Here is a 56,635-nt window from a genome sequence, read left to right as displayed (position 1 = left end):
GCTTGATGGTCATGGTCGCTTTGCTCCAGTTGTAAGCTGCAAGCTTCAAGCGGCAAGATTGAAGCAGCGGTTTAATGAGCTTTATCAATCAATCAAGCCAAAAAAACAACTTAACAAATGAATCTCGTGCGGCGACACTCAATCCCATTCGGCTAGCCAGCCGCCCACAAAGAATAAAAGAGGTGCATATGGCAGGTTTCGACAAGCGCGTGAGTTCCTACGAGGAAGCCCTGGCCGGTCTTGAAGACGGCATGACCGTGATCGCTGGCGGCTTCGGCCTGTGCGGTATCCCGGAAAACCTGATCAACGAGATCAAGCGCAAGGGCACCCGCGACCTCACCGTGGTTTCCAACAACTGCGGCGTCGACGGTTTCGGCCTCGGCGTTCTGCTGACCGACCGCCAGATCAGCAAAGTGGTGGCCTCCTACGTCGGCGAAAACAAGCTGTTCGAAGAGCAACTGCTCAAGGGCGAAATCGAAGTCGTGCTGACTCCGCAAGGCACCCTCGCCGAAAAAATGCGCGCAGGCGGCGCCGGCATCCCGGCCTTCTTCACCGCCACCGGCGTTGGCACCCCGGTTGCCGATGGCAAGGAAGTGCGCGAATTCCATGGCCGCAAGTACCTGATGGAAGAATCCATCACCGGCGACTTCGCCATCGTCAAAGGCTGGAAAGCCGACCATTTCGGTAACGTGATCTATCGCCACACCGCCCAGAACTTCAACCCGCTGGCCGCCACCGCCGGCAAGATCACCGTGGTCGAAGTCGAAGAAATCGTCGAACCCGGCGAGCTGGACCCGGCGCAGATCCACACCCCTGGCATCTACGTCGACCGGATCATCTGCGGCACGTTCGAGAAGCGCATCGAACAGCGCACCGTACGCAAGTGATCCCCTGCCCCCGGACCGAATGAAGGAATAACAACAATGGCACTTTCCCGCGAACAAATGGCTCAACGCGTCGCCCGCGAAATGCAGGACGGCTTCTACGTGAACCTGGGCATCGGCATTCCGACCCTGGTCGCCAACTACATTCCCGAAGGCATGGAAGTCATGCTGCAGTCGGAAAACGGCCTGCTGGGCATGGGTCCGTTCCCGACCGAAGAAACCATCGATGCCGACATGATCAACGCCGGCAAACAGACCGTGACCGCTCGTACCGGCGCGTCGATCTTTTCCTCGGCCGAGTCCTTCGCGATGATCCGCGGTGGCCATGTCGACCTCACCGTGCTGGGCGCCTTTGAAGTCGACGTGCAAGGCAACATCGCCTCGTGGATGATCCCCGGCAAACTGGTCAAGGGCATGGGCGGCGCCATGGACCTGGTGGCTGGCGCAGACAACATCATCGTCATCATGACCCACGCCTCCAAGGACGGTGAGTCCAAGCTGCTGGACCACTGCAGCCTGCCGCTGACCGGTGCCGGTTGCATCAAGCGCGTACTGACCGACCTGGCTTACCTGGAAATCGAAAACGGTGCGTTCATTTTGAAAGAGCGTGCACCGGGTGTCAGCGTCGAGGAAATCGTCGCCAAAACCGCTGGTAAACTGATCGTGCCGGACCACGTTCCAGAAATGCAGTTCGCCGACCAGTGAGGAATCATTCCATGCAAGAAGTCGTCATTGTTGCCGCCACGCGCACCGCGATCGGCAGTTTCCAGGGTTCCCTGGCAAACGTCTCCGCCGTTGACCTGGGCGCGGCGGTGATCCGTCAGTTGCTGGCGCAAACCGGCCTGGACCCGGCCGAAGTCGATGAAGTGATCATGGGCCAGGTGCTGACCGCCGGCGCCGGGCAAAACCCTGCGCGCCAGGCGTCGATCAAGGCCGGCCTGCCGTTCGCCGTGCCGGCCATGACCCTGAACAAGGTCTGCGGTTCGGGCCTCAAGGCCCTGCACTTGGGCGCCCAGGCGATCCGTTGCGGCGACGCCGAAGTGATCATCGCCGGCGGCCAGGAAAACATGAGCCTGGCCAACTATGTCTTGCCGGGTGCCCGCACCGGCCTGCGCATGGGTAACGCACAAATCGTCGACACCATGATCAGCGACGGCCTGTGGGACGCATTCAACGATTACCACATGGGCATCACCGCCGAGAATCTGGTCGAGAAGTACAACCTGACCCGTGAGCAACAGGACGCTTTCGCCGCCGCCTCGCAGCAGAAAGCCGTGGCGGCCATCGAAGGTGGACGCTTTGTTGATGAAATCACGCCGATCCTGATCCCCCAGCGCAAGGGCGATCCACTGTCCTTCGCCACCGACGAGCAGCCACGGGCCGGCACCACCGCCGAATCCCTGGGCAAGCTCAAGCCGGCCTTCAAGAAGGACGGTTCGGTGACCGCGGGTAACGCTTCGTCGCTGAACGATGGCGCCGCCGCCGTGATCCTGATGAGCGCCGAAAAAGCCAAGGCCCTGGGCCTGCCGGTACTGGCAAAAATCGCTGCCTACGCCAACGCCGGTGTCGACCCGGCGATCATGGGCATCGGCCCGGTGTCGGCTACTCGCCGCTGCCTGGACAAGGCCGGCTGGTCCATCGACCAGCTTGACCTGATCGAAGCCAACGAAGCTTTCGCCGCACAATCGCTGGCCGTGGCCAAGGACCTGGAATGGGACCTGGACAAGGTCAACGTCAACGGCGGCGCTATCGCCCTCGGCCACCCGATCGGTGCCTCGGGCTGCCGCGTGCTGGTGACCCTGCTGCATGAAATGATCAAGCGCGACGCCAAAAAAGGCCTCGCCACCCTGTGCATCGGTGGTGGTCAGGGCGTGGCATTGGCGCTCGAACGCGCTTAAGCCAACAGCGTTTAACAGACGGCGCGGGGACCCACGAAGATCCACGACCGCCTGGCAAAACACCCGGTACGACTCACGTCGTACCGGGTTCTTTTTTTTGGTCCCTGTAGGAGCGAGCTTGCTCGCGAAAAAATCTGAAAACGCTGCGGGGTGTCAGAACTTCCACGTAATCGTTGACGACCTTCGCGAGCAAGCTCGCTCCTACAAGGTATATGTCGCCCTCATTGGCGCCTCGCATCGAATGCCGGGTTTTGTATACAAAACCCGCCCATCTATAGAGCAAATCATCCCGCAAAATGCTACCGTTGCTGCCACTCACAGGACGGAGAAGTGCGCGTGTTGATGCTTAAACTGCTGGTGATTCCAGGCTTTCTGCTGCTGATTTCCCTGGCCGGCAAACGCTGGGGGCCAAGCGTGGCGGGATGGTTGTCGGGGTTGCCGGTGGTGGTCGGGCCGATTCTGTTTTTCCTCGCCATCGAACAGGGCCAGGCATTCGCCGCCCAATCGGCCATGGCCGCGCTGTCGGCGATGTTCGCCATGATTGCCTTCTGCGTGACCTATGCCCAGGTCGCGCAACGGGCAAAATGGCCACTGGCACTGACGATCTCGTTGCTGGTCTGGGCCCTGCTCGCCGTGATCCTGTCCTTGCTCCCGCCGTCGCTGCCGATCTCGGTGATCGCCGCCGCCATCGCACTGCTGGCCGCGCCGTACCTGTTCCCGGCTGTGCAGCCGATCGTTTCCGGCCCGGCGCCAAAGTCCGACAAACTGCTGCTGCGTATGGTCGCCGGCGCCTTGCTGACCCTCGCCGTCACTTGGCTCGCCAGCACCGTCGGCGATCGCTGGAGCGGCCTGCTCGCCGTGTTCCCGGTGCTTGGTAGCGTGATGGCGGTGTTCTCCCAGCAAACCCGGGGCCCGGCGTTTACCGCGGCGTTGCTGCGGGCGACGGCCACCGGGATGTATTCATTTTCGGCCTTTTGCCTGGTCGTGACCCTGACCGTGCCCAGCCTGGGCCTGATGGGCTTCGGCGTTGGCGTCGCCGTCTCGGTGGCCATGCTCGGCGTCACCCGGCGGTTGCTGGCAAAACCCGCGCCCCAGGCAACACGTTCAACTATTTCGAACGAGTAGCGCAAGAAATCGAGCCTATTTCCTACATGTTTTTCCGGTTGGCCGTCAGACGTCAAGTTGTTACGATTTATCGATGAAGTCAACACCCGGCGCCATTGGAAGGGATGTACTTCATCCAGACAACCGCTGGTTCCGAGCCAAGGTACAGGCAGCCCTGGATGATCCGCGCCCAAACATCCCGCATGATCAAGTGATGGCCGAAATGCGCGCCCTCCTGCAGTCAAAGCGCAACCAGCGCGATGCGGGTTGAGTGGCATCCGGAGGACGGTCCGATCTATCGAAAATCCTGAATTATCTTGGCGACCATAACCTCGTAGCGGCTCTGGAGCTCCATCAGGCTATAGAAACGGTTACATCAGCCCTCCCTGAATATCCCTACCTCTATCGATGTGGCCGACTTCCCGGTACACGAGAAATTGTTGTGCATCCCAATTACCTGGTGGTCTATCAAGTGACGGATCAAATCCAGATCCTGAGTGTGTTACATGCCCGGCAGGAATACCCCTGATTCCGAAGCATCAACGACCGTCCGTTAGCCCATGCTGGAACATCTCGCAGCCCCCATGGGATGATCACGCCCCACCGCGCGACCATCCCTGGAGATTTTGATGTCACTGTTGAGTAAAAAAGCCGTTGTCCTGTTGCTGGCGGCGGCTGCCAGCCTGGGGGCTTTGAATGTGCAGGCGGCCAAGGCCCCTGCAAAGGAGACGGTGCAGGGCCAGAAAGTCTCGATGCTCGACGGCAAGTTCACCTTCACCCTGCCCAAGGGTTTCGTGGCCAACCCGTTGCCCGCCAGCCCCACCGGTGCGAGCGGCACCATGTATTCCAACGAAACCACCAAGACCGTGGTGATCGCCGCGCAGAACAACCTGCCCGAAGGGGTCAAGGTCAAGGACAACGACGGCGAGTTCCTCGACGGCACGGCGGCCGACTTCGACGCGGCGCAACACAAGGCCCTGGCGGACTACAACAAGCTCAGCGAAAAAAGCCTGACCCTGAAGAAAACAGGCCTGGGCGTGCGCCAGGTCGACAGCACCGCCACCCAGGGCGGTGGCATGACCCTCAACACCACGTTGATGGCGGCTTCGGGCAACCACATGACGGTGATTCAGGTCATTTCCCGCCCCGGCGACATGGCTGCCCACGAAACCCTGATCAAGCAGATAGTCAGCGGCAAATGAGCCTCAGGGGTTACGACGCTGCAACCAGGCGCTCAAATCCTGCAATTCTTCGGCACTGATGCTGTGGCCGACACCCTGGTAAGCGTGGAACTCGGGTTCCAGTGACACGCTCTGCAACAGGCTGTTGGCCTCGGTGCCATCGCTGAAGGGAAGACGCTGGTCCGCCGTGCCATGGCCGATGAAAATCGCCAGCGACTGGCGTTTTTCATCCGGTTTCAACTCAGACTTGAGCACCGGCAGAATCCGCCCGCTCAACGCGGCTATCCCGCCCACCGCCTCGGGATGGCGCAGGGCGACTTCGTAGGACATGATCGCCCCCTGGCTGAAACCCACCAGGAACACCTTCTCCGGTTGTGTGTGATATTTCTTCGTCGCCTGTACGACGAAATCCAGCAACAACTGGCCGCTGGACTTCAGGTCATCGGTTTCGCCGTTGTAGGCACCCTCGCCTTTTTTGCGAAACCACTGGTAACTCCCCTCTTGCATCACCATCGGCGCCCGCACAGACAGGTAGTTGTACGCGCTGGGTAACTCATCCTTGATGCCGAACAGATCCTGCTCGTTACTGCCGTAGCCGTGGAGAAAAATCACCAGCGGCTGCTCGCGGGAATCGGCGTTGGCCTGCTCCAGGTACTTGAGCGGCAGATCGGTTTGCAGGGGGGATTGAGCGTGGACAGTGGCGGATGCCAGCAACGTGAACAGAGCGAGAAACTTCAGCATAAACCTTCCTTCACCGTGCGCAGGATTCGGATAGAGCCTAACACCTTCGTCCCAGCGACTCCCACCACCGGCCCGATTACGGAATCAGCCTACAGCAGACAAGGAAAGGTCTTATTTACGCCTGACGCCCTCGCATAGAACCCTGAGCGCGGCATTTTGCCATGCGGATGTGTATCCGCTGCATGTGTTCTACAGGGAACGGGGGTTGGAGGCGCTGAAGGATTGCCTGGCTTCAAGAAAGAATATTTATGGGAGTGGTCAGCATCCGGTGCTGTGGCCGATCGGAGAGGAAACACTAAAATTCGGAATTGACCATGATGGTCAGTTCGATGGCTCCGTCGATGACGGACGCACTATTGGTTTTGGCAACAACCCCGTTGCCAACCTGGCCGATATCAACCAACGCATGCCCTTCGTGCTCAGGGCGGCGCAGCAGTTTGATAATCTGCTGCAGGGCGACCCGCGCGAGCAGATTGAGCGATCCATTCGGGATATCGCCTGGGGTGGAGGCGTGCGATGAGGCTGATGCATCGCATCGGGCGGCGACGCGGCGTGTTGGCACTGGCGGTCGCTGCCTTCCTTACGTGGACAGCGATTGAGGCGCTATCGGATGAACCGGAAATTTCGCTGGTAATTGGCGAGCCGTACGAAGCCATGCGCCAGCGCTCCAGCGCAAGAATCGATCCCGTGATACCAGGGCACTCCTGGTTCAATGTTCCCAAGTCTGATGCCCGACTGCGTTTTGCAGATCCTGAGTATGGTTTTGTGACTCCACTGGCCCGCTTCTTCACAGTGGGTTTTGGACGTAATGAACGGATCGACGGTGTCCGCATGTCCCCACAAATCGAACCACTATTGCTCGACGACACCCTCAAGGTCGTACTGGATCTGCAGGAGCAATGGCGCAACGCTGGCTGGGTACCCATCCGGGTCAATGACTTCCCTTCGTTCGCCGACACCCCGCAATGGCGGGCCCAATTGCGCGATGCAAAAAAAGGCGGGACGGCTTACTGGCGAGCAGGTGACAAGTACCAACTGATGCTGGTGGTCAATCGCTTCAAGTACGACAAGCGCCCCACAGAGGAGCGCTACCTCATCACATTAGGCATCCACCGATCACGGGGGGTGCAATGACCCTCCCCCTCCTCAATCGTTAATCAACTTCCCAACCCGAATCGGCTCGCGCCCGGCCACCTTCGCCTGCCAGGTGCCCGGTTGCGTGTAGCGCCCGCGATCAAGCGCGAACAGCACGCCACTGGTGCCCGCGCGTACGGTGGTGAGCTTGTCGTTCAACGGGTCGACCACTTCGAACAGCGCATCGCCCTGCTCCACCCATTCACCGGCATCGCGAAGGAAGCTGATAACGCCGTGATGCGGTGCGAACAGGTATTGGGTGCCTTCGAACGGCATGCCCTCGCAGCACTCACTCGGTGCCGCCGGCCAGGTGCCCTTGATGAAACCCTGTTCGGCGAGAAAGCCCAGGATCGCCTCGCAATTGGCCCGGGCCTGATCGACCCGGGTGTCGCCCATGCTGCCAAGCTCAAGTGTGGTCGCCAGGTTGGCCGGTGGAATGGCGGCTTCGGGGAAAGCCCGGGCAAGGCGTAACCATGGCGAAGAGCAGGACTCGTCAAAGGAACTGCCACCGGAATCTTCGCACAGCAACGCCACCCCGGCTTTCAAGCGCGCCGCCAGCGATTGCCACTGCGGCCAGTGCTGCGGCAAGGCGTAGAGGTGAATCGCCGCGTCGAAGTCGCAATGCAGGTCGAGGGTGATGTCGGCGTCGCAGGCGTGACGCAGCAACAGGCGATGCATCGCTTCCAGCTGCGACGCCGGGGCCGGCAGGTCGTCGAGCACCTGGCCCATGGCCTGGCGAATCAGGGCGATGTTGGCCTCGGCATCGCTGCCCAGACGATCACCCACCCGCTGCGCGACCGGAGCGCTCAGTTCGACGAACGCGCGGTTGAAGTTCTTGCCGCTGCCCAGTTCGAAGCGGCCCATGTGGCTGCCCTGCAGGTGCTGGTCGAGACCGATGGGGTTGGCCACTGGCACCAGTTCGATCACGCCTTGCAATTGGCCCTGGCTTTCGAGTTCAGCCAGGCGCTGCTTGAGCTCCCAGGCGGTGCGCATGCCCGGCAGCTCGTCGGCGTGCAGGCTGGCCTGGATGTAGACCTTGCGAGTGCCCGCGCCATAACGGAATACGCTGAGGGTGCGCTCGGTTCCCAGGTGGCTCCAGGGCAGCAAATGGTCGATGCGTTGCATGGCAGAACTCCGATTTCTCTGTAGGAGCTGCCGCAGGCTGCGATCTTTTGATTTTGATTTTTTAAAAGCAAGATCAAAAGATCGCAGCCTGCGGCAGCTCCTACAGGGGGGGAATGTGATTGCAGGATAAATCATGAGCGAAAAAAAATGGCCACCGCGTCAACGGGGCCACTTTTTTGAACGGCTCGATTACTCGCCGTAGACGTCAAACTTGAAGTACTTGTCCTGCACCTGCTTGTACTTGCCGTTGGCGCGGATTTCGGTAATGGCTTTGTTGAATTGCTCGGCCAGGGCGGTATCGCCCTTGCGCACGGCAATCCCGGCACCACCGCCGAAGTATTTCGGATCGTTGTATTCAGGCCCCACGAACGCGAAACCCTTACCGGCGTCGGTCTTGAGGAAACCGTCGTCCAGGTTGACCGAGTCGGCCAGCAGCGCGTCAACGCGACCGGACACCATGTCCAGATTGGCTTCCTGCTGGGAGCCGTAGCGCACCAGGACAATCCCCGCCGGTTGCAGCACTTCGGTGGCAAAACGGTCATGGGTGCTGGCGCGCAGTACACCGACTTTCTTGCCCTTGAGTTCGGTCAACGGGTCCTTGACGTCGGAACCTTCCTTCATCACGAAACGTGCCGGGGTGTGGTAGTACTTGATGGTGAAATCAACGTTCTTCTTGCGATCGTCGGTGATGGTCATGGACGACAGGATGGCGTCGATCTTCTTGACCTTCAGTGCCGGAATCAGGCCGTCGAACTCTTGCTCGACCCAGGTGCACTTGACCTGCATCTGCTCGCACAGGGCGTCGCCAATGTCCACGTCGAAGCCGGTGAGCTTGCCGTCAGCGGTTTTCATCGAGAATGGCGGGTAACCGGCTTCGATACCGATGCGGATCGGCTTGGCATCCGCGGCCAAGGCGGTCAGGGACAACATCGACAGTGCCAGGGCACCGAACATCACTAGCTTCTTCATTTATAACTCCTGTGTGCGGAGACTTTTATTGGCAGCTTTCGGTCGTTGGCTTGTGGCCGGGGGGACCGAAGTGGCCGGCAGTCTAGAGCGGCTATCACAGGGTAAATTATTTCGAGGCGACAAATAGTTATAGAAAGTGGCCGGCAAGCGGCAGACATGCCGGCGAAGGCGGACTTGAACATTGCGTTGGTCTTTCGGGCCTCATCGCCAGCAAGCCGGCGCCTACAGGATTTGTGGGCTTATGTTGAATCTGTGGCATTACGCGAATCTGTAGGAGCCGGCTTGCTGGCGATGCGATGGTGGCCGTTTCGCCGCCAACGCTGCGATGCGCCGACCCGACAGGCCAGCGTTTACAGGGGGGTCAGCAGGCGCAGCCAATAGCGGCATTCGCCGCACTCAACTCGAACCCTTCATCCAGCCACCCGGTCACACCGCCAATCATTTCCTTCACCGGGTAACCCAGCGCCGCCAGCTTCACCGCCGCCTTGTTCGCGCCATTACAGTGGGGACCTGCGCAATAGACCACAAACAGACTGGTTTTCGGGTAACCGCGCAAGCCTTCAGCGGTGAGCAGTCGCCCCGGAATGTTGATCGCACCCGGCACATGCCCCCGATCAAAGGCCAACGGCCCCCGCACATCCACCAGAATGAAATCGACTTCCCCCGCCTGTTGGCTGGCGTAAACATCGGAACAATCGGTTTCGAATGTCAGGCGGTTGCTGAAATGCATCAAGGCAATGGCCGAAGGGGCGGCGGGAATTTCGCGAACGAGGCTGGTCATGGGCAAGGCTCCGGGATGTCGGTGGGTGTGAACAGACTTTATCTGCCCACCATCAACGGCTAAAGTGGCGCACAAGACACTCACCGGGAACTTTCCGCCAAATGCATTTTTCTCCAGGACTGGTCGCGATCCTCGCCTACGATGGCCTGTGTACCTTCGAATTCGGCATCGCCGTGGAGATCTTTGGCCTGGCCCGGCCGGAGTTCGACTTCCCTTGGTACAGCCATCAGATCGCGGCCGTCGATCAAGGCCCGATGCGCGCCATGGGTGGCATCCAGGTACTGGCCGATGGCGGCCTGGAACTGCTGCAAGAGGCGCGGACCATCATCATTCCCGGCTGGCGCGATCGCCAGGCTGCAGTACCCGAGGAGCTGCTGACCGCCCTGCGCCAGGCCCATGCCCGGGGCGCGCGGTTGCTGTCGATCTGCTCGGGGGTGTTCGTGCTGGCCGCCACCGGTTTGCTCGACGGTCGCGGCGCCACCACGCACTGGCGCTACACAACGGAACTGGCCGAACGCTTCCCGAACATCCTGGTGGACCCGGACGTGCTCTATGTCGATTCGGGTCAATTGATCACCTCGGCCGGCAGCGCAGCCGGCATCGACGCCTGCCTGCATCTGGTGGCGCGGGACTTCGGCACCCAGGTCGCCAACTCGGTGGCGCGGCGCCTGGTGATGTCACCGCAACGCACCGGGGGCCAGGCGCAGTTCATTCCGACGCCGGTCAGTGCGACTCCGCGCAGTGATCTTTCCCGCGTCATGCAGTGGGCACGGGAGCGTTTGCACGAACCGCTGGAGGTTCGCGACCTGGCCAGCGAAGCCGCCATGAGCGAGCGCACCTTCCTGCGCCGTTTCACCGAAGCCAGCGGCCAGTCGCCCAAGACCTGGTTGCAACATGAACGTCTGGGCCGCGCCCGGGAATTGCTGGAAAGCACCGACCAGCACACCGAGCAGATCGCCCATCACTGCGGTTATCGGTCGGTGGAAAGCTTCCGCGTGGCCTTTCGCAACGTGGTCGGCGTGCCGCCGTCGGTGTACCGGGAACGGTTTGGGCGCACCCGTGCTTCAGGGCTTGCGCAATAGATAAGTGTCCATGATCCAGCCATTGGCCTGCCGGGCCGCCTTGCGTACCCGCTCGATCTGCTGCGCCACCTCCCCGAGCTTGCCGCTGATGAGGATTTCATCCGGCGTCCCCAGATAGGCCCCCCAGTAGATCTGCGTCTGCTGATCCGCCACATGCTGGTAGGCATCCTGGGCATCGAGCATCACCACCAGGCTGTGGGCATCGCTCACCTGCCCCGCTGCCAAGCGCCGGCCGGTGGTGATCTCGACCGAACGGCCGATCTGATTGAGGGGCACCTTGTGCTGCGCGGCCAGGGCCTGGACGCTGGTGATGCCGGGGATCACCTCGAACTCGAAAGTACAGGTGCCTGAAGCCAGGATCGCCTGCAGGATACGAATGGTGCTGTCGTACAGCGCCGGGTCGCCCCACACCAGGAAACCGCCGCACTGGTCATCCGCCAGCTCCTCATTGATCAGGCGCTCGAAGGTCCGCTGCTTGGCCAGGTTCAACTCATCGACGCTGGTCTTGTAGTCCACCTCGCCACGCTCGCGCTCCGGGCTCCGTGCCTCGACAAAGCGGTAGTGCGGATCGTTGATGTGGCGCTCGCATAGCTCGCGGCGCAGGTCGATCAACTTGTCCTTGTCCTGGCCCTTGTCCATGATGAAAAACACATCGACCCGATTCAGCGCCTTCACGGCCTGCAGGGTGATGTAGTCGGGGTTGCCGGCACCGATGCCGATGACCAATAGTGTTTTCATCAGGACATGCCCTCGTTATCGCTGCACGGCAGCCGCAGCCGCCAGCAACCATGAAACTGCAGATCTATCGTCGACAGCGGCTCGACATCGATCAGGTTGAAGGCCGCCCCCTGCAGCACATGCATCAACGCGGCACGCAGGATGAATGGATGGGTCACGGCAAGCACATAGCCGGGCAACGCTTCCAGGGTTTTCAACCAGGCGGCGACGCGCTCGCCGACTTGCACCACCGACTCGCCGCCGTGGGGCGCTGAGCGCGGGTCGGCGAGCCAGTCCTTTAGTGATTCGGCCTGGTTTTTCTGCAGGTCGTTGATGCGTTTACCGCGCCAATCGCCGAAGTCACAATCGCGCAGGTCTGCGACGACTTCCACTGGTTTGCCGAACAGCTCGGCAGTCTGTCGGGTGCGCAACTCCGGCCCGCACAACAAGCGCGAGGCCTCCTTGAAGCGTGCCCCTCGGGAACCCCGCGCCGCTTGCCAATCCATCTCCAGGGGTTCGTCCACGGGAAAGCGTGCCTGTTTCTGTGCAAGGGTTCGAGCGTGGCAGATCAGGGTCAATCGGGTCGCCTGCACGAAAAAAAATCACTCTGTTGGATAGAAAGGAAAATCGGCACCTGGCCGTAAGTCATTGCCCAATTGTGCCGTAAGAAAGTTCGTCAGGGGTTGTCATTTCAACGATTCGAACACGCTTCAAGGGCGACGCCCTACACGATTCTTCAACATCCCCTTCATCCGCCGCTGACAGCTATTTCCCGCCTGTTCGACCTTGGAAAAGTCCCGTCAAAATTAACTAGACATGTAGTGCGCTCTATACAAATACTGTTTTCAACGGATTAACGAAACACCTCATCCAGCAGGAGCCGGGATGCCCTCATGCGAAGGCCGGTCGCCGAGCTCTTTGATACAGGAGTGCACCCATGCTGGTCTTGCGCACCGTGCAACCCACTGACCTGCCCCAATTGCAGCGTTTGGCCCGCGAAAGCCTGGTGGGCGTCACGTCCTTGCCCGATGACAGCGCCCGATTGCGTGACAGGATTGTCGACGCCTGCACATCGCTGGATCAAAACGCCGAGTGTCCCGGCCCGCAAAATTACTTTTTTGTCCTGGAAAACCAGGCGGACGGGCGCCTGGTGGGCTGCTCGGAAATCGTCGCCACGGCCGGTTTCAGCGAACCCTTCTACAGCCTGCGCAACCGCCCTTTCACCAGCGCCTCGCGCGAGCTGAACATCGAGCACGGCGTGCCTGCCCTGTCGCTGTGCCACGACCTCAACGGCCACACCTTGCTGCGCGGCTTCCATATCGATTCGGCGCTGGTGCGCACGCCCCACTCCGAACTGTTGTCGCGGGCACGCCTGCTGTTCATTGCGGCCCATGCACAACGCTTTGCCGACGCGGTGATCAGCGAAATCGTCGGCTTCAGCAGCGATGACGGCCAGTCACCCTTCTGGGATGCCGTGGGCAAGCACTTCTTCGACCTGCCCTACGTCGAGGCCGAGCGGCTCTGCGGCCTGGAAAGCCGGTCGTTCCTCGCCCATCTGATGCCGCAATACCCGATCTACGTGCCGATGCTGCCCCAGGCCGCGCAAGACTGCATCGGGCGCATCCACCCCGATGGCCAGGAAGCCTTCGATATCCTTGAACGCGAGGGGTTCGAGACCACCAGCTACGTCGACCTGTTCGATGGCGGCCCGACCCTGCAGGCACGCACCGGCGACATTCGCTCGATTGCGCAGAGCCAGACCGCGCTGGTCTCGCCCGTTTCATCCATCGATGCCCGCGGCCGGTATCTGGTCAGCAACGATGCGCTTGGGCACTATCGCGCCATCGTCGCCGATCTCGACTACCGCGCCGGTCAACCCGTGGGGCTGGACTGCGAGATGTGCCAGGCGCTGCAGGTGACTGAAGGCAGCAACGTCCGGCTGATCGCGCTGTGAGTAACAAACGCCAGGATTCCCGTCGACAACTCCCGAACGGGCTCGCACAAGGCACGCCCGCATGATCCTGCGCCCGGTCCAGGTGACCGACCTGCCCGCCTTGCTGGCGCTGAGCCGCCTGGCCGGTCGCGACTTGACGCCCCTGGTCAATGAAGAGCGCCTGACCCACCGCTTGCGCTGGGTCCAAAGAACCTTCGCCGAGCAGGTCGAACGCGCCGACGCCGATTACCTGTTTGTCCTTGAAGACGACGACCAGCAGGTGCTCGGCGTCAGCGCCATGACCGGCGCGGTTGGCCTGCGCGAGCCTTGGTACAACTATCGGCTCGGGCTGACGGTCAGTTCTTCACCCGCGTTGGGTATTTCGCGGCAAATCCCGACCCTGTTCCTCAATAATGAAATGACCGGTCAATCGGTACTTTGCTCGCTGTTCCTGCGCCCCGACCAGCGCCGGGGCAGCAACGGCCGCCTGCTCACGCTGGGACGCCTGTTGCTGGCGGCGGAGTTCCCGCACCTGTTCGGCGAGAAAATGATCGCCGAGCTGCGCGGCAGTGCCGACGAAAAAGGTTGTTCACCGTTCTGGGACAGTGTGGGCCGGCACTTTTTCAAGATGGATTTCAGTCATGCCGAGCATTTGTCGGGGCTGGGCAACAAATCGTTCATCGCCGAGCTGATGCCACGGCAACCGCTCTACACCTGCCTGCTCACCGAACGGGCCCAAGCCGTGATCGGCAAGCCGCATCACGATGCCGAGCCGGCACTGAGAATCCTCACGGCCGAAGGATTCTCCCACCAGGGCTTCATCGACATCTTCGACGCGGGCCCGGTCATCGAAGCGCCGGTTTCGGCCATTCGCACCGTGCGCGACAGCCGACTCCTGGCATTGGCGATCGGCACCCCGGACGACCAGGCACCGACCTGGCTGATACACAATCGTCGCCTGGAAAACTGCCGCATCACCGCCGCCCCGGCGCAATTGAGGGGCGACATCCTGCTGGTCGACCGCCTCACCGCCAAACGCCTGCAGCTGCAACCCGGCGACTCGGTGCGAGCAGTGGCGCTGCCCAACCGACAGCAGCAGGCCGTGGCGGCGTAAATGCGCCCTGCCTCGCCACAAGATTGACGCCTGTGGCCGGAAAACCGCTAAATTCGTCATCATTCCTGACCTGCCCCCGTGATAGCCTTTCACATCTTCGGCGTTGACACTTTTGCTCAAGCCCTTCCATTTCCATTGGTGGAACTCATATGTCCAGGCTTTCTCATCAAGATTTGCGCCGCAATTTTCGTCAACTGTTCGCGTCCAACACCTGCTATCACACCGCATCGGTCTTCGACCCGATGTCGGCACGCATCGCCGCAGACCTCGGGTTCGAGGTGGGGATCCTCGGTGGCTCGGTCGCGTCATTGCAGGTACTGGGCGCCCCGGATTTTGCCCTGATCACCCTCAGCGAGTTCGCCGAACAGGCCACCCGTATCGGCCGCGTCGCCCAATTGCCGGTGATCGCCGACGCCGACCACGGCTACGGCAACGCACTCAACGTCATGCGCACCATCGTCGAGCTGGAGCGGGCCGGCGTGGCCGCCCTGACCATCGAAGACACCCTGTTGCCAGCCCAATTTGGCCGCAAGTCCACGGACCTGATCACGGTCGCCGAAGGTGTCGGCAAGATTCGTGCGGCACTGGAAGCCCGGTGTGACCGGGAAATGGCCATCATCGCCCGCACCCACGCGGGCATTCTGCCGGTCCAGGAGATCATCAGCCGCACCAAGCAGTACCAGGCCGCCGGTGCGGATGGCATCTGCATGGTGGGGGTGAAGGATTTCGACCATCTGGAACAAATCGCCGAGCACCTGAGCGTGCCGCTGATGCTGGTGACCTACGGCAATCCATTGCTGCGTGACGACAAACGCCTGGCCGAACTGGGCGTGCGCGTCGTCATCGACGGCCACGGTGCCTACTTCGCCGCCATCAAGGCGACGTACGACAGCCTGCGCGAACAGCGTCAGATCTTTACCCAGGCATCGGACCTGAGCGCGACTGAACTGACGCATACCTACACCCAGCCGGAGGAATACATCCGTTGGGCGGAAGAGTTCATGCACGTCAAAGAGTAATCGCACCCAAAAAACCTGTAGGAGCTGGCTTGCCAGCGATGACGCCAGCACAGCCAACACCTCCGTCGCCTGACACACCGCCTTCGCTGGCAAGCCAGCTCCTACAAGGGATCACCGCCAGGCACAAATCCCGGCAACATCCAAAAAACCTGTAGGAGCTGGCTTGCCAGCGAGACGCCAGCACAGCCAACACCTCCGTCGCCTGACACACCGTCATCGCTGGCAAGCCAGCTCCTACAAGGGATCACCGCCAGGCACAAATCCCGGCAACACCCAAAAAACCTGTAGGAGCTGGCTTGCCAGCGATGACGCCAGCACAGCCAACACCTCCGTCGCCTGACACACCGTCTTCGCTGGCAAGCCAGCTCCTACAAGGGATCACCGCCAGGCACAAATCCCGGCAACACCCAAAAAACCTGAGCTGGCTTGCCAGCGAGACGCCAGCACAGCCAACACCTCCGTCGCCTGACTCACCGTCTTCGCTGGCAAGCCAGCTCCTACAAGGGATCACCGCCAGGCACAAATCCCGGCAACACCCAAAAACCTGTAGGAGCTGGCTTGCCAGCGATGACGCCAGCACAGCCAACACCTCCGTCGCCTGACTCACCGCCTTCGCTGGCAAGCCAGCTCCTACAAGGATCACCGCCAGGCACAAATTCCGGCAACATCCAAAAAACCTGTAGGAGCTGGCTTGCCAGCGATGACGCCAGCACAGCCAACACCTCCGTCGCCTGACTCACCGCCTTCACTGGCAAGCCAGCTCCTACAAGGGATCACCGCCAGGCACAAATCCCGGCAACACCCAAAAAACCTGTAGGAGCTGGCTTGCCAGCGAGACGCCAGCACAGCCTACACCTCCGTCGCCTGACACACCGTCTTCGCTGGCAAGCCAGCTCCTACAGGGGATCACCGCCAGGCACAAATCCCGGCAACACCCAAAAACCTGTAGGAGCTGGCTTGCCAGCGATGACGCCAGCACAGCCAACACCTCCGTCGCCTGACTCACCGCCTTCGCTGGCAAGCCAGCTCCTACAAGGATCACCGCCAGGCACAAATTCCGGCAACATCCAAAAAACCTGTAGGAGCTGGCTTGCCAGCGATGACGCCAGCACAGCCAACACCTCCGTCGCCTGACTCACCGCCTTCACTGGCAAGCCAGCTCCTACAAGGGATCACCGCCAGGCACAAATCCCGGCAACACCCAAAAAACCTGTAGGAGCTGGCTTGCCAGCGAGACGCCAGCACAGCCTACACCTCCGTCGCCTGACACACCGCCTTCGCTGGCAAGCCAGCTCCTACAAGGGATCACCGCCAGTCACAAATCCCGGCAACATCCAAAAAACCTGTAGGAGCTGGCTTGCCAGCGATGTCGCCAGCACAGCCAACACCTCCGTCGCCTGACTCACCGTCTTCGCTGGCAAGCCAGCACAACAACTGTCGCGAAGACGCCTATTTGCTGGCCAACTCCATAATCATCCGCGACAGCAAATAGATCCGTGGCGCGACGCTGTCGATTTCGGCGTATTCCTCTGGCGTATGAATATTGCCGCCGACAATTCCGAAGCCATCCAGCGTCGGCGTGCCGACGCTGGCCGAGAGACTGGCATCAGCCGCGCCTCCGCTGCCCTCCTCCGTCAACTTGCGGCCGATTTCACCGTAGATGCCTTGGGCCATGGCCATCAGTCGATCGGATTCGGCGGTTTGTGGCATCGGTGGCAATCCACGCTTTAGCGTCGTGGTGACCTCTGTATCGGCAATCAGCTTGTCCTGGGAAACCCGTGCCAGATCTTTCTCGATCCGGTCGAATTCCTCCGGCACTGCTGCGCGCACGTCCGCCGCGGCCGTTGCCTGATCAGGAATCACGTTCTTGCGGTCGCCGGCATTGAGCACGGTGAAGTTGATGGTGGTTTTCTTCGCTTCATCGCCCAGTTTGCCCAGCTGCAGGATCTGGTGCGCCACTTCCATGGCCGCGTTGCGCCCCAGTTCCGGCGCAACACCGGCATGAGAGGCCTTGCCTTTGACTTCGACCAACGCCGTGGCACTGCCTTTGCGCCACACCACAAGACCGTCCGCCGGGCGACCGGGTTCGAGGTTGAGGGTTACGTCGTGGGCCTTGGCCGTTTTCTTGATCAGATCAGTGGCGATGTCCGAGCCGGTTTCTTCGCTGGCGTCGAGCAGGAATGTGATCTGCGCATAGTCCTTGAAATCGATATTTTTCAGCACTTTCAGGGCATAGATGCCGGCTACGATGCCGCCCTTGTCATCCATCACGCCCGGCCCGTAGGCGCGACCGTCCTTGATATGAAACGGACGTTCGGCAGCGGAGCCTTGCTTGAACACGGTGTCCATGTGCGCCATCAGCAGGATTTTCGCCTTGCCGGTACCTTTGAGGGTCGCGATGACATGGCTGCTTTTGTCCGGGGTATTGGGTACTCGCTCAATGGTCGCGCCGAGCTTTTTCAACTCTTCGATGGCGATGTCGCCGACCTGGGTCAAGCCGGGTTCGTAGCCGGAACCGGAGTCGATATTCACCAACCGTTCCAGCAGCTTCAAGGCTTCCCCCTTGTATTGCTCGGCGTGGGCCAGGACTTGTTCGTGAGGGTCGGCGAATACCCCGGGGGCGAAGGTACCGAGGGCCAGGGCCAGGCTGGCGGCCAGCAGCGAACGAGACAGTTTTAGCGTCATGATCGGGTCCTTGATGCGTGTCGGGACAGGAACCCTACCTGACCAGGCGCCACAGCTCCATCCCGAAAGGAACACACATGAGCCTGGGTATCGATACTGAATGCTACGGCCCCTTCGCGAGCAGGCTCCCACAGAGATTGCGGTGTCGGTCAGACCGAATCGAGCAATTCGTGCTGAGGCCGGTCATTGCTGCAGCAGATAACCCGATTTCGCCCCGTGGTCTTGGCCTCGTACAGCGCCTGGTCAGCGTCGTTGAGCCACAGGGTCGCGTCGCTGTGGCGGGTGTTGAAGGCCGCCAGGCCGATGCTCAGGCTGACTTTCAGGGCCGGGTTCTGCTCGTAGCCCAGGGTTGCGAAGCGGTCACGCAGGGCGTCCATGGCCGCGGCAGCGCTGTTCAGGGGCAGGTCGGGAAGGATCACGCAGAACTCGTCGCCGCCATAACGCCCGGCCACATCGGTAGCCCGCAGGTTCTGCTTGAGCATCTTGCTCAGCTGGCGCAGCACGAGGTCACCGGCCACGTGGCCGTAGGTGTCATTGATGCTCTTGAAGTGGTCGATGTCGATCAGCGCGATAGCGCCGCCCTGATGCTGACGTTGGCAGCGCTGGAACTCGATTTCCAGCTGATCCTTCCAGGCGCCGTGATTGAGCAGGCCGGTCAGGCTGTCGGTGCGGCTCAGGGCCAGCAGTTCACGCTTTTGCTGGCCGAGGGTATGCGCCTGGCGAAAGCAGATCAGGCCCAGCGCCAGCGGGTAAAAACACATCAGGGGCAAGCAGGCGTAGAGCTGCAGCTGGGATGTTTCAGGGATGAACAGCGGCGTGAAGATCAACCAGCCGACACCAATCCCGAGCACCTGCGCGACCGTGCCCGCCAGCAGAAAACGCAGTCCGCCGATGGCCACGTTGTTCATCGCCATCATGGAAATGGTCGTTGCACTGGGCAGCGGATTGAACTGCATCGCGGCGACCCAGAAGCCGCCCATGAACGCGTCGACCAGCAGGTTGCGGTGTTCGGCGTGGTAGGGTCTCTCGCGCCGACGCGCCCATTGATAGGCCAGGTGCGGCCAGAGCAGGCCGTTGAACAACATGAGCCCCCATACCCAGGTTGCCGGGTTCAGCGGGTACATCGCCACAGCCACGCATATCAGCCCCAATACCAGGCCGAGGACGCGCGATGTGTAGAGCCTCCTGGCCAGTGAAAGTCCTTTTCCTCCCTTCTTTCCCATTGGGACCTCTGCACCACAGAACGAAACCTGTTCACACCGGGATAGCAGGTGTGCCCGAAGTCTAACAGGGTAACGTCAAATAGCCATCACCGGCTGGCGGGGCGAACTCCCCTCTCCTGCAAATTCGTTACGCCTGCAGAAACGGCTATACATGAAGATAAGGATTGATTCACGACGCTGAACAGGAGGCCCATGCAGACCTTTCAAGTACTGATCATCGGCAGCGGTTTTGGCGGCCAGTGCGCGGCGGTCAATTTGCTCAAGGCCGGCATCACCGACTTTCGCCTGCTGGAACGAAGGGATTTCTTCGGCGGCACCTGGTGCCAGAACACCTACCCGGGCGCCGCGGTCGACGTGCCCTCGCCGCTCTATTCGCTGTCGTTCGCTCCTTACCGCTGGACGCAGATGTTCGCCGAACAGGCTGAACTGCACCGCTACACCCGCTACGTGATGGAGCACTTCGACCTGCGGGACCGGGTGGAACTGCAAGCCAATGTCGAGCGCGTCGAATGGGACGACGTGCATAAACAATGGGCGGTGCACAGCGCCAAGGGCACCTTTCATGCGCAATTCCTGATCAATGCCACCGGGCCCCTGAGCCAACCGGTGGTCCCGCACTTCGAAGGCCGGGAACGCTTTCAGGGCAAGAGCTTTCACACCAACAACTGGGATCATTCATACGATTACCGACAAAAGCGCGTGGCCATCGTCGGCAGTGGCGCCAGTGCTGCCCAGGTGATACCGGCGATAGCTCCGCACGTCGAGCAGCTGCATGTGTTCCAGCGCACGCCGCATTGGGTGCTGCCACGGGCCGACCGCACCTTCGGCCGCTTCCAGCGCTGGCTGCTCGGGCTCAAACCGGCCTACAAGCTGCTGCGCTGGCTGATCTACTGGCAATTTGAAACCCGGGTAATTGCCTTCAAATACTCGAAACCGGCCATCCGCGTGGTGCAACATCAGGCCCTGCGCTTCCTCAAGCGCCAGGTGCCGGACGCCGAACTGCGGCGAAAACTGACACCGGACTACACCATTGGCTGTAAGCGAGTGATTCTGTCGAGTACGCTTTATCCTGCGCTGGGCCGCCCTAACGTGACATTGCACAGCCGCGAACAGGGCATCAAAGCCATCGATGAAAGCGGCATCGTCATGCAGGACGGCCAGCACATCGACCTGGACCTGATCGTCTGGTCCACCGGTTACGACGCCACCGACGGGGTGATTTCCTACCCCGTCAGCGGAAAAAACGGCATCCGTCTCAGAGACGTCTGGGCGCAGTACCCCAGGGCCTACCTCGGCACCAGCCTGCCGGCCTTTCCCAACCTGTTTATCGTCACCGGCCCGAACACCGGTATCGGCCACACATCGGCGCTGTTCATCATCGAATCGCAGATGAATTACATCCTCGATTGCATTCGCACGTTAAAAGCACGCGGTTTGCGCAGCATAGAAGTACGCCCCGAGGCAGAACGTACCTACACTGAAATGATCCATAGAGAAATGCAGCGCACGGTGTGGAAGTCCGGAGGCTGCCACAGTTGGTATCAAAGCAAGAGCGGTCATGTGATTGCCATGTTTCCAGGGTTCAGTTTCAGCTTTCACCGTTTGACCCGAACCCTGAAACCGGCCGATCACATCGTGTCCTGATCAGATAGAAGGAAGGCGCCTGATGCTTTTACTGGTTGTCGCTATCGCGGTGTTCGCCGCCTGGAGCTGGCTGAGCTACCCGGCCATCGGGTACTGGCTGTATGACTTGAGCGTGGCCGTCGAGGCCAAGTTGTACAAACTGCACAAGATCGTCGTGCCCATCCCCGAGATGACTGTCTCGACCTGGCAAGGCGGGCCGTATGAGGCGTCCAGCAATGTGTTGATGCTGCACGGCTTCAGTGCCGACAAGAACCTGTGGCTGCGTTTTGCCCGGCACTTTGTCGGCAACTACCGGGTGATCATTCCCGACATCGCCGGGCATGGCGAAACCGGCTTCAAGGCCGGTGGCGGCTATGACATCCCGCTGCAGGCCAAGCGGATGATCCAGTTGCTCGACGTCTGCGGGGTCGACAAGGTGCATGTCATCGGCAACTCGATGGGCGGCTACATCGCCGCCTGGCTGGCGGCCAACTATCCGGAACGCATTGCCTCGCTCGCCCTGTTCGACCCTGCCGGGGTGACCTCGCCGGAACCCAGTGACCTGGAGCGGCATCTGGCCAAGGGCCACAACCCGTTCCTGATTCACTCGCGGGAAGAGTTCAAATATTTCTATGGCATGACCATGGCCGAACCACCGTGGGTGCCGCGCGTGGTACTCGACGCCATCGCCCATCGCTATCAACAGTCGCGCGACGAACTGGAAGAAATCTTTCGCGATTTTCGCGCCAGCCCGCCCATGGAACCGAAACTGCCGGCGATCAAGGCGCCAGCGCTGTTGCTGTGGGGGCGCAAGGATCGCTTGATCGATGTCAGCAGCGTGGCCATCTGGAGCAAAGGTCTGGCGGATCTGCGGGTGGAAATATGGGAAGGCATCGGGCACATGCCGATGGTCGAAGCGCCTGCCGGTTCGGCCCACCTGTATCGGGAGTTTTTGGCATCGCTGCGTTCGGAAAGCCCGCAGGATCAACGACTGCACTGAGCTGGCAGTCCTTTGCAGAATGAAGTCCGTCAGAAACTTCGTTTGCCGGCGTCGCTGAAGGCTGCGATCTTTTCTCCCATCCTTCACGTCCACGCGCCAGGAATTGTATTCATGAGCCACCCGAGCTTCGTCAGCCCCGACCTGATCCGCCAACGCTTTTCCAAAGCGATGTCCGACATGTACCGCGAAGAAGTGCCACTGTACGGCGCGTTGATGGAACTGGTGGAACAGACCAACCGCCATGTGCTGGACAACGACCCGCAAGTGGCCCGACAGCTGAACAGCACCGGGGAAATCGAGCGCCTCGACCTTGAGCGCCACGGGGCTATCCGGGTCGGTACCGCCGCTGAGCTGGCCACCCTCGCTCGCCTGTTCGCGGTCATGGGCATGCAGCCGGTGGGTTATTACGACCTGACCCCGGCCGGGGTGCCGGTGCATTCCACCGCTTTCCGTGCGGTGCATGAGGCGTCGCTGCAGGTCAGCCCGTTCCGGGTGTTCACCTCGCTGTTGCGCCTGGAGCTGATCGAAGACCTCGAGCTGCGGGCCTTTGCCCTGTCGGTGCTGGACAAGCGTTCGATCTTCACCCCCACTGCCCTCGCCCTCATCGACCGCGCCGAAACCCAGGGAGGCCTGAGCGAAAAAGAGGCCGACGAGTTCGTCGAACAGGCCCTGGAAACCTTCCGCTGGCACCACAGCGCCACGGTCACCGCCGGGCAATACCAGCAACTCAGCGCCCAGCATCGGCTGATTGCCGATGTGGTGGCGTTCAAGGGACCGCACATCAATCACCTGACGCCGCGCACCCTGGACATCGACATCGTGCAGGCGCAAATGCCGGCTCACGGCATCACCCCCAAAGCGGTGATCGAAGGTCCGCCCCGCCGTCAGTGCCCTATCCTGCTGCGCCAGACCAGTTTCAAGGCACTGGACGAGCCAATCGCGTTCACCGATCAATCCGACACGCGCGGCAGCCACAGCGCCCGGTTCGGGGAAATCGAACAACGCGGCGCGGCCCTGACACCCAAGGGCCGGGCGCTGTACGACCGTTTGCTCAATGCCGCCCGGGACGAACTCAAGGACTTCCCCAACGAAGCCAACGCCACCCGCTACAACGAATTGATGGCCCAGCACTTCAGCGAATTTCCTGACACCCATGAGGGCATGCGCCAGCAGGAACTGGCGTTCTTTCGCTACTTTGTGACGGAAAAAGGGCTGGCTGCGGCTGACCTGAAAACCTTGGGCCTCGAAGACCTGGTCAGCGGCGGGTATCTGCGAGTTGAGCCGTTGGTGTACGAGGACTTCCTGCCGGTCAGTGCGGCGGGGATTTTCCAGTCAAACCTGGGGGATGCCGCGCAAAGCCACTATGGCGAGCACTCCAACCAGCAGGCGTTCGAAAAAGCCCTGGGGCGTTCGACCATTGACGAACTGCAGTTGTACGCACAAACCCAACAGCGCTCGATCGAGCAGTGTCTTGCCACATTGGTTAATTGAACAACACCCCCCCTGTAGGAGCCGGCTTGCCGGCGAATGCGTCCGCGAGACTTACGCAATGTTCGAAGACGCCTTCGCCGGCAAGCCGGCTCCTACAAAGTGATCATTTCAATTTTGCCAACAGCGCTTCAGCCGTGGCCTGTGAAGACGCCGGATTCTGCCCCGTCAGCAGCAGCCCATCGGTTCGCACGTAGCTCGCCCAATCAGGCCCCTTGGAAAAAATCCCGCCCTTGGCCTGGAGCTCGTCCTCCACCAGGAACGGCACGACCTTGGTCAGTTGCACCGCTTCTTCTTCGCTGTTGGTGAACCCCGTCACCTGCTTGCCCTTGACCAATGGCTGGCCGTCGGCGCCCTTGGCATGACGCAGCACACCCGGCGCATGGCAAACGGCGGCGACCGGTTTGCCGGCGTTGTAGAAGGCTTCGATAAGCGCAATCGAATGACGGTCTTCAGCCAGGTCCCAGAGCGGTCCATGGCCACCTGGATAGAAGATCGCATCAAAGTCCCCGGCCTTCACCGTACCCAGCACGACGGTCGAAGCCAATGCGGATTGCGCCGCAGGGTCCTGGCGAAAGCGTTCGGTGGCCTCGGTTTGCGCGTCCGGCTCGTCGCTTTTCGGATCCAGCGGTGGCTGGCCGCCCTTGGGCGAGGCCAGGGTCAGTTGTGCGCCGGCATCCTTGAAGGCGTAATAGGGTGCAGCGAATTCTTCCAGCCAGAAGCCGGTTTTCTTGCCGGTGTTACCCAATTGATCGTGGGACGTTAAAACCATCAGGATTTTCATGTCGTCGTCACTCCATCTCGGGGCTGCAGGCAAACAGATAACTATCAGTTACAAGTTTAAACCCGGGGGAAATATTGCAGAGCAACAACTGCGCCTTTCATTCGATTGAAAATGCAGTCGTCTGTCGAGAAAAGAGTTCGCCCAGTGCTATGGCCTCGGCAATCCATGCACTGGTAAAGAACCCTGACACTGGGCGAACGGGGTGTATTTTAATTGATGTTTATGGATATGTCCGTGCTTGAAACATGAAATTTGTTGATACGAACTTTTATAATATTTCACCTGAAATACAATTCGGAACCAACAACTTAAACCCACCAGTTCGACCAAAGTAGTTGATTGTTCCTATACAAAAGTTGTACAGGAACAATCAATGGATAGAACACTCAACTTTTGGCTTTGGTCGTCACTTGCAGAACGTCGGTGTATGTCACGAAGACACTTTGCCCCACTTTCAGGTCCTTGAGCTTGGCTTGAACTTTCGGATCTTCGACAGTGATGGTCTTGGTCTGCCCCTGCGGGTTTTTGAAGGACACCTGGTTTTTCTTCAGGTCGATGTCGGTAATTTGCAGCTGGACTTGTACCTGACGATAGGCTTCGCCGCCAGGGACGTTCCCGGGTGCGTTGCGGGCTTCACCGGCTCGCTCCGAGCTGCCCGGCAAGCCTTTGTCGACGTCGGTATCGAGGTAGGCCGCGACGGAGCGGGTGACTTTGATGTCGACCTGGTCGCCGGCCTTGAGGTTGTCGAGGTTTTTCGCCTTGTCGGTCAGTTGCACATGGACCTGACGACCTTCCGGCCCTTCAAGCACCACTTGGTGTTTGGCGGCATCGACCGAAACGACTTTGGTGCTGATCTGATCAGCTTCCACAACGGCGGACAACGGAATGTCTTCCGCAACAGCGCTAAAGCTGGCGGCAGACAGCAAGGTGGCGAGGGTGATGGCTTTGGTCAGTGCGTTGAGTTTCATAGGCAGAACATTCCCTGTGATGGAGGATGACAAACGGCGTTGAAGCGAAGGTTCAACGCCGTTTGAGGGATGAGCATAGACGCTGATCAGGGATTCTTCGCAGTTTCTTGCGCAGTGGATTCGCCGCTGGTCGTCCCTTTGCCGCTTTCCTTGCGCCGGGTCGGATCGGTGGGGCGCAGGGCGTCATTGTCGCGCTCGGTTTCTCCGGGTGGCCGTGGCTCGTCGGGGTTTTCGCTATCAGGGGTGGGTTTCATGGGGTGCTCCTCAGGCTTCGGGATCGTCGAGCTCCCGGGCAACGTTGATCGCCGGGGAGTCTTTGTGGGATTGCTCCGCCCGGGCTTTGAGCGCCTGCCATTGTTCGAGATCGATGGCGCCCTGCCCCAACAGATCGTCGGCCAGACGCTGCAAATCCATGTAATAGGAGTCGGGGGACTGCTGCCAGTACGCCTCGTCTTCGAACAGGCGCTGCCACGCGTCAAGGTCGGGCGGTGTGAGGTCTTCGCGCATGGCGGGCTCCATCAGAGGCATTCGTACGGTAGAGGGGTGGACGCCGCGTGGAGTTCCGGTTGATTGGGAGAAGACGAAAGATGTCGCAGGCTGCGATCTTTTGATTCTAATAACCGGTCATTTCCAGATACCCCTGCCCGCCATGGCTGCCGCTCAAACGCACCGGCCCTTCCCAGTAGGGAATACGCAAATCCATCCAGGCATTGGGATTCAGCGCACTGATGACGATGTCGAGGTGTTTGCCGGGGATCTGGATCGACCAGCGCACGGGCATCGAACGCCCGGCCACCTGGGCGCTGTCCTGTGGGGTGAGGCGGATCTCGTCGGCATTGAGCATTTCGGTCTGGCCCCGAGCGTCGATCCAGGTGCCGGTCAGGTACGGTTCGCCGTGCTTTTGCCGCATGCGATAGAGCATCACCTGCTCGCCGCTGTCCAGGTGCAGGGAAAACCAGTCCCAACCGCTCTGGTCGGCGGTCAGGGGCTGGCTGCTCCATTCCCGGTCGAGCCATGCGGGGCCGCTGACCTGAAAGCGCTGGCCGTCGATCTCGAGGGTGCCGCTGGCCTGGAAAAACGGCTGGCTGTAGTAATAGGACGCCTGGCCCTGTTCGGATTTCTGACTGAAACCCTTGTCGCCCTGGAGCACCAGCGGTCGGTTCGCGGTCAGCCGCAGTTGATAGCTGAATGCCTTGTCGCGGGCGCTGAGTTGCAGGTCGGCCAGGGGATCGGCGCCCGTTGCCTGACTGCTGAAACGCCAGTCGTCGATCCACGCGTTGAACGGCGTCAGGCTCACCCCGGCCTGTCCCACGCCGCCACGGGCATAACGCTCGGCGGCGTGATGCACCGAGGCCGAGGTCACCGCCGCGTGGCCCAGCCATAACGTCTGGTTGCTCCAGCCGGACGCCTCGGGCGTGGCTTTCAAGGCACTGCGAAACAGCGTCCACTGCGCGCCGAACTCGCGGCCCTGCTCATCCTTGAGGTTGGCGGTGACGTACCACCATTCGATGCGAAAACCGTCGTGCGGGCCATGATCCGCCGGGAAGCTGAACACCCGACCAGGCATGACGGGCGTAAACGCGGCCGCTTGATTGCCGAGGCCGGCGAAGCCCTTTTCATCTGGCGCCGGCTGATCGCAACCGGCGAGCAGCGCTGCGGCCAGGCAGAGCCCGAGCTTAATCCTCATGGGCAAAGGTCCTCAGCAGGTCCGCCGGTTGCGTGCGATACAGCGAATACAGCGGCCACGCCGACGCCAGCAAGGTCGCCAGCAACGCCAGCGCCATCAACTGCAGCAATTGCAGGGGAAACACCTGCAGCGGCAGGCGCCAACCGAAGGCCTGGACGTTGATCACCGCGTCCAGGCACCAGGCCAGCGCGATGCCCAAGGGCAACGCCAGCACCAGGGTCAGCAGCGCCAGCAGCCAGGTTTGCCCGAGGTTGAGCAGCATCAGTTGCCGGCGCGTCACGCCCAGCGCCCACAGCGGCGCCAGTTGCGCGAGACGGCTCTGGCTTTGCGTCAGCAGGCTGATGAACAGCGCCACGCCGGCCACGCAAAGGGTCAGGCTATTGAGCGCGGCGGTGGCGGCGAAGGTGCGCTCGAACACTTGCGTCGACCAGCCCTTGAGCCGGGCCTGATCGACGATGCGGCTGTCCTCCAGGGCGAAGCGTGCCTGCAGCGCGGTCACGAACGGCGTTATCAATGCCGGCTCGATGCGCAGGTTGAAGCGGTTCGGCGTCAGTTGCGGCCAGCCGCGCAACAAGTGATCGACGTTGACCAGCAGGTGGCCCTTGGGATTGCCGTAGTCGGCGTAGACCCCGACGATGCGCGGCGACCATGGGCCGTTGGGCGTGGCGATCGTCAGGTGATCGCCGAGCTTGACCTTCAAGCGCCGCGCCAGTTGCTCGCTGAGCATCAGCGTATCGTCCGCTGCCAGGCGATCCCAGGGCTTGTCGTCCAGGGCTTCAAGCAACGGCCAGTGCTGGCGATAGGTCGGGTGATCGATCACGCCAAAGACATCCGCCGGCCAGCCTTGCAGTTGAATCGAGACCTGCCAGTTGGGCAACACCGCCGTCGGCTGCGGTTGTTGCTTGAGCCAGTCGTACATCTCCCGAGCCTGGGCCGGGTTTTGGGGATTGAGGTAGAGCTCGGCGGTCAGCCGTTGTTCGAGCCAGTTGCTGAAGGTCTGGCGGAAACCGGCGGTCATGCTGCCGGCGCCGATGTTGGCCGCCAGGGCCAGCAGCAGCGCCATCAGCGCCAGGCTCAAGGCCGGCAGTTGCTGCCGGCAATCGGCGACGAACCACTGGCCGAGCACCGAAGAACTGCGGTGGGTCAGCCCATTGAGCACGGCATTGAGGACCACCGGCAACGCCAGCGCGGCCCCCAGCAATAACGCGGCCATGAGCACAAAACCGCTGGCCAGGCTATCTCCGCGCAGCAAGGCCAGCAACGCAATGGCCAAGGCCAGCGCCGCCACCCAGCCCTGACGACGCAACCAGCGCGCATGGGCCTGATGCCAAGCCTGCGGATCGGCCAGGGCGAGCAACGGCAAGCGCGCTGCACGCCACAGACTGTTGGCACCGGCGAGTGCCGCGCCGAACAGGCTGAGGCCGACGCCGCTGAGCCACCACAACGGGCTCAGGCTCAACTGCCCCGCCACTTCGGCGCCGTACAAGCCGCGCAGGCTGGCGGCGACGTCCGGCAGCAGCACGCTGGCCAGCAGATAACCGCTGACGACCCCGGCCACACCGCCGATCAGGGCCAGTCCCCCCAGTTCGACGGCCAGGCAGGTGATCAGCATCCGCGCGCTGACCCCGCAGGCGCGCAGGGTCCGCAGCAAACCGCGACGCTGTTCCAGCGCCAGCCCTATCGCGGCATGCACGATAAACAGACCGACCACGAACGACAGGAATCCCAAGGCGTCCAGGTTCAGGTGAAAGCTCTCGGTGAGGCGCGCCAGATTGTTTTCTTCGCCGCTGCTCTTGAGCTGAAGTTGCCCCTTGAACGGATCGGGCAGCGTCGCGGTGAAATCCCTGGGCAGCAGCAGACGTGACAACTGATCCGGCAAACCGAGAATCTGCTGGGCAAACCCGATGTCCACCAGCAACACCCCCGGCGCCATATCCGCTTGAGCGTGCAGCGGCGGCAGGGCCTGGCCGTTCAAGGCCAACGGCCGCTCCCCTTCCGTCAGCCCCAGGCTCTGCAAGGTCTGCGGTGAAATCCAGGTGCTGCCCGGCGCCGTGAAAAACTCGACAACCTGCTCGATGGCCAATGCCCGCCCCGCCACCTCGGACCCGGTCGGCAACGAAACGGGCTCGATGCCCATCAGTTGCAGGCGCTGGTCCTCATGGCCCTTGAGCGTCAGCCGGCCCTGCAACACCGGCGACACCGGCCAACCGGCGCGGCGCAGGTCGACAAACCACTGCTGCGGGAAAGTCCCGCCAGCGGGCGCACTCAGGCTGGCCTGGGGTTCGCCGCCGATCAGCTGACTGGCCCGGGCATAGCTGTCCCGCGCCTGGCTGTTCAACGCTTGCACCCCCGTGAGCAGGCTGGTGGCCAGCCACAGCCCGGTCAGCACGCTGAAAAACTGCACCGGGTGCTGTCGCCAATGACTGAGCAGCGCGCGCAGGGTTTCGCGAAAAATGCGCATCTCAGCGTTCGTCCACAGTCGCCAGCCGACCGCCGTGCAGCACCACCTTTTCGGCCATTCGCGCCGCCACGCTGGGGCTGTGGGTGACCATCAGCAGGGTCGTCGGACTGTCGTCGAGCAGCTCCAGCAGCAACTTCAGCACTTCGTCGCTGGTGCCTTCATCGAGGCTGCCGGTGGGCTCGTCGGCCAACAGCAACTTCGGTTGCGAGGCCAGGGCCCGGCCCAAGGCGACCCGTTGTTGCTGGCCGCCGGAGAGCTGTTCGGGATAGCGCCGCAGCAAATCGCCCAAGCCCAGGCGCTGCACCAGATGCGCCTGCCAGCGCGGATCATGGCGGCCGGCAAGGCGCGCCTGAAACGCCAGGTTGTCCTCCACCCGCAAGCTGCCGATCAGGTTGAACTGCTGGAACACCAGGCCGATTTCACTGCGCCGCCAGCTCGCCAGTTGCCCTTCGTTCATCTGCTCCAGCCGGTGTTCACCGCTGCGGATGCTGCCGCGATCGACCTTGTCCAACCCGGCGATCAGGTGCAGCAAGGTGCTTTTGCCACTGCCCGACTCGCCCATCAACGCCAGGCTGCTGCCGGGTTTGAGGGTCAGGTCGACACCTTGCAACACCGGCAAGGGGCCTTGCGGGGTGGCGTAGCTTTTGAAGACACCCTGGACTTCAAGCATGGGAGAACCCGTTCGATGAGCGTGGGCCAAGAATAGCGGCCCGGAATGGTTTTTGTCCGTTACCGATTGTGGCACTGCCCGGCCACCGCCCTACCCTCGAAGCTGGTCTAACCATAACGATAAAAAACGGAGACGCCATGCCTCGTTTCACTTTGAGCCCCCGCGGCCTGTTGGCCTGCCTGATCACTGCGTGCCTCGCGCAATCGGTTTATGCCGCCGATGCACCTGTGGCGGCCAGCGCGCAAACTGCCGCCAGCAACAGCGCCGTGCTGCAACAACTGCCCTTCAGCGATCGCACTGATTTCGAGTCGGCCGGCAAGGGCTTGATCGCGCCGTTCAAGGGCCAGGTCAAGGACGCGGCCGGCAAGGTCATCTGGGACGTCCAGGCCTATGACTTCCTGCTCAAGGACCAGGCCCCCGACTCGGTCAACCCGAGCCTCTGGCGCCTGGCCCAGCTCAGTGCCCATGCCGGGTTGTTCGAAGTCAGCCCACGGCTGTATCAGGTGCGCGGCCTGGATCTGGCCAACATGACCATCATCGAAGGTGACGACGGGCTGATCATCATCGACCCGCTGACCATGGCCGAAACCGCCAAGGCGGCACTCGACCTGTATTACCGGAATCGCCCGCGCAAACCCGTGGTGGCGGTGATCTACAGCCACACCCACGTCGACCACTTCGGCGGCGTGCGCGGGGTGATCGACGAGGCCGACGTCAAGGCCGGCAAGGTCAAGGTGTTCGCGCCGACCGGGTTCATGGAACACGTGATGAGCGAGAACGTGTTCGCCGGCAACGCCATGAGCCGCCGGGCGCAATACCAGTTCGGCAGCCTGCTGCCCCGTGGCGAACGAGGCCAGGTGGACGCTGGTCTGGGCAAGAGCACGCCAAGCGGTGGCACCATCACCCTGATCCCGCCCACCGACCTGATCGAAAAAGAACTGGAAACCCGCACCATTGCCGGTCTGGACGTGGAGTTCCAATTGACCCCGGGCACCGAAGCCCCGGCGGAAATGAACCTCTACCTGCCACAGTTGCGTGCCCTGTGCATGGCGGAAAATGCCACGCAAATGATGCACAACATCCTCACCCCGCGCGGTGCGCAAGTGCGTGACGCCAAGGCCTGGGCGCAGTACCTGGACAGCAGCCTGGCACGTTACGGCGACAAGAGCGACGTGCTGTTCGCCCAGCATAACTGGCCGACCTGGGGCGGCGAGCGGATTCGCACCTTCCTGGCCGACCAGCGCGACATGTACGCCTTCCTCAACGACCGCACCCTGCACCTGCTGAACCAGGGCCTGACGCCGCTGGAAGTCGCCGACGCCATCAAGAAATTGCCGGGGACGCTGGACCAGAAGTGGTACACCCGTGGTTACTACGGCTCCCTGAGTTTCAACGTACGGGCGGTGTACCAGCGCTACCTGGGGTTCTACGACGGCAACCCGGCCAACCTCAATCCGCTACCGCCGGTGGAGACAGCCAAGCGCAGCGTCGAGGCCATGGGTGGCGGCGCGGCCGTGCTGGAGAAGATGCGCGCCGCCATGGCAAAGGGTGACTACCGCTGGGCCGCGCAATTGGGCAATCAGTTGCTGTTCAGCGAGCCGGACAACGGCGACGCGCGCAAGGCGCAGGCCGAGTCCCTGGAGCAACTGGGTTATCAGAGCGAAAACGCCACCTGGCGCAACATGTACCTGACCGGGGCGATGGAGCTGCGCAATGGCGTGCCGCAACATGCCGGCACCTCGGTGTCGGTGGACATGGTGCGCGCGATGACCCCGGAAATGTTCTTCGACTTCCTGGCGATTCGCCTGGACAGCGACAAGGCCGTCGGCCATGACATGACGGTGAACTGGAGCTTCGAAGAACCGAACAGGGACTTCAACCTGACCCTGCGCAATGGCGTACTCACCCACCGCACTGGGCTCAACCCTGAGGCCGATGCCGGGGTCAGCATGAGCAAGGCGACGCTTGAACAGATCAGCCTCAAGCAGCTGGATTTCCCGACAGCGATACAGAAGGGCCTGGTCAAGTTGCAAGGGAATGGCAAGAAGCTTGGGGAGTTGATGGGCAGCCTCGACACCTTTGGGCCGCAGTTCAATATCGTTACGCCGTAAACCGCGTCGCGCCCTTCGCGAGCAAGCCCGCTCCCACACACGATCCGGTGAATGAAACAGGTCCAATGTGGGAGCGGGCTTGCTCGCGAAAGCGGTCTATCGGATTATACAGAAACCGCTGCAACCACAGGCATCTGCCACTGCTGCTCGATCACCTGCCGCTCAGGCCCGTACAACCGCAGGACCAGGGTAAACGCCCCACTCGCCGGCGTCGGCAACCAGTTGCTCTGTTCCTGCGGGGCTGAGGTCTGCATCAACAACGTCAACCCACCATCGCCATCCACCTGCAAGCGATCCCGACTGCTCAAGCAATAACGATCGATCGGATTGGCCACCAACTGCCGGTCCGGCAAGTCGTACAATGTCAACGACCAGAACTCGCTGGCCGGTGGCAGTTGCCCCGGCGCGAAACGCAGTCGATAACGCCGCCCACCCTGCAATGGCTGCCCCTGACTGTCCTGGCGGGTGCCGGTATAGAACGCCTCTTCGACACTGTTGCCGTAGATGCCGACATGGGCCGCGACGGCGCGGTTGAGGTAATTGCCCCGCATCGCCTCGCGGTTGCCAAACAGGCCGACAGTGCTACGCACCCGCGCCACTGCCGCTTGCAGTTGAGCCTGGGCATCCTGGATGCCGGCGATCAGTGCCTGACGCTCATCCGCGGCTAAGACCGAGAGATCAAAACCCTGGCCGGGCACGATGCCGATCCGCGCGAAACGTGCGCGCAAAGCCTGTTCGGACGGTTGCTTCGGGCACAGCGTAAGGAGGTGATTGAGCACCGCGATAAAGTCCGGTCCCAACCCGGTTTTACTGTCCCACGCCGGCCAGACAATCGCCGGCGCCACAGCGGGCGAGGGTCCGCCGGTGTATTCGTGCAAGGCGCGCAATCGATACTGCTTTTGCAACGCGCGCACCTCGGGCAAGTCGTCGGCGCTTCGCAGCCCGGTGCGCCCGAGCACCATGACGATCGCGGTTTCGCTGCGCAGCACCGCCTTGATCCCGGCCGGTGTCGGCCCCTGCCAATCCGGCCCGGCGATCAGGTAGTCCCCTGCCCCGCGACCGGTGCTGAGCACGCCGACATAGGCAAAATTGTGGGTGTACTGGTCGACCAACTGATGCACGTAGTAGCGGTTGTCGGCGACCGCCGGCACGCTCAACACCTGCGGTTCGCTACGCAGGTCGAGCCAGGTCCAGGAATAAGGCGTGTCGTTGTTCGGGGTGACGATTTCGCGGTTGTTCGGCGTGTACAGCTCGCTGTAGTGACGGAAGCGATTGAAGCCGCCGACGTACTCCGGCGCCGCGGGGTTTAGCAGTTGTTTTTCCAGCGTCTGGTAGTGCATGAGCATCGGGTAGGCGTAGATCCACGCCTCCCGGGCAATGCCCCGCAGGTCCTCGGAATCGGCGGCGAACAGTCCCCGTGGCAACATCAGGCTGCCGCCCAGTACGCCCATGCAGCCCAACAAACGGCGACGGGTGAAGATCCCGTTCATGGCTCGACCCTCACGATGGTGGGTAAGTGATAACTGCCATCGAGCGCTCCGGCCTTGGGCAGGTACAGGCGCAACAGCAAATTGAACGGACCTTCCGGCGTCGGTAGCCAGTTGCCCTGCTGCGCCGCCTCAGGTGCGTGGGTTTGCAGGAGCAGGGTCAATCCGCCATCGGCGTCATGGCGCAGGTCGGGGCTGCGATCGCCCAGGGCGTAACGCTGGATCGCATTGGCTGCGAGCAACTGGGTCTTGCCGTCATACAAGGTCAGCGACCAGAAGGCATTCACCGGCGGCAATTGCCCGGCCGGGAAATGCAGGCGATAGACATGGCGGCCGTCCAGTACCTGGCCTTGCACATCGTGCAGCGCCATCGGGTACACCGCTTCCACGGCATCGTTGGCGTAGATGTAGCGCCAGGCCACCGCCGCCCGGGTCAGGTCGTCGTCACCGAATTTGCCGACGTTGGTCGGTGAGCGAAACCAGCCTTGTTGCTCTACCGAGAGCTGGCTGGACGCGGCGCGCACCTGTTCGCGGCCGGCTTCGGCGCCTTGGGCGATCGCTGCGCCGAGTCCTGCCGGCGCCTCGAACGCCGCACCGGGCACGATGCCGATGGCGGCAAAGCGCGCGAGTTTTTCCTGTTCGCGGGCGGTCCATCGGTGCAATGGCGCCAGGGCATTGAAGGTGTTGAACAGAGCAGCGGCCGGACCTTGCTTGCTGTCCTGATAAGCCGGCAGTTGCAGCGCTGGCAGCACCTCGGGAGCGTTTGCGGCGATCACTTTTGAAAGCGGCTGCAAGGCATAACCGGTCAGCACTTTTGCTGCCTCTTGCTGGTCGGCCTCGCCCTTGACTTCGGTGCGCCCGAGCAAAAATACGAGGCGACTCGGCGAGCGAATTACGCCGCTGAAACCGGCCGGCACATCGCCCTGCCAGTCCGGCCCCGCGATCAGGTAGCGCCCGGCCTGGTTGCCGGTGGCGCGGGTGCCGATGTAGTCGAGGTTGTCGGTGCGCATGTCGATCAACTGAAAACTGTAGTAGCGCCCCTGCACCGCCGGCACTTGCAGCACCTGCGGTTCGCCGCGCAGGTCGAGCAAGGCGCGGGAATAGAAGGTGTCGTTGTTGGGCGACACCACTTTGTTGTCCTGCGGGCCGAGCAGGCGCGGCTCGCTGTAGAGCCGGTTGAACGGCAGTTTGGCGGCGATGGCGCTGAGCACCTTGTCGTGCTCGACGGTGGCGAAGGCAAACACATAAGCCTCCTGCGCCAGCGCCTTGGCCTGCGGTTGATCGAGGATCGCAGCGTGAACGGTGCCCAGGCTTGCGCCCAGGGCGAGTGCGGATATCCAGTGGCGCACGGTAGGTCTCCTTGCAGATAAACGACAGCAAACACCATTCCCTTGTGGGAGCGGGCTTGCTCGCGAAATCGGTGTGTCAGACAACATCGCAGTCGACTGACACTCCCTCTTCGCGAGCAAGCCCGCTCCCACATTGGGTTTGCGGTGACTTCGGGTTATTTGGCCCAGCGGCGCAGATCCGACGGGGTGTAGTCGTCGGTCTTGGCAGCGAAGCCGACGCGCATCGGTTCGGTTTCTTCGTTGGCCAGGCCACCGGCGTAATAGCGCCCGGAGATCAGGTCATAGGAAGTTTCCAGCACGTTGTAGGTGAAGCCGTGGTCGTACTGCTGGATCGCATGCAGCTCACCGCTGCGCCACAGCTCGCCGCGACTGTCGTACTGGTCCGACTGGGCGATCTGCCAACTGTCCTCGTCCACGTAGAACCGGCGCTTGGCGTAGATGTGCCGGGCGCCCGGCTTGAGCGTGGCCTCCACCACCCACACCCGATGCTTCTCGTAGCGGGCCAGGTCCTGGTTGACGTGGTTGGGCTTGATCACATCGTCGTACTTGAGGTCACGGCTGCCGATCTTGTAGCTGTTGTAAGGGATGAACAGCTCCTGCTTGCCCACCAGCTTCCAGTCGAAACGATCCGGCGCGCCGTTGTAGCCGTCGATGTTGTCTGCGGTGATCAGGCCGTTGCTGTAGCGGGCACTGTTGTCGTAGGCGATCATCGGCGCGCGACGCACACGGCGCTGGCCCGGCAGGTATTGCCACGCCGAACGCGGCTCGGCCACCTGGTCGATCGGTTCATGCACCAGCACCGCTTCACCGGACAGGCGCGCCGGTTCCAGCACCCGGCTCTTGAACATGAACAGAATGTTCGAGCCCGATTCCAGACCCCCCACGGTGTCGGCGAAGTTGATCAGCGACTGGTTGCGCACGTAGCTGGTGGCGCCGTTTTCACGCACCAGTGCGGCGCTGCTGATGCGCTCGTAGCTGCCGCCGCGATAACGGGTCATGTGGTTCCACATCACCTCCAGGCCTTCGGTGGGCAGCGGAAACGGAATGCCCCGCGCATAGTCGTGCAAGCCATTGCCGCCGTCGGCCATGCTGGTTTTGGCGACGTTGTCGCGGCTGGCCGCCAGCACTTCCTTGGGCAGGTTGGCGCTGCGATGGCTGGGGTAGATGTTCATCTTGTAGCTGTCGGGAAAGCGCTTGAACAAGGCGATTTGCCCGGGGCTGAGAAACTTCTGGTACTGCGCCAGGTTCTGCGCGGTGATGGTGAACAACGGCTTTTCGGCGGCGTAGGGATCGCTGTAGCCGCCCTTGCTGTCGACCGTCCCGGCGTTGCTCGCCAGGCCACCGCTCCAGGCCGGAATACTGCCGTCGGCATTGGCCGCCATTTCCGAGCCCATGGGCGTCAGGTTTTTGCCCAGGGCAGCCGAATCGGTGCCTTTGGCCTGGGCCAGGCCGACGCTGCAGGCCAGGGCCAGCACGCACAATTGCATACGCATAACGGTTCTCCTTAGAAGTCTGCCTTGAAGCTGACGGATGCGAAGTCGCGGTCGTCGAGGGTGCTGTAGTCGTTGGAACCGAAGAAGGCGTTGTAGGCCAGTTCCACGCTGTAATCGTTCATGTAGACGCCGGTCAGGCTCACGCCCAGGGCTTGCTGGCCTTCCTGGAACGGCCCTTGCGGATCGTAGGAATACCCCTCGACGTCATGCCGCCAGTTGAGTGCCGGGATCAGGTTGATGCCGGGCAGCACGTCGCTGTATTCCAGGCTCGCGCGCAGGCGATAGCCCCACGACCAGTCGGTGGCAAAGCCCTTGTCGGTGCAGTACTGGTTGGTCACACCCGAGGCCACGGTGTTGCACGGTGTGCCGTTGCGCGTCGAGCTGCGACCGAACGCGGCGCTGCGACCCAGGCGCTCATCACCGAGGTCGTCGATGTGCACCACGCCGGCCTCGCCGAACAGGTTCAGGCGCGTGGCACCCAGCACGTTATCGATGGCCTGGGTCGCCGAAGCGGTCATCTGCCACACGCCTTTGCGCTCCCACGCGTCAAAACGATCGCCTCGGTTGACGTTGAACCCGGCTGGCAACTCCACCCAGGAACTGCCTGCCGCACCGGAAATCACCGCGACATTGACGTCCGGCGCGTTGATCGACAGCGGCATGTTCGGCCGATAGCTCACCTCGCCGGCCAGGGAAATCCCGCTGATCGGTTCGACGCCGTTGAGGCTGATGCCGTACAGGCGAATGTCCTCCGGAAACGCCGCCGCATAACTCGGCGCCTGGATGCCGCCGGGGAATGTCCCCCGCGCACCGATGTTCTTCGCGTCGAGGGTGAAGTACGGCAGCCGCGAGTGATAATTGATGAAGTAGATCGCCGCTTCGGCATCGTTCAGCGCCGGGATCATCTGGCGCAGGGCGAAACCGAACTGGCCGTTGTCCGACGCTGATTCATTGCCCCGGGAGGTGGCGTACAAACCGGCGGCCTGCATCTGCTGGTCGGTCAGGGTCTGGCTCAGGTACAACGGCCCGCAGCCCTTCTGGATCACGTCGCTGGCAGCGAAAAACGTGCCGCAACCATCGAACACGCTGGGCCTCCAGTTGTACTGGTAGAAGCCTTCGAGGTTGGTGGTATCGGTCAGGCCGAAACTGAAGGAGACCATTTCCACCGGCAACTGGCCTTCCTTGATTTCCACCCCGGGGCGGTTGAAGGCCGAGATGTCCAGCGGGTTGATCACATTGATGCCGTTCTGGATCAGCAGCGACTCGCCCCAGGACAACACCTGGTTGCCGACCTTCACGCTCAGGGGGTGTTCGGCCACCTGGAAGTCCTTCCAGACATAGGCGTCGAGCATCTCGAAGCCCTTGAACTTCGACAGGTCGTCCCAACCTGAATCGTCAAAATCCTTGAACCGCGCCTGGCGGGTTTCGTAGGCGTGGTCGTACCAGTATTTGAAGCGCAGGAACGCGCCCTGGCCCTGGCCATCGAGACTGAAATCGGTCAGGCCCTTGAAGACCTGCGAGATGGGGTCGCCCTTCTCGAAGTTCAGCCGGTTATCGTCGGCGCTGACGCTGGTGCCGTTGGCCTGCACCCCCTGGGCCCGAAAGGCGTTGGCGCGGGTCATGAGGCTCTTGTCGGGGTTTTGCGTCGACCAGCTGCTGCCCAGGCTCAGGGCAGTCTTGGTCGACAGGCTCCAGTCTTCGTTGATCTCGAAGGTGGTCGCGGATGCAGGCCCCGCCAGTACGGCAAGGATAGCCAGCGCAAGGGGTTGCGGGCGGGGGTGGCCAGGCCGGGTCAGTCGTTGGCGGACTGTGGCTGTGGCCGAGCGTTTTCTTATCATTATTAGGCTCCGGTCAGGATTACTCAGCCTGGTCACGGTGCCTGAGCCTTATCGTCCACACGCAAGCGATGACTGACAAAAAGCAATCATCGGCTGTATCCGATCTACTGTGGGAGCCGGCCTGCCGGCGATGACGGCCTCACAACCGCCGCATGCCCCAAGGCCGCACCCGATCCACTGTAGGAGCTGGCTTGCCAGCGAAGGCGGCCGAAAGCAGAGCCCTCGCCAGGTCGGATCGCCTCACCGCGAGCCCCTACAACCCCAACCGAAACTGCTTCGGCGTAATCCCGAACTGCTTGCGAAATGCCCTTATGAAATTACTTGGCTGCCGATAGCCAAGGCGTTCGGCAATCCGCTCTATGGGCTGATCCCCCGCCGTCAGCCAATGCCGCGCCAGCTCCAGACTGTCGCTGCGGACATGTTGCGCGGCTTCAGTCTGCCAGTGTCGCAACATGCTCTGGTGCAGGAACGGATTGGCGCCCAGCAGGGGTTCGTCGAGAATGGCCAGCGGAACATCAAGGCGCGGATGCGATCCCTGTGAGACTTCGATGCCGACACTGCGCAACCACTCACCGGCCGCCTGCTGCGGGGTCAAGGTCACACCCAGGAACACCTCGCCCGGTGCCCGCCCGAGTCGGCGGGCGATGTTGCGCACGAGGGTCAAGGTGGCCGCATCCAGTCCGAAAAAATGCGGCAATTGCTGAGCAGCGCGCAGGTGCAAGCGAGCCTGTCCGTCAACCTCCTCCAGTTGCGCCTGCACGTGGTTGGTCACACGGGGCAGGAACTCGGTGAAGCAGGCGAGGCTGGCGCGCAGGGTCGTGGCGGAATCGAGCAGTATGTTCAAGCCTTGCAGGCTGGTGGTGGCCATGCCGTTGACCAGTTCACAGCCAAAAGTGGCCCCGGCGCCCTGGCGCTCGCATTCGTGCCACAGCTGTTCGACCAGGTGCGCGGGAACGCGCAAGCCTTGCCCCTCCAGCAGAGACAGACAGATCCCGGCCCGTTGCAGCAGCTGTTCCTGGCACAGGCCGGAACGCTGGGCATGGCTGAGAATGGTGCGGGTGAATGCACTGGAGGCGAAGGTTTCAGTGGTCATGGCGCACGGAATCTGAAAGGCAGGCGTGTACTTATGCCAGTCTCTGTGATATCGATCCAATGCATTAAAAGTATCCGCTGAATGCAGGAGACGCATGATGGACCTTCGACAACTTCGCCACCTCGTCGCACTGGCCGACTACCGAAGTTTTGGTCGCGCCGCCGAAGCGATCAACCTCAGCCAGCCGGCCTTCAGCCGCAGCATCCAGACCCTGGAACGGGACCTCGATTGCGCACTGGTGGAGCGCAGCAGTCGCGAATTTCGCCTGACCGGCCAGGGCCAACTGGTGCTGCAGCACGCACGGCGTCTACTTGCCGGTAGCCAGGCGTTGCACAACGAACTGACCCAATACAACGGTCTGACCGGCGGCGAACTGCACTTCGGCAGTGGCCCTTACCCGGCGCAACTGCTGGTGCCCGAAGCCCTGGCTCAATTCATCCAGGCGCACCCGGCGATCCGCACCCGTTTTCATCTCGGCGACTGGGAGCAATTGGCGGTGTGGTTGCGCGAGCAGCAGATCGAGTTCCTGGTCGCCGATTCGCGCTACTTCACCGGTGATCCGCAATACCAGGTCCAACTGCTGCGGCCACGACGCGGACGCTTCTTTTGTCGCATCGATCACCCCCTGGCCAACCGCCAGGACCTGTCGCTGCGTGCCCTGCTCGACTATGCCGTGGTCGGTACGCGCATCCCGCCGATGATCCGCAAGATCCTCGCCGACGTGCAGGGCGAACCCGACTTCAACCCCAGCGTCGAATGCGCGCAATTCGACGCCATCTGCCGCGTGGTCAGGCGCTCCGACGCGGTGGGCATCGCCACCATGGAAGCCCTCGCCGAACAGGTCGACCAGGGGCTGATTCGGCTGCTGGACTTTGTCGACGTGCCCAGCGACGACCCCGGGTTGCTCCTGCATTACGGCATCGTCAGTCGCGTCGGCTATTCCCTGACGCCGGCGGCGCTGGCGATGGTCGAGGCGATCATGCAGGTCGACGAGCGTTTGCTGGCGGCGGTTTCGGGGTAAATCGCATCAGGCACGGCGCGACAACGCCAGCTGCGCCTGCACCGCCCGCGGCTCACCCAAGGCCCGCAGCAGGCAATGCACCGCCTCCTCGCGACTGCGTTCGAAGCGATAGCGCGATTCGATGTACAACGCCAGTTTCAGCTCCACCGGTTCCTCCAGCGGCAACGGCACTTGCTGCAAGCCCAGTGCACTGGCAACGCGGCTCGGCAGACTCATGCCGAACGGCTGGCGATCGGTTATCAGGCGCGCGGCCAGGGTACTTTGCGTACTCATCGCCAGGGTCCGGCGCATACCTTTCAAGCCCAGCCGCAGGTCCACCGGGCTGAGGCCGTCGCGGCGGCTGGACACCTGGATCTGCGGTTGTTGGAGATAGGCCTCGAGGGTGCGGGGCGGGTCCTTGAGGGCGGCGCCAAAGGCGAACACATAATGATCGGCGGGCAGCACTTGCTTGTGCAGGCCGGCCAGCCCGGCCAGCGGTTGGTCGAGGTCGATCAGGATGTCGAGTTTGCCGCTCGCCAGCTCCTGCAAGGCATCGCGCCGCCGCGGCTGGAAGTACCGCACTTGCCAATCGGCATGGGGCGACTCGAGCAGTGCATCGAGCAGCACCGGTTGCAGGCAATCGAGGCAGCTGATGCGCAGCAGCGGATTGTTTTGCCGCGCCGCGGGGATCATGCGCAAGCCCTCGCGCAAGGACTCCAGGGCGGCGCGCACGAAGTCGGCCAGGCGGTGCGCGACCAGCGTCGGGGTCACGCCCAGGCGACTCTTGATGAACAGCGGATCGCCACACAACTCACGCAGGCGGCGCAATGCGTTGCTCATGGCCGGTTGCGACAGGCACATCACCTCGGCGGCACGGGTGACACTGCGCTGCTGGTAGATCGCATCGAAGGCGAGCAGCAGGTTCAGGTCGAGCTGGCGTAAATCAAGCATGGTCTTGCTCCGGCAAATCGCTTAACGTCAGGCAGCCTAACCAGTGACTTGATTCAAGCTGTGAGCCCTACATGACAAAAAGCGATCAGCCATTGCAGCCTCAGTCTTTGCCCAATGCGTTCTATGCCCCGACCCTGCTGCCGGCCATCGAAGAACTGCTGGCACGCGGCGTTGCCCGGGAGGCTATCGAAGGCCTGTTCCGGCGCAGCCTGTTCGAGTTGCGCACGCCGTTCATGCAAGTGCCGCTGTTCCTGTCGCGGCGCTTCTGGGCGTTTGCACTGGAGCAGACCGGCGACCCGCTGATCGGCCTGGCGGCGGGTCGACGCTTCGTGTCCACCGCCACCAACGGCCTGACTTACCTGTTCGACGTCGCGGCGTCCCTGGACAGCGCCTGCCAATATTTCGTGCGGTTCTTTCCGTTTTTCAACGGGCATTTCCAAGCACAGGTGGTACGCGACAAGGACGGCGTCGAGCTGCGCCTGCTCGAGGCCGGCAGCGTCAAGGCCAGTGCGGCGACCGCCGACTACATCCTCATCAGCTTGTGCAGCATGCTGCGTCGAAAATTCCTCGCCAGCGGCCTGGCGCGTGACCCGATCCTCGCGGTCAGCCTGGTCGGCGCCTGTCCGGCCAACGCCCAGGACCACGAGCAAGCGTTCCGGGTAGCGGTACGCTGGGGGATGGCACAGTATGCGATTCACCTCGATCCACAGCTGTTCGTCACCGCGCTCACCCCCGGTAACCATGAGCTGGAACAGACCCTCGTGGAATTGCTGGAGCAAACCCGGCGCAACAGTGAGCCGACCCTGCTCGAGCAGGTCAGCGACTACGTGATCGCTGAACTCGCCGTCGCCCACTGGCAGCAGTTCTGCACCCGCCAGCACATGCTCGAACGCACCGCGGCCCGGCGCTTGAAGTCCCTGGGCTGGAGTTTTTCCGAGTTGCTGGACGAGTACCGCCGCTGCCGCGCCGAAGATTTCCTACAGGAGGCGGACCTGGAACTGGTCGAGATTTCCGACCGGTTGGGCTACAGCGACGTGCAGAGCTTCAACCGGGCGTGCTTGCGGTGGCTGGGGTGTGCGCCTGGGGTCTATCGCGGGCGGCTGGGGTTGTGTCGCAATGACTGAGCGTAACTAGCAAAAGATCAGAAACCCGCTATTACGTTAGTAGCCACTTCATTCATTGCAGATCGTCACAGGTGCGCCCCACGATGCGAAATCCACTGCAGCATTCGAGCGTTCGTTATGGCTTTTTACTGTGCGTTATCACAATGGGGCTGACCGCTTGTACCAGCGACGAGAAGTACAATGCACCTAAGGAAATCACTCGCCCCCCTATCGATGACAGCGAGACTTCGTCTGTGCGAGTCACGACCAGTTGGCTACAACATTCACTGACTCAAGCTGGCTGTCTGCAGCACGCCAGGGCGGCGCTTGCAAAAGCGAGATATTTTGTTGAAGCAGGAGAAAGATCAGTCTACGGGTTGCGTGAAGGCATGACTTTTTCGATTCGCTGCGACTACGAAGGCGTTGCTTTTTTTGCAGTGGCTTACCGCCAAAGGCCAAGTACTCAAACCCAGGATCGGATCTTGAATGAGATCACCCGGCTATTTTAAGGACTGCAAACACACCAGACGACATTTCTCCTGTTTCTCCCTTGCGGGCCCCTGAGAGGGCCACTTTCCACTGCTATGCTGACAAGACCTGTTTCTGCACTTGAGACGAGCAGCATGGCAGCACAAGGGAAGCCTTCCCCGTTCACGTTCAAGGTCATGGCCGGCTCGGCCGGAATTTTCCTTGTCGCCTGGGCCGCCATGAAGCTGCTCGACACTCACTTCGACCTGACGTTGCTGGCCGATACCACGGGCTGGCTGCCAGTTTTTTGGGAATGGCTATGGCTGGAAACGCCAATACCGAACTGGTCGCTGCTGATGATTATCGCGATTTTGATCAGCACTCTGTCTGTTGCGATTTACTACGCCCGCATCACTGATGGAGCTTACGGTGAGTTACACGAGTTAGAGCGAAGAATTTACAAAAAGAACAACCCTCAGTTCCCCCAGTTGACAGATGACCAAACGATTCTGATGGAAGCTTTGGCCTATCACGCGAGCTTCAGAAAAATTGCGAACCTGAGCTCGGTTTGCAAACTTGTCTCACTCAGTACGTCGGAAGTTGAAACCGGTCTAAAGCAACTCCAGGTCAAAGGTCTTGTGAGGCAAAAAGTGACACGGGGTACGTTCGGCACCACCACTTTTGAACTGACCCTGGCCGGGAAGGATTATGCGTTGGACCGGCTGGAGCTCACGTAGGAGCTGCCGCAGGCTGCGATCTTTTGACTTTGCTTTTTAACAGCAAGATCAAAAGATCGCAGCCTGCGGCAGCTCCTACAGGTGGATGGGGCGGCTGTCAGGCCCCCACCGCCGCCGTGTTGCGTTTTTGTAAAGCGCGCACCACCGACGTTCGCCCACGGGAACGCTATAGTTAATGACCTTGGGGAAACGCGCGAAAACCGATGCCGCAGGTGCTGCCATGAACACAACCGTACCCACGCTGTTACTTGCCCTGTGCCTGGCTGCCAGCAGCGCCCAGGCGGATGACAGTGCGATGCAAACCGAAGAATCCAGCAGTGAATTCAACTACTACGGCGCGGACCAGCCCTTTGCCCATCCGGCGCCTCCGTCCCTGAGCACGGTGCCGCCGGGATCGTACATCCCGACATCGCCCCAGACCTTCACCCCGGTGTCGAGCGAGCACGTATTCTCCGATTCCCGATTGCCAACGGTCGCCGATACCACCGTGCGCGTGTTCATTCGCACCTACGACGCCGAACACGGCGTCTACGTGAACCAGGAGGTCCTCGACCCGACCTGCATGCTCGCCTGCCTCAGCAACCCGAGCCCGGCCTTGTAACAAGGCCGCCCCTGACTTGCAGCTTGAGGCTGCAAACTGACAGCTGCTCCTCTACCACTGACGCTTGTCCGGCCGCGCCAGGCCAAGCTTCTCGATCCGGTAGCGCAGCATGTCGCGGCTCAGGCCCAAAAGCCGCGCGGACTTTGTGACGTTCCAGTCGGTCTTGTCGAGCATCTTGCGCACCATGTCGCGCTCCACTTCCGGCAGGTTCATCGATTCGTTGCCGTTATAGGCCGCGCGCGGTTCGCTCGGTGGCAGCTCATGGGTAAACATCGCCGGCTCGTCCACCAGGCTCAGGCAGACGTTCAACTGGTGGGCGGCAATGGTGTCGTGTTGCGCCAGCAAGACGGTCTGCTCGAGCATGTTGCGCAGTTCGCGCACGTTGCCCGGCCAGGTGTAGTTGAGCAGCAGTTCCTCGGCCTGCTCGCTAAACCGCAGGTGCGGCTTGCCGTAGCGTTTGCCATGGGTCGCCAGGAAGTGCCGGGCCAGCAGCAGGATGTCTTCGCCACGGGCATACAGGCGCGGCACCTTGATCGAAATGATGCGCAGGCGGAAGAACAGGTCGCGGCGGAACTTGCCCTGCTGGACCATTTGCTCGAGGTTGCAGTTGGTGGCGCTGATCACCCGCAGGTCGACCTTGCGCTCTTTCACCGAACCGACCCGGCGGATGGTCCGGTCTTCCAGCAGCTTCAGCAGTTTGGCTTGGAGAATCAGGTCCATTTCGCCGATTTCATCGAGAAACAGGGTGCCGCCGTCGGCCGCTTCCACCAGCCCCAGGCGACGGTCCTTGGCATCGGTGAAGGCGCCCTTCTCGTGGCCGAAAAGCTCCGACTCCACCAGGTTGGAAGGAATCGAGGCGCAGTTGAACTCGATGAACGGGCCTTTGCTGCGCGGACCGTCGAAATGCAGCGCCCGCGCCACCAGTTCCTTGCCGGTACCGGTCTCGCCTTCCACCAGCACCGGCGGCAAATCGGTGTTGGCCATGCGCCGCTCAGCGTCAAGCAACTGTGCGATGGTGCCCTTGAGGTAGACCATCGGTGCCGATTCGCCGATCAATGCCTGCACCCCTGATTTCTGCGCCTCGCGCTCCTGGTAGAACGACAGTGTGCGCTCCATCCGGTCGGTGGCCAGGGCCTTGTCCAGCAGCAGCTTGAGCTCCGGCAGCGCCACCGGTTTGGTCACGTAGTGAAACGCGCCCTCTTTCATCGCCACCACGGCGTCTTCGACGTTGCCGTAGCCGGTCATCATGATCACTTTCAGATCCGGCGCGCTGATGCGCAGCTTCTGGATCAGGTCGTGACCACTCATGCCCGGCAACGAGTTGTCGGTCAGCACCACATCCGGAAGAAAGGTGCTCAACTGCGACAGCGCGTCTTCGGCCGAGTGGCAGACGGTCACTTCGAAGTCCTTGCGCTCCAGGTAAGTCTGGATATTCTCCGCGAGCAGCTCATCATCCTCGACCAGCAGTATGCTGTGCTCCATATTCCCCTCCCGTTGCCACTTTGAAATTGAGACAGACGCGGGTTCCTTCCTGCTCTTGGCTGGTCAGTTCGACCGAGCCTTCGAAGCGCTCCATTATTCTTTTGACCAGGGCCAGGCCCACGCCCAACCCTCCCTGTTTGGTGGTGAAGAACGGCTTGAAGACCATTTTCTGTTGCTGCCTGGTCATGCCCTTGCCGGTGTCGTTGAGGACCATGCACACCTGATCGGGGGCCGGTGTTTCGATGTCGATACTCAGTACGCCGCCCTTGGGCATGGCTTCCAGCGCGTTGGCGAACAGACTATTGAGAATCTGTGTGAGCAACACCTGTTGGCTGACGACCGGTGGCACCGTCCTGGGCGTGAAGCGCACCTCGACGTTCGAGCGCTGGATCTGTGGGGCGAAGGCGCTCAAGGTGTCGTCGATGGCCAGCACCAGGTCGACGCTTTCCTGATCGTCGTTGACCGGGCGCAAGGACACCAGCAACTCACGGACCCAGCGTGACATGCGATCGACCTGGCCGATGATGTCGCCGATGTTCTTCTGCGCGGGCTGGCTGGCGATTTCCTGGGCCATTTCGGCGCTGGAACGAATATTGGCCAGCGGATTGCGCAGGCTGTGGGCGACCGCCGAGGACATTTCCCCCAGGGCGACGAAGGTTTCGTTGGCGACCAGCTGTTTCTGCTGGCTATGCAACAGCAGGGCCGCACGGCGCACGATCCAGAACAACCCCAGGTAGATCACCGCGCCGCCGAGCAATGTGGTCAGCCAGATCGCCTTGAACCCGCGCTGGATGCGCGCTATCAGGTCCACCGGTTCCTTGTAGATCTCGACCATGGCAACCACTTTGCTTTTGTCGGCGTTGAACATTGGAATGTAGTTCTCGACGAACAGGTACTGGGGGTCATGCAGCAAGCGTTGCTCAGGACGTTCGTCGTCGATCTCGTGGTAGCTGGTGGACACCGCTTCCTTCATTTCGAAGGACTCGTCCAGTTCCTCGTCATTGTCGATGCGCACACCGACCAGCTCGGGGTTGGTCGACCAGACCACGGTGCGGTCCATGGCGTACACCGTGGCCAGCAGAAGGTCTGGCAGGTGTTCGACATGATCAAGAAACTCGATGCGCGAAGCGGTACGGGCGCCCGAGTCGACGTCCGGATAGGCGGCGTCAGCGCGCGGGTCGAGCATTTCGCCCATGGTGCGGTTCGGCGAAATCGCGGCATGGCGAATTTCGGCGGCGCCCATGGCTTGCACGAATTGCGCGGTCAGCATGGAGTCGCGCTCGATACTCTCCTCGACCACGAAACGCGTGGAAATGTAGCCCAGGCCCAATGCCACGCCGGCAATGATGAAAAAACTCGCCACGGAAAACCAGCGCACCAGATTGAACGGCGGCCGCCAATCCTTGACCTCTGCTGCCGGCGTATCCGGCGTTGATTGCAGTATCTGCATGGGATGTCCTGGTAGCTTGAGACAAGCGTTTTCAGCCGCATTCCCGATCAGTGTAGGTGGCATTGACCGTCACAGACTGCCCGATAAAGCTATTTCGCCACTATTGCACTCGCGCCATGTCGGGCGCGGCGACGGCGTGCTGGTGCTGCGGTTCCTCGGCGTCGATGACCAGAGGTGTGAGCAACGGCTGCTGGCGCTCGGTTTCTTCCTGCAGGAACTCGATGATCGACTGCGCCGAGTGCTCATCCATGCGCAGGTTGGGCATCGGGATCTTGTCGAAGCGCTCGAACAGCTCCATGGCAATCGGGTCTTTTTCGGCCAGCATGCGGTCGGGCTCGCGGATCCAGCGGCTCAGCCAGGCCGGATCGCGCTGGCGGGTCACGCCGACCAGATCCGGACCGATGCTGCGCATGCCGATGCCCTGCCCGTCCAACGGGCCGAGGCTGTGGCACGACGCGCAACGGGTGCGGAACAATTCTTCGCCGTTGCTCGGCGGGCGAATCTCGGGCGCATTGGCGTAGCTTTCGCCCATGCTCGGTTGTTTCCAGTTATGCAAGGTATTGGCCAATTGGTCGGCCAGGATCCACGGGTTCTCGAAGGGCGAGGCTTTCATCCAGCGACCGGTTTGCTGGTTACCGACGATCAGGCTCAGGTTGTGGTCCTTGCTGCGGCCGTTGTCGACGCCTTCGATGAACAGCCCGAGTTTTTGCCGCAACTCGGTGACGTCGCCGAACTCGCCGGTGAGGAACTGCCAGCCCGGCCCGACCTGGAAGCGTTGCGCATAGGCCTTGAGTACCCCGGGGGTGTCGCTCAAGGGATCGATGCTGATGGAGTAGAAGAAGATGTCCTTGCCGACCCGGTCGCCGAGCAGTTTCTGCACCTGGCGCAGCCGCGCGGTTTCCAGCGGGCAGGAGTCGCTGCACGAGGTAAAGATGAAATTGATCACCACCACCTTGCCCTTGATCAGGTCATCGAAAAAATGCACCTGCCGACCGTCCTGGTCGGTCAGCAGGGTGTTGGGGAAATAGTCGCTACCCCACGGCGTGGTGGATTCGCCGGCTACCGGAACGGGTGTCGACGGTGTCTGGCTGGCGACCAGCAGCTGGCTGGCCAGCAGGCCCGTCACCAATATCAGCACCAGGTGCATGCCCAGGGCTTGCGTACGTGCGGTATCCATCACCAGCCGCCTCTAACGTATGAAGGGGGTGATGGGGCTAGTGCAAAGAGCCGGCCAAACTTGTAACTGTTTTATACAAAGGCATTAACATTCTATAAAACAATGGCTTATCGACATCACTTTGCCACGATGGGAATGGCGACTGGGGAATGGCACCCGCTAGCGGGGAAATTTCACACCCATTTTCAGGGGACGCGTTTGAACGTCAGGCTGACGCGGGTGCCCTCGCCCTCGCGGCTGTCCAGGGCCACCGTCCCGCCAAATCGTTCCATGATGCGCTTGACCAGCACCAGCCCGACACCGAGCCCGCCTTGCTTGGTAGTGAAAAACGGGCGGAACGCCATGCGCCGCTGCTCCTCGGTCATGCCTTTGCCGGTATCGCTCACCACCACGCGAACATTCTGGGCATCGATGGGCGCCATGGCGATGGTCAGGGTTCCGCCTTCGTCCATGGCCTCCAGGGCATTGGCCAGCAAACTGTTGAGGATCTGCGTCAGCTGCACCTGCTGGCTCAGCACCATCGGCGTGCCTATGGGTTCGAACAGCACATTGACCCGGGCCTTGACGATCTGTTGCTCGAACGCAGCGAGGCTGTCGTATAGCGCCGACACCAGGTTGACCGGCTCGACGTCGTCATTGAGTGGCCGCAGGGACTGCAGCAACTCCCGCACCCACTTCGACATGCGATCGACCTGGCCGATGATGTCGTTGATGTTCTTGTGCGCAGGGCCACTGTCGAACTCCAGTGCCAGCTCGGCGCTCGAGCGAATGGTCGCCAGGGGATTGCGCAGGCTGTGGGCAACGGCCGACGACATCTCGCCCAGGGCGACGAAGGTTTCGTTGGTGATCAGTTGCTTCTGTTGCGTCGCCAGCAGGTTCGCCGCCCGCCGCACGATCCAGTACAGCCCCAGGTAGATCAGGCCGCCGCCCAGGGCCGTGGCCAGCCATATCAGCACCAGGCCGCGTTCCATGCGGTTGATCAGGTCCTTGGGTTCCTTGTAGATCTCGACCATCGCCGTGACGTTCTTGCCTTCGGCATCGAACAGCGGAATGTAGTTTTCGATGAAGATGTATTCCGGCGGCGTGATGAACTTCTGTTCCATGCGAGCCTGGTCGACATCGTGATAGCTGGCCGACACGGGGGTCTTCGAGGCGAAGGCCTGGTCGAGGTCTTCGTCGGCGTGAATCGTGGTGCCCATCAGGGCCGGGTTGGTCGACCAGATGATCATGCGGTCGGGGGCGTAGATGTTGGCCAGGATCACATCCGGCAAATGTTCGATGTGGTCGAGGAATTCGCCCCGGGCGTTGGCCCGGGCCAGCGGGTCGACGTCGGGAAAGTCCCGGTCCTTGCGCGGGTCGAGCAGCTCGCCCATGGTCCGCACATTGGGAATCGACACATGGCGCACCTCGGCGGAGGCAATCGCCTGGATGAATTGCGAAGTCAGAAGGGCATCGCGCTGCACGCTTTCGGTTATCACGAATTTGGTCGACACCGAGCCCAGCGCCACCGCCACCGTGCCGATCACCGCCATGCTGATGAGCGAAAACCAGCGCAGCAGATTGAACGGCTGTTTGCGTGAGCTCAAGCGAATCTCGCCCTGGTCGGACGCCAGTGTCTTTGCAAGCATGGTCATGGACAGTGTTCCCGCAAAACCCCTATAGGTTTATAGCGCACTACTCGCCGTTTGCCCGTTCCCGGGTCCTGCCCCTCCCCCTATTCCCCACTCCCCCCGCTGCCCCGATCTACCCCCAATGCTGGGGAAAGAGGCCCGCCCGGGCATTTGCCGTTCCATCCGCGAGCGCGTCGCAAACGCCTGTGTACCGGGCCTCGCACCGACATTTTCGACGGTTGGCATGGGAGTTGCCGAAGACCTCCCAACTGACCCATATCCAAGGGGCAGGTACTCTGATAGAGGGAATACTCATGCACCCTTTACTGTCCAAAAGCGCGATCGCCCTGATCGTGAGTGCGCTGGCCCAAGGTTCTGCCCAGGCCGCGTTGTTTGCTGTAGATCCTGGCCCTTACCTGCCAGCCACCGGTGGCTTCGCGTCCTGGTATCAGGACACGCATGGCCGAACCCTCGACTTATGCCTGTCAAAAGCTGTCAGTTCCAGGGTTCCAAGTGCACCCGGCGCGCCGACCTACATGTGCGTTTTGAATCCGGCTCCCGGCGTTTTCGACGACACGCAGCCCATCGTTTTCCCAAGCAACTTTCCCGATGAAACGTTCTGGTTTACCGGCGAGGGCTCAATCGTGGATGCAGCCCGGGGCATCGACCTGACTTTTGTCAGTGCCATCGAAGCCGCCTTCGCCGCGGAAGAGGTGAAAGAAGGCGACCAGGTCAGTTTTGGCCGAATCCGCATTCGGGTCGATGTGCCCACTGCCGGTGTCTACACCATCACCCACCCCTACGGCGTCGACATATTTGACGTTCCCGCAGGTGGAGACCGCGCGATCAACATGACTCGCGACATCGGCATCGGCTCGCCGAAAACCTACGACGGCGCGCTCAGAAGTGACATTGGTCCGTTCCTGCGCAGCGTCAACGGTCCCTACACCGAGATCAACCCGGTCACGGGTGCGCCCGATCAATTCATCGGCGATCCAAACCTGGCCGAGGCCTTCACCGGCAGCCCTTTCAATACCAACTACATCCGCATTGAAGGCCCTAATGGACTGGATTTGCGCACGACGGTGATGACCATTTCCGGCAAGTTGTCGACGGTAGTCCGCCCCACTCCGATCATTGCCGAGCGCAGCACGTACTCCCGTAAAGCCGGTGAAAGCGCACCGGTGGCGCAACAGGATGTGTTCGTGATGGCGCCACCGCCACCGGCCACCGTGACCCTGGACAGCAACAGCCCGGTGCTGAACCTGACCGAAGCCGACACCACCGGCCACTGGTACGCCCAGTCCGCCACCAACCCGACGTTACCGAGCACCCTTGTGGTAACCGCCGACAATCACCTGGCCATTCCCACCAGCACGCCGACCACGCTGTCCCTGCCGCTGACCGACCTGGTGGTGATCTCACAGGCCCAGTACAGCCTGAGCAGCGGGCAGATCACCATCGTGGCCTCGACCAGCGATGAAACATCGCCACCGGTCCTTACCGCCACCTCCGGCACCGGGGTCGCCATCGGCTCTCTCAGTGGCGATGGTGCAGTGAAATCCCTGTCGACCGGCATCACGCCGATTCCACCGGCCAAGGTTCGAGTGACGTCATCCAATGGCGGCAGCGATACCGAAGAAGTGGTCGTCGTGCAATGAACGCACATATGCCCAGATCCTCATCAGGAGGCATCATGAACAAATTGCCACGCCTGGCGCTCAACGCCCTGGGACTGACTCTATCGTTGTCCGGCAGTGCATTCGCGCAACTCGCTGCCGTCGACCCCGGCCCCTACACCTTTGCCACGGGGAAATTCCCCATGTGGTATCAGGACAACAATCTGCTGTCGCTGGAACTGTGCCAGTCGCGGGCGACGAGTTCGCGGTCACCTGGCGCTCCCGGCGCGCCTGCCTACATGTGCATCCTGAATCCGGAACCCGGAGTTTATGACGACACCCTGCCGATGGTGTTCCCGGATAACTGGCCACCGGAAACCTTCTGGTACCTCGCCGAGACCAGCATCAACGATGTCGGCGGCTACGGCGTGGATGCCTACGTCGCCGGGATCGAAGCGGCATTCGCGTCCGAGAACCCTATCGACGGCGACCAGGCAAGTTTCGCGCGGATTCGTCTGCGGGTGAACGTGCCAGTGGCCGGTGTCTACACCATCACCCACCCGTACGGCGTGGAAACGGTCAACGTCACCGCACCGGGCCGTCGGGCAATCAACATCACCCGTGACATCGGCATCGGCGCACCGGGCAACTTCTCCGGTGCCCTCAACGGGGAGGTCGGGCCATTCCTGCGCAGCGTCAACGGACCGTACACCGAAGTGAACCCGGACACCGGCGCCATCGAGACTTTTGTCGGCGATCCGAACCTTACAGAGGCCGTCACCGGCAGCCCCAACAACACCAACTTCCTGCGTATCCAGGGTCCGGCCGGGACTATCCAGACCAACCTCTTCACCGTATCCGGCAAGGTCCTCGACAGCCGTGCGCAAACCCCGGCGGAAATTAGCCGCGCCACTTACCGCCGCACGTCTACAGGTCCGGGCACCAGCAGTACCCGGGTAGAAGTGTTCGGCAAATCGGTCAACGGATCGAGCCTGTGCTTCCGTGAAACCGTGGCCCTGGTTCCCGGCCCACCACAGACGCCGTGCCTGACCAGCATGCTCGGCGACAACACCGGTCTGTTCTTCGGCCATCGCCTGACGGGTACCACCGTGCCTCCGGTGGTGGTGCTCACTGCTACCGATCCGAGTGGCACCACCCGGCCGACGGCAGTATCGAGCAAAGTCTCCGACGTGGTGAAAGTCCAGACCGCGCGCTACAGCTGGGACAATCGCAGCCTGCTGATCGAAGCCACCTCGTCTGACGAAGTGGTGGTGCCGGACATGGTTGCCCAGGGCTACGGACGGCTGACCAAGTCCGGTACCCTGCAACGCCTGACCGTCGCCGACCTGTCCCAGCCACCGGCCACCGTGACCATCAAATCGGCTTCGGGCGGTAACGATACCGAGCCCGTGGTGGTCGTCGGTACGGCACCGGATACCGGTGAGAACCAGGCACCGGTGGGCGTTGCCGACAGCGGTAGCACCACCTTCGGCGTACCGATCACCCTCAACGTGCTGACCAACGACGACGACCCGGACGGCGACACCCCACTCACCATCACGGCATTGACTCAACCGGCCGCCGAGCAGGGCACCGTGGCGTTGAGCGGCACCACAGCTATCGTCTACACCCCGCCAGCGGTGGTCAATGCTCCACTGACCACGACCTTCACCTACAAGGCGCAAGACGCCAAAGGCCTGGCCGCGACCGCTGCGACGACCGTGACCATCACCGTGGCGCCTAACCAGCCTCCGGTGGCTGTCGCCGACGCCATTGCGACCCTGGGTGTGTCGATCCCGATCAACGTGCTGGCCAACGACACCGATCCGGAGGCCAACGTGCCGCTCGCCATCGCCAGCTTCACCCAACCACCGGCCACTCGCGGCTCGGTGACCAGCAACGGCACCGTCCTGACCTACAACCCTCCGGCCACGGTCACCACGGCGTTCACCACGACCTTCACCTACTTCGCCCGGGACAGCTTCGGCGCCCAGTCGACGACACCGGCCACGGTCACGGTGCAAGTCTCGCCACGGCCAGCCGCGGAAAACTTCGCGGTCACGGCAGCCACGGTGACGGCCCGTTCCAACAACCGCTTCAACTGGGACTTCTCGGGGACTTCATCGGTGACCACCGGCAACACCATCACCGTCCAGGTGACCACGCCGACCGGGCTGGTGACCCTGGGTAGCACCACGGTGCCACTGACCGGTCGCTGGAGGTTGACCGTCAGCAACTCGACCACGGTGATTCCGTCGGCGAACCCGACAGCCACCATCACCTCGTCCCAAGGCACTGTGCGCACGGTGCAGGTGATCTCGAACTGAGCCCTCGCCCCATCGGCCAGAGTGGTTGATGGGGCAAGCCTCTAACCAAAGGACAACGCCATGAAAACGCCGACCGCCGCCCTGCTCTGCCTGCTTCTGCTCTGCAGCAGCGCGGGCGTGCGTGCCGACGACTTGATGGAGAACGACGACCTGGCGCCCGGCGCCGACCTCGGCGAGCTGCCACCCCCGGTCGGCCAGCAAGCCCTGATCGACCAGAACGGCCAGGCCAACGTCGCGCTGTTGCAACAGAACGGCCAGTCGCTGCTCGGCCAGATCGTGCAGTCGGGCAGCAATCAGGAAGCCTACATCCTGCAGCAAGGCAGCGACCTGATGGCATTGATCAACCAGCAAGGTTCCGGCAACGCCGCGTCCATTACCCAAACCGGCAGCCACAACCGCGCGCAGATATCCCAGAACGGCAACAACAACGACGCCAGCATTGTCCAGGCCGGCACGGGTCAGCAAAGCGCTGTGACCCAGGCAGGAAATGGAATGAGCGTATCGGTCACCCAGTATCGCTAAAGCACTGCACCACCTGGAGGTTTCATCATGTTCAAATTGACGCCCCTCACCGCCGCCATCCTGGTCATCGTCAGTGCTCAAGCATTGGCCGACGACAGCGTGTCGACCCAAAACCAGTTCGGTGACACCAACATCGCCGATGTGAAGCAGATTTCGGCACCGCTCAGCACCGCCACCCAGAACCAGTCGGGTGCGGGCAACGATGCGGCCGCCGTGCAGGACACCGCCACCAGCACCATCGAGCAGAACCAGAGCGGCAACTACAACGCCGGCTACGCCGAGCAACTGTTCGAGAACAACAGCACCATCATCCAGAACCAGGCCGGTGCCACCAACACCAGCCATGCCAGCCAGTCGATCGGGTTCGGCGGTGGCCAGATCCTGCAGCAACAGGAAGGCACCGGTAACTTCTCGTTCATCTACCAGGACAGCCAGGAAAACTCTTCCGGCACAACCTACCAGTATGGCGACAGCAACGAAGCCAACATCGAACAGATCCAGCTGGGCACGGCCAACAACGCGGTGATCATCCAGTACGGCACTGCCAACTACGCCACCGCCGAACAGATCAACCACATGAACGGCCAGATCGACATCAATCAGTCCGGCGGCACCAACTATGCCTACGGTGACCAGCGCTACGGCGAAGGCGGCAACCTGACCATCAACCAGTATGGCGACGGTAACGGCAGTGAAGTCTGGCAGGACACCCAGGTCGCCAGCAGAACCACCATCGACCAGAACGGCCAGACCAACGAAACCATCGTCGACCAGAGCTTCGGCGACAACAACGTGGCCCAGGTGATCCAGGTCGGCGACCTCAACGCGATCTATGCCGACCAGTTCGAGTCCCTGGGCTCGACCGTGACGCTCAATCAACAGGGCGTCGGCAACATCCACTTCACCTACCAGACCGGCACCGGCCAAGTGCTCAATGCCACTTCCACAGGCAACGACAACAAGGTCTACGCCAGCAACTGGAAAGGCCCGGTCACGCAAATGGGCGGCCAGTTCGGCAGCAACCAGCGCGCCACCGTCAACCAGAACGGCAACGGCAACGTCGCCAACTTCACCCAGAAAAACACCGGCCACATCATGACCACCAACCAGGCCGGTACCGGCAACAAGACCACGGTCAGCCAGGCCGATACCTACAACGAGCTGTACTTCGACCAGAACGGCACCGACAACATCCTCATCGCCGACCAGCGCGGCACCAACAACCTGACCCAGGGCAGCAGCACCGGCACCAACAACACCACCAACATCGACCAGGAAGGCACCGGCAACCAGGCGTTCACCACACAGCTGTATGGCGAAGACAACATGATCACCATCAAGCAGGCGGACACCATGAACGTGGCGTATGTGACCCAGGGGGGGACTGGCAACATTACCAGCGTGAATCAGAGCGGGATGACACAGACGGCGAATGTGCAGCAGTTTGGTACGGCTAACAGTGCGACTGTGTTGCAGAAGTAATTGCATGGGGTGAAAGAGCCGCGGCCCTTGAGGGAGGGTCGCGGTTTTTTTACGCCTGCAGATATGCGCTCAAACCTTCAATTTTGGGACGACACAACCCTGTATCTACCGTGGTTTCGTGCGCGACATATACCTTGTAGGAGCCGGCTTGCCGGCGAAGGCGGCCTTGAGTCTGGTGCTGCTCTATCGGGCCTCTTCGCTGGCAAGCCAGCTCCTACAAAAACGTGCCTCTACCGTGGTTTCGTGCGCGACATATACCTTGTAGGAGCCGGCTTGCCGGCGAAGGCGGCCTTGAGTCTGGTGCGAGTCTTTCGGGCCTCTTCGCTGGCAAGCCAGCTCCTACAAAAATATGCCTCTACCGTGGTTTCGTGCGCGACATATACCTTGTAGGAGCCGGCTTGCCAGCGAAGGCGGCCTTGAGTCTGGTGCTGCTCTATCGGGCTGCTTCGCTGGCAAGCCAGCTC

The 56,635-nt window shown here is 61.7% G+C and carries 51 protein-coding genes and 1 pseudogene (1 of these 52 cut by a window edge); 26 read left to right on the top strand and 26 right to left on the bottom strand.

Translation table 11 applies throughout. The annotated features are described in order from the left end of the window. Positions 1-13, bottom strand: partial view of a LysR family transcriptional regulator gene (locus NPS56_RS23815; protein ID WP_274076902.1) — the start only. 890 nt of this gene lie to the left of the window's left edge; the window shows 13 of its 903 coding nt (coding positions 1-13); the start codon lies at positions 11-13; its stop codon lies beyond the left edge, outside the window. A gap of 175 nt (positions 14-188) precedes the next feature. Here NPS56_RS23815 and NPS56_RS23810 point away from each other — a divergent pair, with 175 nt between their 5' ends. The 7 genes and pseudogenes from NPS56_RS23810 to NPS56_RS23780 all read left to right on the top strand — a co-directional run bounded on the left by NPS56_RS23810 (position 189) and on the right by NPS56_RS23780 (position 5,088). Further along, positions 189-887, top strand: coding sequence for a CoA transferase subunit A (locus tag NPS56_RS23810; protein ID WP_274076901.1), 699 nt, complete (start codon positions 189-191; stop codon positions 885-887). A gap of 36 nt (positions 888-923) precedes the next feature. Beyond that, positions 924-1,589, top strand: coding sequence for a CoA transferase subunit B (locus NPS56_RS23805; RefSeq protein ID WP_027925229.1), 666 nt, complete (start codon positions 924-926; stop codon positions 1,587-1,589). Positions 1,590-1,600: 11 nt separating this feature from the next. Next, complete coding sequence (locus NPS56_RS23800) at positions 1,601-2,782, top strand: acetyl-CoA C-acetyltransferase (protein ID WP_274076900.1); 1,182 nt, start codon at positions 1,601-1,603, stop codon at positions 2,780-2,782. Between the two features lie 336 nt (positions 2,783-3,118). Next, complete coding sequence (locus NPS56_RS23795) at positions 3,119-3,907, top strand: hypothetical protein (protein ID WP_274076899.1); 789 nt, start codon at positions 3,119-3,121, stop codon at positions 3,905-3,907. 73 nt (positions 3,908-3,980) lie between these two features. Beyond that, the gene (locus tag NPS56_RS23790) at positions 3,981-4,157 is read left to right on the top strand and encodes a hypothetical protein (RefSeq protein ID WP_406592310.1); all 177 of its coding nucleotides are present in this window, start codon (positions 3,981-3,983) and stop codon (positions 4,155-4,157) included. Beyond that, a pseudogene (locus tag NPS56_RS23785) lies at positions 4,147-4,415 on the top strand (type II toxin-antitoxin system RelE/ParE family toxin). The gene NPS56_RS23790 and the pseudogene NPS56_RS23785 overlap by 11 nt, the downstream one beginning before the upstream one ends. A gap of 100 nt (positions 4,416-4,515) precedes the next feature. Beyond that, positions 4,516-5,088, top strand: coding sequence for a hypothetical protein (locus NPS56_RS23780; RefSeq protein ID WP_274076898.1), 573 nt, complete (start codon positions 4,516-4,518; stop codon positions 5,086-5,088). A gap of 3 nt (positions 5,089-5,091) precedes the next feature. Here NPS56_RS23780 and NPS56_RS23775 read toward each other — a convergent pair whose 3' ends face one another. Then, positions 5,092-5,808: an alpha/beta hydrolase gene (locus NPS56_RS23775; protein WP_274076897.1), complete on the bottom strand. Its 717-nt coding sequence runs from the start codon at positions 5,806-5,808 to the stop codon at positions 5,092-5,094. 205 nt (positions 5,809-6,013) lie between these two features. Between NPS56_RS23775 and NPS56_RS23770 the strand changes: the two genes are divergently transcribed. Both NPS56_RS23770 and NPS56_RS23765 read left to right on the top strand, forming a co-directional pair. Then, positions 6,014-6,328, top strand: a complete 315-nt coding sequence (locus tag NPS56_RS23770) for a hypothetical protein (protein ID WP_274076896.1) — start codon at positions 6,014-6,016, stop codon at positions 6,326-6,328. After that, positions 6,325-6,942: a hypothetical protein gene (locus NPS56_RS23765; RefSeq protein ID WP_274076895.1), complete on the top strand. Its 618-nt coding sequence runs from the start codon at positions 6,325-6,327 to the stop codon at positions 6,940-6,942. Before NPS56_RS23770 ends, NPS56_RS23765 begins: the two co-directional genes overlap by 4 nt. Before the next feature lie 12 nt (positions 6,943-6,954). On the opposite strand, the gene NPS56_RS23760 is transcribed toward NPS56_RS23765, so the two are convergent. The 3 genes from NPS56_RS23760 to NPS56_RS23750 all read right to left on the bottom strand — a co-directional run bounded on the left by NPS56_RS23760 (position 6,955) and on the right by NPS56_RS23750 (position 9,817). Beyond that, positions 6,955-8,067, bottom strand: a complete 1,113-nt coding sequence (locus tag NPS56_RS23760) for a M14 family metallopeptidase (protein ID WP_274076894.1) — start codon at positions 8,065-8,067, stop codon at positions 6,955-6,957. A 189-nt stretch (positions 8,068-8,256) separates the two neighbouring features. Continuing rightward, the gene (locus tag NPS56_RS23755) at positions 8,257-9,036 is read right to left on the bottom strand and encodes an ABC transporter substrate-binding protein (protein WP_274076893.1); all 780 of its coding nucleotides are present in this window, start codon (positions 9,034-9,036) and stop codon (positions 8,257-8,259) included. Between the two features lie 361 nt (positions 9,037-9,397). Further along, positions 9,398-9,817 carry a rhodanese-like domain-containing protein gene (locus tag NPS56_RS23750; protein WP_274076892.1) on the bottom strand — a complete coding sequence of 140 codons (420 nt, stop codon included), beginning with the start codon at positions 9,815-9,817 and terminating at the stop codon, positions 9,398-9,400. 101 nt (positions 9,818-9,918) lie between these two features. Here NPS56_RS23750 and ftrA point away from each other — a divergent pair, with 101 nt between their 5' ends. Then, positions 9,919-10,899: a transcriptional regulator FtrA gene (gene ftrA / locus NPS56_RS23745; protein WP_274076891.1), complete on the top strand. Its 981-nt coding sequence runs from the start codon at positions 9,919-9,921 to the stop codon at positions 10,897-10,899. Here the strand turns inward: ftrA and cobF are convergent. Together cobF and NPS56_RS23735 are read right to left on the bottom strand one after the other, a co-directional pair. Continuing rightward, on the bottom strand, positions 10,882-11,637 hold the full coding sequence (gene cobF / locus NPS56_RS23740) for a precorrin-6A synthase (deacetylating) (protein ID WP_274076890.1): 756 nt from the start codon (positions 11,635-11,637) through the stop codon (positions 10,882-10,884). The genes ftrA and cobF overlap by 18 nt on opposite strands. Beyond that, on the bottom strand, positions 11,637-12,209 hold the full coding sequence (locus tag NPS56_RS23735; RefSeq protein ID WP_274076889.1) for a histidine phosphatase family protein: 573 nt from the start codon (positions 12,207-12,209) through the stop codon (positions 11,637-11,639). Before NPS56_RS23735 ends, cobF begins: the two co-directional genes overlap by 1 nt. A 344-nt stretch (positions 12,210-12,553) precedes the next feature. Here NPS56_RS23735 and NPS56_RS23730 point away from each other — a divergent pair, with 344 nt between their 5' ends. The 3 genes from NPS56_RS23730 to NPS56_RS23720 all read left to right on the top strand — a co-directional run bounded on the left by NPS56_RS23730 (position 12,554) and on the right by NPS56_RS23720 (position 15,682). Continuing rightward, positions 12,554-13,570 (top strand): arginine N-succinyltransferase, encoded by a 1,017-nt coding sequence (locus NPS56_RS23730; protein WP_274076888.1) that lies wholly within the window; start codon positions 12,554-12,556, stop codon positions 13,568-13,570. A 61-nt stretch (positions 13,571-13,631) separates the two neighbouring features. Then, the gene (gene astA / locus NPS56_RS23725) at positions 13,632-14,663 is read left to right on the top strand and encodes an arginine N-succinyltransferase (RefSeq protein WP_274076887.1); all 1,032 of its coding nucleotides are present in this window, start codon (positions 13,632-13,634) and stop codon (positions 14,661-14,663) included. A 149-nt stretch (positions 14,664-14,812) separates the two neighbouring features. Continuing rightward, the gene (locus NPS56_RS23720) at positions 14,813-15,682 is read left to right on the top strand and encodes an isocitrate lyase/PEP mutase family protein (protein ID WP_274076886.1); all 870 of its coding nucleotides are present in this window, start codon (positions 14,813-14,815) and stop codon (positions 15,680-15,682) included. A 1,449-nt stretch (positions 15,683-17,131) separates the two neighbouring features. On the opposite strand, the gene NPS56_RS23715 is transcribed toward NPS56_RS23720, so the two are convergent. Beyond that, positions 17,132-18,367, bottom strand: a complete 1,236-nt coding sequence (locus NPS56_RS23715) for a M20/M25/M40 family metallo-hydrolase (protein ID WP_274076884.1) — start codon at positions 18,365-18,367, stop codon at positions 17,132-17,134. Between the two features lie 149 nt (positions 18,368-18,516). Further along, positions 18,517-19,590 carry a diguanylate cyclase gene (locus NPS56_RS23710; protein ID WP_274076883.1) on the bottom strand — a complete coding sequence of 358 codons (1,074 nt, stop codon included), beginning with the start codon at positions 19,588-19,590 and terminating at the stop codon, positions 18,517-18,519. A gap of 192 nt (positions 19,591-19,782) precedes the next feature. Between NPS56_RS23710 and NPS56_RS23705 the strand changes: the two genes are divergently transcribed. The 3 genes from NPS56_RS23705 to hglS all read left to right on the top strand — a co-directional run bounded on the left by NPS56_RS23705 (position 19,783) and on the right by hglS (position 23,704). After that, positions 19,783-21,234: a flavin-containing monooxygenase gene (locus NPS56_RS23705; RefSeq protein WP_274076881.1), complete on the top strand. Its 1,452-nt coding sequence runs from the start codon at positions 19,783-19,785 to the stop codon at positions 21,232-21,234. A gap of 22 nt (positions 21,235-21,256) precedes the next feature. After that, positions 21,257-22,213 carry an alpha/beta fold hydrolase gene (locus NPS56_RS23700; RefSeq protein ID WP_274076880.1) on the top strand — a complete coding sequence of 319 codons (957 nt, stop codon included), beginning with the start codon at positions 21,257-21,259 and terminating at the stop codon, positions 22,211-22,213. 111 nt (positions 22,214-22,324) lie between these two features. Beyond that, positions 22,325-23,704 (top strand): 2-oxoadipate dioxygenase/decarboxylase HglS, encoded by a 1,380-nt coding sequence (hglS, locus tag NPS56_RS23695; protein ID WP_274076879.1) that lies wholly within the window; start codon positions 22,325-22,327, stop codon positions 23,702-23,704. Between the two features lie 103 nt (positions 23,705-23,807). Here hglS and NPS56_RS23690 read toward each other — a convergent pair whose 3' ends face one another. From NPS56_RS23690 to NPS56_RS23660, 7 genes are all read right to left on the bottom strand, one after another. After that, complete coding sequence (locus tag NPS56_RS23690) at positions 23,808-24,485, bottom strand: type 1 glutamine amidotransferase domain-containing protein (protein WP_274076878.1); 678 nt, start codon at positions 24,483-24,485, stop codon at positions 23,808-23,810. A gap of 386 nt (positions 24,486-24,871) precedes the next feature. Beyond that, positions 24,872-25,453, bottom strand: a complete 582-nt coding sequence (locus NPS56_RS23685; protein WP_274076877.1) for a hypothetical protein — start codon at positions 25,451-25,453, stop codon at positions 24,872-24,874. 86 nt (positions 25,454-25,539) lie between these two features. Beyond that, positions 25,540-25,707 carry a hypothetical protein gene (locus NPS56_RS23680; protein ID WP_274076876.1) on the bottom strand — a complete coding sequence of 56 codons (168 nt, stop codon included), beginning with the start codon at positions 25,705-25,707 and terminating at the stop codon, positions 25,540-25,542. 10 nt (positions 25,708-25,717) lie between these two features. After that, positions 25,718-25,960: a hypothetical protein gene (locus tag NPS56_RS23675; protein ID WP_274076875.1), complete on the bottom strand. Its 243-nt coding sequence runs from the start codon at positions 25,958-25,960 to the stop codon at positions 25,718-25,720. A gap of 106 nt (positions 25,961-26,066) precedes the next feature. Then, the gene (locus NPS56_RS23670; RefSeq protein ID WP_274076874.1) at positions 26,067-27,140 is read right to left on the bottom strand and encodes a lipocalin-like domain-containing protein; all 1,074 of its coding nucleotides are present in this window, start codon (positions 27,138-27,140) and stop codon (positions 26,067-26,069) included. Then, positions 27,130-29,601 carry an ABC transporter permease gene (locus NPS56_RS23665; RefSeq protein ID WP_274076873.1) on the bottom strand — a complete coding sequence of 824 codons (2,472 nt, stop codon included), beginning with the start codon at positions 29,599-29,601 and terminating at the stop codon, positions 27,130-27,132. The genes NPS56_RS23670 and NPS56_RS23665 overlap by 11 nt, the downstream gene beginning before the upstream one ends. Before the next feature lies 1 nt (position 29,602). Beyond that, positions 29,603-30,271, bottom strand: coding sequence for an ABC transporter ATP-binding protein (locus NPS56_RS23660; protein ID WP_274076872.1), 669 nt, complete (start codon positions 30,269-30,271; stop codon positions 29,603-29,605). 137 nt (positions 30,272-30,408) lie between these two features. Between NPS56_RS23660 and NPS56_RS23655 the strand changes: the two genes are divergently transcribed. Continuing rightward, a complete protein-coding gene (locus tag NPS56_RS23655; protein WP_274076871.1) occupies positions 30,409-32,382 on the top strand; it encodes an alkyl/aryl-sulfatase in 1,974 nt (657 codons plus the stop codon). 104 nt (positions 32,383-32,486) lie between these two features. On the opposite strand, the gene NPS56_RS23650 is transcribed toward NPS56_RS23655, so the two are convergent. The 5 genes from NPS56_RS23650 to NPS56_RS23630 all read right to left on the bottom strand — a co-directional run bounded on the left by NPS56_RS23650 (position 32,487) and on the right by NPS56_RS23630 (position 39,642). Beyond that, positions 32,487-33,872: a DUF1254 domain-containing protein gene (locus NPS56_RS23650; protein WP_274076869.1), complete on the bottom strand. Its 1,386-nt coding sequence runs from the start codon at positions 33,870-33,872 to the stop codon at positions 32,487-32,489. Then, on the bottom strand, positions 33,869-35,218 hold the full coding sequence (locus tag NPS56_RS23645; RefSeq protein ID WP_274076867.1) for a DUF1254 domain-containing protein: 1,350 nt from the start codon (positions 35,216-35,218) through the stop codon (positions 33,869-33,871). Before NPS56_RS23645 ends, NPS56_RS23650 begins: the two co-directional genes overlap by 4 nt. Before the next feature lie 155 nt (positions 35,219-35,373). Continuing rightward, positions 35,374-36,711 carry a DUF1329 domain-containing protein gene (locus NPS56_RS23640; RefSeq protein ID WP_274076866.1) on the bottom strand — a complete coding sequence of 446 codons (1,338 nt, stop codon included), beginning with the start codon at positions 36,709-36,711 and terminating at the stop codon, positions 35,374-35,376. Between the two features lie 11 nt (positions 36,712-36,722). Next, a complete protein-coding gene (locus NPS56_RS23635) occupies positions 36,723-38,549 on the bottom strand; it encodes a DUF1302 domain-containing protein (protein WP_274076865.1) in 1,827 nt (608 codons plus the stop codon). Between the two features lie 253 nt (positions 38,550-38,802). Further along, positions 38,803-39,642 (bottom strand): AraC family transcriptional regulator, encoded by an 840-nt coding sequence (locus NPS56_RS23630; protein ID WP_274076864.1) that lies wholly within the window; start codon positions 39,640-39,642, stop codon positions 38,803-38,805. Between the two features lie 97 nt (positions 39,643-39,739). On the opposite strand from NPS56_RS23630, the gene NPS56_RS23625 reads away from it, so the two are divergent. Beyond that, positions 39,740-40,663: a LysR family transcriptional regulator gene (locus tag NPS56_RS23625; RefSeq protein ID WP_274076863.1), complete on the top strand. Its 924-nt coding sequence runs from the start codon at positions 39,740-39,742 to the stop codon at positions 40,661-40,663. Between the two features lie 6 nt (positions 40,664-40,669). On the opposite strand, the gene NPS56_RS23620 is transcribed toward NPS56_RS23625, so the two are convergent. Further along, positions 40,670-41,593, bottom strand: coding sequence for a LysR family transcriptional regulator (locus NPS56_RS23620; protein ID WP_274076862.1), 924 nt, complete (start codon positions 41,591-41,593; stop codon positions 40,670-40,672). Positions 41,594-41,664: 71 nt separating this feature from the next. Between NPS56_RS23620 and NPS56_RS23615 the strand changes: the two genes are divergently transcribed. The 4 genes from NPS56_RS23615 (at position 41,665) to NPS56_RS23600 (ending at position 44,502) form a co-directional block, all read left to right on the top strand. Beyond that, the gene (locus NPS56_RS23615; RefSeq protein WP_274076861.1) at positions 41,665-42,717 is read left to right on the top strand and encodes an AraC family transcriptional regulator ligand-binding domain-containing protein; all 1,053 of its coding nucleotides are present in this window, start codon (positions 41,665-41,667) and stop codon (positions 42,715-42,717) included. A gap of 83 nt (positions 42,718-42,800) precedes the next feature. Next, complete coding sequence (locus NPS56_RS23610) at positions 42,801-43,205, top strand: hypothetical protein (protein ID WP_274076860.1); 405 nt, start codon at positions 42,801-42,803, stop codon at positions 43,203-43,205. 114 nt (positions 43,206-43,319) lie between these two features. Beyond that, complete coding sequence (locus NPS56_RS23605; RefSeq protein WP_274076859.1) at positions 43,320-43,901, top strand: hypothetical protein; 582 nt, start codon at positions 43,320-43,322, stop codon at positions 43,899-43,901. Between the two features lie 220 nt (positions 43,902-44,121). Next, complete coding sequence (locus NPS56_RS23600; protein ID WP_274076858.1) at positions 44,122-44,502, top strand: hypothetical protein; 381 nt, start codon at positions 44,122-44,124, stop codon at positions 44,500-44,502. A 51-nt stretch (positions 44,503-44,553) separates the two neighbouring features. Here the strand turns inward: NPS56_RS23600 and NPS56_RS23595 are convergent, their stop codons facing one another. The 4 genes from NPS56_RS23595 to NPS56_RS23580 all read right to left on the bottom strand — a co-directional run bounded on the left by NPS56_RS23595 (position 44,554) and on the right by NPS56_RS23580 (position 50,245). After that, the gene (locus NPS56_RS23595; RefSeq protein WP_274076857.1) at positions 44,554-45,984 is read right to left on the bottom strand and encodes a sigma-54-dependent transcriptional regulator; all 1,431 of its coding nucleotides are present in this window, start codon (positions 45,982-45,984) and stop codon (positions 44,554-44,556) included. Then, the gene (locus NPS56_RS23590; protein ID WP_274076856.1) at positions 45,953-47,434 is read right to left on the bottom strand and encodes a sensor histidine kinase; all 1,482 of its coding nucleotides are present in this window, start codon (positions 47,432-47,434) and stop codon (positions 45,953-45,955) included. The genes NPS56_RS23595 and NPS56_RS23590 overlap by 32 nt, the downstream gene beginning before the upstream one ends. 100 nt (positions 47,435-47,534) lie before the next feature. Then, complete coding sequence (locus tag NPS56_RS23585; protein WP_274076854.1) at positions 47,535-48,611, bottom strand: SCO family protein; 1,077 nt, start codon at positions 48,609-48,611, stop codon at positions 47,535-47,537. Positions 48,612-48,796: 185 nt separating this feature from the next. Beyond that, positions 48,797-50,245 carry a sensor histidine kinase gene (locus NPS56_RS23580; RefSeq protein WP_274076853.1) on the bottom strand — a complete coding sequence of 483 codons (1,449 nt, stop codon included), beginning with the start codon at positions 50,243-50,245 and terminating at the stop codon, positions 48,797-48,799. 290 nt (positions 50,246-50,535) lie between these two features. Here NPS56_RS23580 and NPS56_RS23575 point away from each other — a divergent pair, with 290 nt between their 5' ends. The 4 genes from NPS56_RS23575 to NPS56_RS23560 are packed head-to-tail and all read left to right on the top strand — an operon-like array spanning position 50,536 to position 56,171. After that, positions 50,536-51,882: a hypothetical protein gene (locus tag NPS56_RS23575; RefSeq protein ID WP_274076852.1), complete on the top strand. Its 1,347-nt coding sequence runs from the start codon at positions 50,536-50,538 to the stop codon at positions 51,880-51,882. A 35-nt stretch (positions 51,883-51,917) separates the two neighbouring features. Then, on the top strand, positions 51,918-54,167 hold the full coding sequence (locus tag NPS56_RS23570; RefSeq protein WP_274076851.1) for an Ig-like domain-containing protein: 2,250 nt from the start codon (positions 51,918-51,920) through the stop codon (positions 54,165-54,167). A gap of 60 nt (positions 54,168-54,227) precedes the next feature. Continuing rightward, positions 54,228-54,689 (top strand): curlin, encoded by a 462-nt coding sequence (locus tag NPS56_RS23565; protein ID WP_274076850.1) that lies wholly within the window; start codon positions 54,228-54,230, stop codon positions 54,687-54,689. A gap of 27 nt (positions 54,690-54,716) precedes the next feature. Continuing rightward, positions 54,717-56,171: a curlin gene (locus NPS56_RS23560; RefSeq protein ID WP_274076849.1), complete on the top strand. Its 1,455-nt coding sequence runs from the start codon at positions 54,717-54,719 to the stop codon at positions 56,169-56,171. The last annotated feature ends 464 nt before the right edge of the window (positions 56,172-56,635 follow it).

The sequence above is a fragment of the Pseudomonas putida genome, from assembly GCF_028682635.1.
In the GTDB taxonomy this organism is placed as follows: Bacteria; Pseudomonadota; Gammaproteobacteria; order Pseudomonadales; family Pseudomonadaceae; genus Aquipseudomonas; species Aquipseudomonas putida_AE.
The sequence above is the reverse complement of the archived record's forward strand: the minus strand, read 5'-3'. Positions and strand labels throughout refer to the sequence as shown.

Excerpts from the sequence above, each read along its gene's own strand:
- astA (WP_274076887.1), top strand. The coding sequence starts at position 13,632 with ATGATCCTGCGCCCGGTCCAGGTGACCGACCTGCCCGCCTTGCTGGCG.
- NPS56_RS23635 (WP_274076865.1), bottom strand. The coding sequence starts at position 38,549 with ATGATAAGAAAACGCTCGGCCACAGCCACAGTCCGCCAACGACTGACC.
- NPS56_RS23730 (WP_274076888.1), top strand. The coding sequence starts at position 12,554 with ATGCTGGTCTTGCGCACCGTGCAACCCACTGACCTGCCCCAATTGCAG.
- NPS56_RS23650 (WP_274076869.1), bottom strand. The coding sequence starts at position 33,872 with ATGAACGGGATCTTCACCCGTCGCCGTTTGTTGGGCTGCATGGGCGTA.
- NPS56_RS23720 (WP_274076886.1), top strand. The coding sequence starts at position 14,813 with ATGTCCAGGCTTTCTCATCAAGATTTGCGCCGCAATTTTCGTCAACTG.
- NPS56_RS23575 (WP_274076852.1), top strand. The coding sequence starts at position 50,536 with ATGCACCCTTTACTGTCCAAAAGCGCGATCGCCCTGATCGTGAGTGCG.
- NPS56_RS23680 (WP_274076876.1), bottom strand. The coding sequence starts at position 25,707 with ATGAAACCCACCCCTGATAGCGAAAACCCCGACGAGCCACGGCCACCC.
- NPS56_RS23800 (WP_274076900.1), top strand. The coding sequence starts at position 1,601 with ATGCAAGAAGTCGTCATTGTTGCCGCCACGCGCACCGCGATCGGCAGT.
- NPS56_RS23605 (WP_274076859.1), top strand. The coding sequence starts at position 43,320 with ATGGCAGCACAAGGGAAGCCTTCCCCGTTCACGTTCAAGGTCATGGCC.
- NPS56_RS23705 (WP_274076881.1), top strand. The coding sequence starts at position 19,783 with ATGCAGACCTTTCAAGTACTGATCATCGGCAGCGGTTTTGGCGGCCAG.
- NPS56_RS23765 (WP_274076895.1), top strand. The coding sequence starts at position 6,325 with ATGAGGCTGATGCATCGCATCGGGCGGCGACGCGGCGTGTTGGCACTG.
- NPS56_RS23570 (WP_274076851.1), top strand. The coding sequence starts at position 51,918 with ATGAACAAATTGCCACGCCTGGCGCTCAACGCCCTGGGACTGACTCTA.
- NPS56_RS23690 (WP_274076878.1), bottom strand. The coding sequence starts at position 24,485 with ATGAAAATCCTGATGGTTTTAACGTCCCACGATCAATTGGGTAACACC.
- NPS56_RS23630 (WP_274076864.1), bottom strand. The coding sequence starts at position 39,642 with ATGACCACTGAAACCTTCGCCTCCAGTGCATTCACCCGCACCATTCTC.
- NPS56_RS23580 (WP_274076853.1), bottom strand. The coding sequence starts at position 50,245 with ATGACCATGCTTGCAAAGACACTGGCGTCCGACCAGGGCGAGATTCGC.
- NPS56_RS23655 (WP_274076871.1), top strand. The coding sequence starts at position 30,409 with ATGCCTCGTTTCACTTTGAGCCCCCGCGGCCTGTTGGCCTGCCTGATC.
- NPS56_RS23625 (WP_274076863.1), top strand. The coding sequence starts at position 39,740 with ATGGACCTTCGACAACTTCGCCACCTCGTCGCACTGGCCGACTACCGA.
- NPS56_RS23780 (WP_274076898.1), top strand. The coding sequence starts at position 4,516 with ATGTCACTGTTGAGTAAAAAAGCCGTTGTCCTGTTGCTGGCGGCGGCT.
- NPS56_RS23600 (WP_274076858.1), top strand. The coding sequence starts at position 44,122 with ATGAACACAACCGTACCCACGCTGTTACTTGCCCTGTGCCTGGCTGCC.
- NPS56_RS23805 (WP_027925229.1), top strand. The coding sequence starts at position 924 with ATGGCACTTTCCCGCGAACAAATGGCTCAACGCGTCGCCCGCGAAATG.
- NPS56_RS23620 (WP_274076862.1), bottom strand. The coding sequence starts at position 41,593 with ATGCTTGATTTACGCCAGCTCGACCTGAACCTGCTGCTCGCCTTCGAT.
- NPS56_RS23615 (WP_274076861.1), top strand. The coding sequence starts at position 41,665 with ATGACAAAAAGCGATCAGCCATTGCAGCCTCAGTCTTTGCCCAATGCG.
- NPS56_RS23670 (WP_274076874.1), bottom strand. The coding sequence starts at position 27,140 with ATGAGGATTAAGCTCGGGCTCTGCCTGGCCGCAGCGCTGCTCGCCGGT.
- NPS56_RS23710 (WP_274076883.1), bottom strand. The coding sequence starts at position 19,590 with ATGGGAAAGAAGGGAGGAAAAGGACTTTCACTGGCCAGGAGGCTCTAC.
- NPS56_RS23565 (WP_274076850.1), top strand. The coding sequence starts at position 54,228 with ATGAAAACGCCGACCGCCGCCCTGCTCTGCCTGCTTCTGCTCTGCAGC.
- NPS56_RS23750 (WP_274076892.1), bottom strand. The coding sequence starts at position 9,817 with ATGACCAGCCTCGTTCGCGAAATTCCCGCCGCCCCTTCGGCCATTGCC.
- NPS56_RS23585 (WP_274076854.1), bottom strand. The coding sequence starts at position 48,611 with ATGGATACCGCACGTACGCAAGCCCTGGGCATGCACCTGGTGCTGATA.
- NPS56_RS23590 (WP_274076856.1), bottom strand. The coding sequence starts at position 47,434 with ATGCAGATACTGCAATCAACGCCGGATACGCCGGCAGCAGAGGTCAAG.
- NPS56_RS23715 (WP_274076884.1), bottom strand. The coding sequence starts at position 18,367 with ATGACGCTAAAACTGTCTCGTTCGCTGCTGGCCGCCAGCCTGGCCCTG.
- NPS56_RS23665 (WP_274076873.1), bottom strand. The coding sequence starts at position 29,601 with ATGCGCATTTTTCGCGAAACCCTGCGCGCGCTGCTCAGTCATTGGCGA.
- NPS56_RS23775 (WP_274076897.1), bottom strand. The coding sequence starts at position 5,808 with ATGCTGAAGTTTCTCGCTCTGTTCACGTTGCTGGCATCCGCCACTGTC.
- NPS56_RS23790 (WP_406592310.1), top strand. The coding sequence starts at position 3,981 with ATGAAGTCAACACCCGGCGCCATTGGAAGGGATGTACTTCATCCAGAC.
- NPS56_RS23700 (WP_274076880.1), top strand. The coding sequence starts at position 21,257 with ATGCTTTTACTGGTTGTCGCTATCGCGGTGTTCGCCGCCTGGAGCTGG.
- NPS56_RS23640 (WP_274076866.1), bottom strand. The coding sequence starts at position 36,711 with ATGCGTATGCAATTGTGCGTGCTGGCCCTGGCCTGCAGCGTCGGCCTG.
- hglS (WP_274076879.1), top strand. The coding sequence starts at position 22,325 with ATGAGCCACCCGAGCTTCGTCAGCCCCGACCTGATCCGCCAACGCTTT.
- NPS56_RS23675 (WP_274076875.1), bottom strand. The coding sequence starts at position 25,960 with ATGCGCGAAGACCTCACACCGCCCGACCTTGACGCGTGGCAGCGCCTG.
- NPS56_RS23560 (WP_274076849.1), top strand. The coding sequence starts at position 54,717 with ATGTTCAAATTGACGCCCCTCACCGCCGCCATCCTGGTCATCGTCAGT.
- cobF (WP_274076890.1), bottom strand. The coding sequence starts at position 11,637 with ATGAAAACACTATTGGTCATCGGCATCGGTGCCGGCAACCCCGACTAC.
- NPS56_RS23760 (WP_274076894.1), bottom strand. The coding sequence starts at position 8,067 with ATGCAACGCATCGACCATTTGCTGCCCTGGAGCCACCTGGGAACCGAG.
- NPS56_RS23660 (WP_274076872.1), bottom strand. The coding sequence starts at position 30,271 with ATGCTTGAAGTCCAGGGTGTCTTCAAAAGCTACGCCACCCCGCAAGGC.
- NPS56_RS23810 (WP_274076901.1), top strand. The coding sequence starts at position 189 with ATGGCAGGTTTCGACAAGCGCGTGAGTTCCTACGAGGAAGCCCTGGCC.
- NPS56_RS23610 (WP_274076860.1), top strand. The coding sequence starts at position 42,801 with ATGCGAAATCCACTGCAGCATTCGAGCGTTCGTTATGGCTTTTTACTG.
- NPS56_RS23755 (WP_274076893.1), bottom strand. The coding sequence starts at position 9,036 with ATGAAGAAGCTAGTGATGTTCGGTGCCCTGGCACTGTCGATGTTGTCC.
- ftrA (WP_274076891.1), top strand. The coding sequence starts at position 9,919 with ATGCATTTTTCTCCAGGACTGGTCGCGATCCTCGCCTACGATGGCCTG.
- NPS56_RS23595 (WP_274076857.1), bottom strand. The coding sequence starts at position 45,984 with ATGGAGCACAGCATACTGCTGGTCGAGGATGATGAGCTGCTCGCGGAG.
- NPS56_RS23685 (WP_274076877.1), bottom strand. The coding sequence starts at position 25,453 with ATGAAACTCAACGCACTGACCAAAGCCATCACCCTCGCCACCTTGCTG.